The following is a 56359-nucleotide window of genomic DNA, read 5'->3' as shown; positions in this document are numbered from 1 at the left end:
CAGTTCAAGGCCGACATCAGGGCCAAGCAGGCCGCCGGCAAGAACGTCATCATCTCCGTGGGCGGTGAGAAGGGCTCCGTCGCCGTCAACAGCGACGCCTCCGCCACCGCGTTCGCCGACTCGGTGTACGCGCTGATCCAGGAGTACGGCTTCAACGGCGTCGACATCGACCTGGAGAACGGCCTGAACTCCACCTACATGACGAAGGCGCTGCGCTCCCTGTCGTCGAAGGCGGGCTCCGGCCTCGTCATCACGATGGCGCCGCAGACGATCGACATGCAGTCGACCTCCGGTGAGTACTTCAGGACGGCGCTCAACATCAAGGACATCCTGACCGTCGTCAACATGCAGTACTACAACAGCGGTTCGATGCTGGGCTGCGACGGCAAGGTCTACTCGCAGGGCTCGGTCGACTTCCTCACCGCGCTCGCCTGCATCCAGTTGGAGGGCGGCCTCGCCCCGTCCCAGGTCGGCCTCGGTGTCCCCGCCTCCACGCGTGGCGCGGGAAGCGGTTACGTCGCCCCGTCCGTCGTGAACGCGGCCCTGGACTGCCTGGCCAAGGGCACGAGCTGTGGCTCGTTCAAGCCGTCCAGGACGTACCCGGACATCCGTGGCGCGATGACCTGGTCCACGAACTGGGACGCCACCGCGGGCAACGCCTGGTCCAACGCGGTCGGCCCGCACGTCCACGGGCTCCCGTAACCTCAGCCCCTCGGTCCGAAGGACCAGCGGCGCCGCCGCTCCCCGGCGGCGCCGCTGCGTCGTCACGCCTGCGTACGCGCCTTCACCAGGGCAGGTCGATCACCTGCTTGACGCACAGCACGATGAACAGCAGCCCCGCCGCGCCCAGCATCCCGTTGCTGAGCCAGCCGTTGCGCCATTCACGCGGCGTACGGTCGGAGTTCAGCAGCCACAGCAGGGTCAGGGCCAGGAACGGCATGAAGAACGCGCCCAGGACGCCGTAGCCGATGACCAGCCCGAAGGGCTCGTCCAGCCACAGCAGCGTCATCGGCGGGAAGGTCAGCCAGAGCAGGTACGCGCGGAAGGGCAGGGACCGCTCCTGCCGGCCGACCTTCTCGCCGCTCGCCTTCTCCACGCTCGCGCCACTGCGGGCCGCCTGGATCCGCTCCACGAAGTCGGCGAACATCAGGCTCACGCCGTGCCACACACCGATGAGCGACGAGAACGACGTCGCGAAGAAGCCGACCAGGAACAGCTTCGCGGTGCCCGCCCCGAAGCGGTCCTCCAGGACCTGGCCGAGGTCGATCAGCCCACGGTCGCCCTTCGTCAGGGCGATCTGCGAGGAGTGCAGCAGTTCGGCGCCGACGATCAGCATGGCGACGACGAAGACCCCGGTGGTGATGTAGGCGGCCCGGTTGTCGAGCCGCATCACCTTCATCCAGGAGGTGTCGGACCATCCCTTGGCGTTGACCCAGTACCCGTACGCCGCCATGGTGATGGTGCCGCCGACCCCGCCGATCAGCCCGAGCGTGTAGATCAGCGAGCCGTCGGGGAGGACGGGGAGCAGCCCCGCGAAGGAGGCGCCGACGTCCGGCACCACCCGGATCGCCACGTAGACCACGACGACGAACATCACGCCGATCAGGACCGTCATGACCTTCTCGAAGACGGCGTACTGGTTGAACCAGACGAAGACCAGACCGATCAGCCCGGTGATGATCGCCCAGGTCTTCAGGCCGGGCCCGTCGGGGAACAGTGCGACGATGGGCAGGGCGCTGGAGGACATGGCCGTCGCGCCGTACACGAAGCCCCAGATGACGACGTACACGGCGAAGTAACCCGTGGTCCACCCGCCGAGGGTGCGCCAGCCCTCGAAGAGGGTGCGGCCCGTGGCGAGGTGCCAGCGGCCCACGGCCTCCGCGAGGGAGATCTTCACCAGGCAGCCGATCACGGCCGCCCACATGAGGGTGTACCCGAACTTGCTGCCCGCGATGAGTGTCGCGACCAGGTCCCCCGCTCCGACACCGGTGGCCGCGACGACGATGCCGGGCCCGATGTAGCGCCAGCTCGATTTACGCGGCTGGGAGCCGGGCTCCCCCGTCCCTGTGATCTCGCTTGTCTCCGCCATGTCGATCAACGAAGCGCATCACGCCGGATCGCACAAGGGGGCGCGGCGTACCGATCGGAGGACGGCCCCGATCGGTACGACGCCCTCGTGTGGGCTGCCCCGCAACGCGTGGCGCACCCACCAGGACGTGCGGGACCGACCTCAGATGACCAGGCTCAGCGCCGCGGCGACCACGAAGCCTGCGACCGAGAGGACCGTCTCCAGGACCGTCCAGGTCTTCAGGGTGTCGCGCTCGGAGATGCCGAAGTACTTCGAGACCATCCAGAAACCGCCGTCGTTCACGTGTGAGGCGAAGATGGAGCCCGCCGAGATCGCCATGATGATCAGGGCGAGGTGGGCCTGCGACATGTCCTGGCCCTCGACCAGCGGGACGACGATGCCGGCGGTGGTGACGATCGCGACCGTCGCCGAGCCCTGGGCGACGCGCAGGACGACGGAGATCAGCCAGGCGAGCAGGATGACCGGCAGGCCGACGTCGTTGAAGGTGTCGGCGAGCGCGTCGGCGATGCCACTTCCCTTGAGCACGGCTCCGAAGATCCCGCCCGCGCCGACGACCAGCAGGATGTTGCCGACGGGCTTCAGCGAGGCGGTGGAGACCGATTCGAGGGACTTGCGGGACCAGCCGCGCCGGATGCCCAGCAGGTAGTAGGCGAGGAACAGCGCGATCGTCAGCGCGACGAAGGGGTTGCCGAAGAACTCGATGACGGAGCGCAGGGTGGAGGGATCCAGCGCGATGGAGGAGAACGTCGCGGCCAGGATGAGGATCAGCGGAGTGCCGATGATCGCGAGGACCGTGCCGAGCGGGACGGGCTTCTCGTGCGGGGTGACACCGGCGGCGCGCTGCTCGGCGACGACCGCGGCCTTGGACTCCTCGGCCGCCTCGACCATGTCCTGCGGTACGTCGACGAAGATGCGCTTGCCGATCCAGGCGGCGTAGCCCCAGGCGGCGAGGACGGACGGGATGCCGACGACGGCGCCCATCAGGATGACCCAGCCGAGGGAGACGTTGAACAGGCCCGCGGCGGCGACCGGTCCGGGGTGCGGCGGCAGGAAGGCGTGGGTCATCGAGAGGCCGGCCAGCAGCGGCATCGCGTAGAGGACGACGGACTTGCCGGAGCGTTTGGCGGCGGCGTAGACGATCGGCGCGAGGACGAAGATGCCGACGTCGAAGAAGACCGGGATGCCGAAGATGAGGCCGGTGAGGCCCATGGCGAGCGGGGCGCGCTTCTCTCCGAAGAGATTCAGCAGGCGGGCGCTCAGTACCTCCGCGCCGCCGGACACCTCGAGGATCGCACCGAGCATCGTGCCGAGCCCGATGATGATGGCGACGTGCCCGAGGATGCCGCCCATGCCGGACTCGATGACGGAGACGGCGGCGGACTTCTGGACCGTGCCGAAGAGTTCGGTGACGGAGAGTCCGGCACCCAGGCCGACGGCTATGGACACGGCGAGCAGGGCGACGAACGGCTGCAGCCTGACCTTGATGATCAGGAAGAGCAGGAGCGCGATGCCGAGGGCGGCGACGGTCAGCAGACCGGGGGTTCCGCCGATCAGGAGGAGCAGTCCACCGGTGTGGGGTGGCGCCTCGGCGGCGGGGGTGGCGGCGAGCAGCATGAGCGGTCAACTCCGTTGGTGACAGGGCCCTTCGGGCAGGGGGGAGCACGGCACGGCGGCCCCGTGGGGAAGGTGTGGGGCGCCGTGCCGTGCCGCTGGGTGCCGCGGTGGGGCGATGACCTCATCCGCGGCGGAGGGTGGATCAGCCGAGGACCGCGAGGGCGTCGATCTCGATGAGCAGTCCCCGGGGCAGGCCGACGTACACCGTCGTACGCGCGGCGGCGGGGGCCGTGAGGCCCTGCTCCTCGAAGTACTCGTTGTAGATCGCGTTCATCTCGGCGAAGTGGTCGACGTCCGTGAGGTAGACGCGCATCATCATCACGTCGTCCCAGCTCGCGCCGCCCTCCTCCAGGATCGCCTTGACGTTGGCGAAGGTCTGCAGGGTCTGCTCACGCAGGGTCGGGCCGGCCGGGGTCGGGGCCTGGCCCTCCACGGCGGGCAGGAAGCCGACCTGACCGGCGACCTGGAGGATGTTCCCCTTCTTCACGCCGTGCGAGAACCTGGCGGGCGGCGCGGTGTGGGTGCTGGGGGTGAGGGCGGTCTTCTCGGTCATGGCGGTTCAGGCTTTCTTGGTGGGGGCGGTGCCGGAGTACTCCCGGCTGATGGAGTCCGCGGTGCGGCGCACCAGCGGGAGCAGGGTGAGGAGTTCCTCGGCCGTGACGACCACGTTCGGTGCGGACACCGACATGGCGGCGACGACCCGCCCGTCCGCGCCCCGGATGGGGGCGCCGACGCAGTTGATGGACTCCTCGTGGCCGCCGAGGTCGGTGGCCCAGCCCTGTTCGCGTACGCCGGCGAGTTCCTTGAGGAAGGCGCCGGCGTTCGGGACCGAACGGGACGTGTACATGGGGTAGTCGAGCCGTTCGGCGATGGCGCGCCGCTCGGGCTCGGCGAGGTCGGCGAGGAGCAGCTTGGCGACCGCGGCGACGGTGATCGCGACGGGTTTGCCGATCCGTGAGTACATCCGGACGGGGTAGCGGCTCTCGACCTTGTCGATGTAGAGGACCTCGTTCTCCTCGTACACCGCGAGGTGGACGGTGTGCCCGCACTGCTCGTTGAGCGCGACGAGGTGGCTGTGGGCGATCTCGCGTACGTCGAGGTTCTCGACGGCTTCCTGCGCGAGCGCGAAGAGCCGGGCGCCGAGGCGGTAGCGCTGGTCGTCCTGACGGTAGACGAGTCCGTGCTCGTGGAGGGTACGGAGCAGGCGCAGCGCCGTGGACTTGTGGACGTCGAGCTGTTCGGCGACCTGGCCGAGGTCGGCGGGGCCCTGGGCGAGCAGCGGCAGGATGCTCAGCGCGCGGTCGACGGTCTGGCTCATCTGACTCGTACCTCCTCGTTCGCCCCGGCGGCGGCTGTCCAGCCGGGGCCGAGACGAAGTGTGCCCCAGGCGTCGTCGTCCAGGGCGGCCAGCCGGTCGGCGTGGGCGCGGGACGGGGGGCCTGTGAGGTCGCCGGGGACGGTGAGGACGGCGGCGGCCATGAGGTGGCCGTGCCGGGCGCGGTCGCGTACGGGCAGGTCGCGCAGGGTCGCGGAGAGGAAGCCGGCGGCGAAGGCGTCGCCGGCTCCGACTGCGGCGACGACGTCGACGTGGAGGGAGGGGACGGTGGTGACGGTGTCCTGCGCCCCGTCGCCGGCCGTCCGTGAGTAGACCGTGACGCCGTCCGCGCCCCGCTTGACGACCAGGACGTCCGGCTCCGGCAGGGCCGCGCGGATCGCTTCGGCGCCGTGGACGTCCCAGGCCTCCTCCGCCTCGTCCTCGCCGACGAAGACGAGGTCGCAGCGGCGGGCGAGGGCGAGCAGCACGTCCGGGCCGGTCCCGCCGTCGCGCCACAGGCCGGGGCGGTGGTTGACGTCGAAGGAGAGGAGCGGGCGGCCGTCGCGGGGGGCGGTGAGGTCGTGGAGCAGTGCCAGGCAGTCGGCGGAGAGCGCGGCGGTGATGCCGGACAGGTGGAGGACGCGGGTGGCGAGGAGGTCCTCGTACGGGGCGTTGAGGGGGGACATCGCGGAGGCCGCGGAGCCGGCCCGGTAGTACGCCACCTCGTGGGTGTCGGTGGCCCGGTCGGTGGCCGTGCGGAAGTAGATGCCGGTGGGGCGGTCCGGGTCGCGGCGCACGGCGGAGGTGTCGACCCCGTACGCCGTGATCGTGTCGACGAGGTGGTCGCCGAAGCCGTCGGCGCCGACCCGGCCGACCCATTTCGCCCGGTGGCCGGCGGCGGCGAGCGCGCAGGCGACGTTGGACTCGGCGCCGCCGATGCCGCGGCTGAAGGAGGGGACGTCGGCGAGGCGGCCCGGCTGCGAGGGCAGGAACGTCACCATGGACTCGCCGAGGCAGACGACGTCCGCGGTGGCTGTCCTGGCTGCGTGTCCGGACACTCTGGGCTCCTCATGGTCGGCCGTGGGCGCCGGCGCTCACCATTGACCCGGCATCGGCTCGGATGTTAGACAGCGTTAAGCGATATGCGCAATGGCCGTTGCAGAGAATGCAACGATCGTGTTCCCGAGGAGGATCCCTTGGCCGCCCAGCAGCCCCCCGCACAATCCGTGACGGCACTCGCCGGCGAACCGGTCGACCACCGCTTCAAGGCGCTGCCGCCCGACGCGGAGGGGCTGACCGTGGGCGCGCTGGCGGCCGAGCGCCGCAACCTCTTCACCGGCGGCTTCACCACCCCCGTGCTGGCCCTCTCCGCCGAGTCGGTCGAGGCGAACCTCGCCCTGCTGGAGACGTACGCGCAGCGGCACGGCCTGGCGTTCGCGCCCCACGGCAAGACGTCGATGTCCCCGCAGCTCTTCGCCCGTCAGCTGGAGTACGGCGCCTGGGGCATCACCGCCGCAGTCCCCCACCAGGCCCGGGTCTACCGCGCGTACGGCATCCAGCGGATCTTCCTGGCCAACGAGCTGGTCGACGCGGTCGCGCTGCGCCGGCTGGCCGGTGAGCTGGACGCCGACCCGGACTTCGTCTTCGCCTGTTACGTGGACTCCGTGCGCGGTGTCGAGCTGATGGACGAGGCGCTGCGCGCCGCGGGCGCCGTGCGCCCCGTGGACGTCGTGGTGGAGCTGGGAGCCGGCCTGACCGCCCGCACCGGCGCCCGCACGGAGGCCGACTGCGCGGCGGTCGCCGACGCGGTGGCCGCCACGTCCACCCTGCGCCTGGTGGGCGTCGCCGGATACGAGGGCGAGGTGCCGGACGCCTCCCCCGAGCGGGTACGGGAGTGGCTTCGCCGGCTCGTCGCACTGGCCGCGGACTTCGACGCGGCCGGCCGCTTCACGGCGCTGGCCGACGGCGAGGAGATCCTGGTCAGCGCGGGCGGCAGCGCGTGGTTCGACGCGGTCGCCGATGTCTTCGCCGAGATCCCCGCGCTGAGCCGGCCCGTCCTCAAGCTGCTGCGCTCCGGGGCGTACGTCAGCCACGACGACGGCCACTACCGCCACCTCACCCCCTTCAACCGGATCCCCGAGGAGGGCGCGCTGCAGCCCGCCTTCCGCCTCTGGGCCCAGGTCGTCTCCCGTCCCACGCCCGAGCAGGCCTTCGTCAACGCCGGGAAGCGTGACGCCGCCTACGACCTGGACCTCCCCGAGGCGCAGGTCGTCCGCTCCGCGCGCGACGGCTCGGTGCGGCCGGCCACCGGCATCACCGTCACCGGGCTGTCCGACCAGCACGGCTGGGTGCGTACGGAGGCGGACGCCGAGCTCGAGGTCGGCGACTGGATCGGCATGGGGCTCTCGCACCCCTGCACGTCCTTCGACAAGTGGCAGCTGATCCCGCTGGTGCAGGCGGACGGCACGGTCACCGACTACATCCGCACGTTCTTCTGATCCCGGCGGAACCGCTTCCCCACCCCCGAAAGGCGACCTCTCATGGACCTGGTCATCCGCGACGCCCGCGTCGTCGACGGCACCGGCGCCCCCTCCTACCGCGCCGACGTGGGCGTCACGGACGGCCGGATCACCGAGATCCGCAGGGAGGGCGACGGCCCCCGTCCCTCCGGCGCCCGCACCCTGGACGCCGACGGCCTCGCGCTCTCGCCGGGCTTCATCGACATGCACGCCCACAGCGACCTCGCGCTGCTGCGCGACCCCGACCACAGCGCGAAGGCCGCCCAGGGCGTCACCCTGGAAGTCCTCGGCCAGGACGGCCTGTCGTACGCCCCCTCCGACGACCGGACCCTCGCCGAGGTCCGCCGTTCCATCGCCGGCTGGAACGGCGACGGCAGCGACATCGACTTCGACTGGCGCACCGTCGGCGGCTACCTGGACCGCCTCGACCGCAACTTCGGCGGTCAGGGCATCGCCGTCAACGCCGCCTACCTCATCCCCCAGGGCACGGTCCGGATGCTCGCCGTCGGCTGGGACGACCGCCCCGCCACCGACACCGAGCTGGACCGCATGAAGGAGCTCGTCGCCCAGGGCATGGCCGAGGGCGCGGTCGGCATGTCCTCGGGCCTGACGTACACCCCGGGGATGTACGCGAAGGACGCCGAACTCACCGAGCTGTGCCGGGTCGTGGCGGCCCACGGCGGCTACTACTGCCCGCACCACCGCTCGTACGGCGCGGGTGCGCTCGCCGCGTACGAGGAGATGGTCCAGCTCACCCGCGACGCCGGCTGCGCCCTCCATCTCGCGCACGCCACCATGAACTTCGGTGTGAACAAGGGCAAGGCGCCGGACCTCCTCGCCCTCCTGGACGACGCGCTCGCGGCGGGCGCGGACATCTCCCTCGACACCTATCCGTACACCCCCGGCTGCACGACCCTCGTGGCGATGCTGCCCAGCTGGTCGAGTGAGGGCGGGCCCGGGTCGATCCTGACCCGGCTCGCGGACGGGGCGACGGCGGAACGGATCCGCCACCACCTGGAGGTCGTGGGGTCCGACGGCTGCCACGGTGTGCCGATCGAGTGGGACACCATCGAGATCTCCGGCGTCGGCTCACCGGACCTGGCCGGATACGTCGGCCGTACGGTGGCCGAGTCCGCCCGGCTGCGCGGCGAGGAGCCCTGGGTGACGGCCCGCCGACTGCTCACCGAGGACCGGCTGGGCACCACGATCCTCCAGCACGTCGGCCACGAGGAGAACGTGCGGCAGATCATGCGCCACAGGGTGCACACCGGCGGCAGCGACGGCATCCTCCAGGGCGACAAGCCGCACCCCCGCGCGTACGGCACGTTCCCCCAGTACCTCGGGCGGTACGTGCGGGAGCTGGGCATCCTCTCGTTGGAGGAGTGCGTCGCCCACCTCACCTCACGCCCGGCGGCCCGGCTGCGCCTGCCGGACCGTGGCCACGTCCGCGAGGGCTACCGCGCCGACCTGGTCCTCTTCGACCCGGCCACGGTGGCGGCCGGGTCGACGTTCGACGAGCCGCGCACGCTGCCGGTGGGCATCCCGCACGTCCTCATCGACGGCCGCTTCGTGATCGAGGACGGCAGGCGGACCTCCGCCCTGGCGGGCCGGGCGGTGCGAGGGGCGGGCCGCCGGGCACAGGGCTGACCGGCCCGCCCCGCCCCCACGGCTACGGTTTGGGCAGCGCGCAGCCGGCCCGGTTCAGGTCGATCTGGTTGCCCGCGCCGATACACGGCACGATGCCGTAGGTCTGCTGGGCGTAGTTGATGCCCTCGCGGACCGTCACGGTGCCGTTCTCGTCCACCTCGCACGGGTTGTTGTCCGTGCATCGCTGCCCGTCCTCGTTCCCGGTGTTGTTGACGGCGACGACCTTGCCCGTCGCGTCATTGATCACCGGGGACCCGGACGTACCGCCGATGGTCCGGCAGGCGGAGGTGTAGCGCACCGAGTCCTTCCAGGTCCAGGCCCCCTCCTTGAGGCGGTACGCGAACCCGTCGACGGCGCAGCTGTAGGTGCGCTTCCAGTACCCGGACGCGACCGTGACGGCGGTGCCCTGCGTCGGGCGCGCGGCGTCGAGTTCCAGGGCCTTGATGCCGTAGGAGCTCTCGATCTGGGCGTAGGTGCGGGTCAGCTGGTAGAGCGAGACGTCGGTGTCCGTCATCGTCCCGTACGCGATCTTGCCGGCCCGCAGGGTGCCGACGCCGCTGCCCGCCGCGTTCAGCAGGGTGAAGCTGCGGGTCGAGGGCCGGTTGAGCAGCACCTCGCCCGGGTCCGGGAAGCCGGTCTCCAGGCAGTGGCCGTTGGACAGGACGAGGGCCGGGTCGCCGGGCAGCGACGAGGGCGCCCGGACGACCGAGCCGGAACAGTTGCTGAGCGCCACCGTGCCGGCGAAGGTGACCGCCTTGGCACGGACTTCGGTCGCGTCAGGGCTCGTGGCCGCGGCCGCGGGTGCGACGCCCGCCCCGAGGAGCAGGACGGAAAGAAGTGCGCCGACGAGAGGCTTGTTCATGTGGGGTCCCCTCCAGATGCGTCTGTCACCGGAGTTCTTCCGGTTTTGACATGCGCATGTTGACGCACGGGGAGGATCGCCGACAAGGGGCGGAATCAAGCCGCCCGACGGAGCGGAGCGACGACCTCGCCGCACCCTCGCGCACGGACCGACCCCGGCCCGACGCCGTCCGCGCGGCCGCGTCCGGCCGACGCGGCTTCGGGTGCGACGCGCCCTACGCCGCAGCGGCCTCGCGCGCGTACGTCACCGCCTGGAGGAGGGACAGGCCCGGCTCCGCCGTGCGGAGCGCCTTGATCGCGGCCACGGAGTCGACCGGCCCCTCGTGCCCGGCCGCAGCGAGCCGCTGCCGCACCCATCGGGCCCGCAGCTCCGTGTCCGGGACCGAGCCGGCCTCGGCGACGAGCGCGAGGGCCCGTTCCAGGCCGGGGCGCTCGGTGGCCGGCGCCGTACCGAGCGCCTCGCGGAGCAGTTCGGTGATGCCCGGCGCGTCACGCAGCACGAGCACGGCCATGTCCCGCCGCATCCGCTTCTCGAAATTGATCATGCGGGGAGCCTGCCCCGGACCGCCCACGCCCGCACGGGATTTGAGGAACATCTGAGTGGTCTGCGTAGGGTCGTCGTATGACACTCGATCTCGACGCCTACTTCGCCCGCATCGGATGGTCCGGGGAGCGCCGCCCCGGCGTGGAGGTGCTGCGGTCCGTGCACCGCGCCCACATGCTGGGAATCCCGTTCGAGAATCTGGAGCCCCTCCTCGACAGCGCCCCGTCCCTCGCGCTCCCGGACCTGGAGAGAAAACTCGTCCGCAGTGAGCGCGGCGGGTACTGCTACGAGCACAACACCCTTTTCGCGGCCGTCCTGACCCAGCTCGGCTTCCGCGTGACGCTGCTGACCGCGCGGGTGGTGCTGGGGGCCGCCCCCGGTGACATCCGCCCCCGTACGCACATGCTGATGCAGGTCGATGTGGAGGGTGAGCCCGTCTCCTGGCTGGCGGACGTCGGTTTCGGCGCGCCCGGCGCGCTGCTGGAGCCGATCCCGCTCGTGGTGGACACCGAGCTGCTCGACACACCGCGCCGCCACCGTCTCGTGCACGCCCCGCACGACGGGCCGCTGGAGATGTGGGAGCTGCAGACGGACAAGGGCGGCTACTGGGAGCCGCAGTACGAGTTCACGCTGGAGCCCTTCGAGGCACCGGACTACGACGTCATCAACTGGCACATCGCGACCAACCCGCGCTCGCCGTTCCGCCAGGCGGTCTACGTCCAGCGCACCCTGCCCGGCCTGCACCGGGCCCTCTCCGGGCGGACGCTGGTGGAGACGGCCGACGACGGCACGGTCCAGGAGCGGGAGCTGAGCGGCTCCGGCGAGGTGCTGCGGGTGCTGGCCGAGGACTTCGGCGTACGGCTGCCCGAGGGGACCGTGCTGCCCGGCTGAACAGGGGGTGGGCACGGGTGCGCCCGGGGCGGGTGGACACGGGGTGCGCCCGGGGCCGTCAGCCCCGCGTGGCGCATCTCACCCGTCCCGGGCACCACGCCCGCATTCCAAGCCGCGGCGCGGCCCCGACCGGCCGTTCCCACGGTGCGCGGCCGGGGCGGCATGCCGATGGAAGACCCGGCGCGCCGTCGCGGGCCTCAGGAGGGACCGGCCGGGCCGGGAATCGGGAGCACCGCGCGAAACACGGTCGTAAGCTCGCGGACATGCAGGTCATCCAGTCCACGAAGCTCTCCGGCGTCTGTTACGAAATCCGCGGCCCCGTGCTCGAGGAAGCGATGCGGCTCGAAGCCGCAGGTCATCGCATCCTCAAGCTCAACACGGGCAACCCCGCGGCATTCGGTTTCGAGTGCCCGCCGGAGATCCTCGAGGACATCCTGCGCAACCTGTCGGGCGCGCACGGCTACGGCGACGCGAAGGGCCTGCTGTCCGCGCGCCGTGCGGTGATGCAGCACTACCAGACCAAGGGGATCGACCTCGACGTCGAGGACGTCTACCTGGGCAACGGCGTGTCCGAGCTGATCCAGATGTCGATGCAGGCGCTGCTCGACGACGGTGACGAGGTGCTCGTCCCGGCTCCGGACTATCCGCTGTGGACGGCCTCGGTCTCGCTGGCCGGAGGTACGGCCGTGCACTACCGGTGCGACGAGCAGGCCGACTGGATGCCCGACCTCGCCGACATCGAGCGGAAGATCACCGATCGCACCAAGGCGCTCGTGATCATCAACCCGAACAATCCGACGGGCGCGGTCTACGACGAGGAGATGCTGCGCGGGCTCACGGAGATCGCCCGGCGCCACAACCTCGTCGTCTGCTCCGACGAGATCTACGACCGGATCCTCTACGACGGTGCGACGCACACGCCCACCGCCGCCGTCGCCCCGGATCTGATGGTGCTCACCTTCAACGGGCTCTCCAAGAACTACCGGATCGCCGGATACCGTTCCGGGTGGATGGCGGTCTGCGGCCCGAAGGCGCACGCCTCCTCGTACATCGAGGGCCTGACGATCCTGGCCAACATGCGGCTGTGCGCCAACATGCCCGCGCAGCACGCGGTGGCCACCGCGCTCGGCGGGCGCCAGTCGATCGACGAACTGGTGCTGCCTGGCGGCCGGATCCTGGAGCAGCGGGACGTGGCGTACGACCTGCTGACGCGGATCCCCGGGGTGACCTGTGTGAAGCCGAAGGGTGCGCTGTACCTCTTCCCACGGCTGGACCCCAAGGTCTACAAGATCAAGGACGACCGGCAGATGGTCCTCGACCTGCTGCGGGCCGAGAAGATCATGGTGGTGCACGGCACGGGCTTCAACTGGCCGGAGCCCGACCATTTCCGGGTGGTCACCCTGCCGCCGGCCCAGGACCTGACCGACGCGGTGACGCGCATCGGGAACTTCCTGGACGGTTACAGCCAGCCCTGAGTGCCCACGTCCGGGCCTGCTGAGCGCCCGCGTCCGGCCCTGGGCGCCAAGATTTCTCGGACCCCACATAACTTTAGACAGAATCTAAGATAGGATGGCCTTACTGCGACGCCAGGAGGCCACCATGTACGAGCCGATCCGCACGAAATCGGTCCACACATCGGCCGACAACGCCGATTTCCCGCACCGCACCCGCGAGGAGGAGCTGGACATACAGCTCGCCGGACACCTCGCCGCCCTGCTCGCCGTCACCGACGAGCTGGGGCTGACCGCAGAAGGTGACCGCATCGCCGGACAGGTCGCCCGTCTGCGCACCGCACCGCCCGCCCGGCACGCCGGACGGAGCGAGGCGTCCCCGGCCGCCCTGCACCGCCGCGCCCACACCCTCGCGGGCCGCGCCCTGGTGGTGGCCGCGTCACGCGCCGACACCGCCGTGGCGATCCTCGCGGCCGAGGCCATGGACGCGCACGCCGCGGCCCTGTCGGGCACCACCGCGCGGACCGCCCTGGTCGGCGCCCCCTGACGGCCCCGGTCCACGGGTCGCGAAGACGCGTGGACCGGGTGCCACACACGTGCCGGGTGCGGGCCGCACCCGGGCGGGCCACTCCTGATGACGGACGGGCAGAACGCGACGGGTGACACGCCCGCGGAGCTCGCCGCGTCCCGGTCGTGCGCGACGGCCCGCGCGGCCCGGGAAGGGCGGCGCGGGCCTGCCACGGAACCGGTGGTCACAGAGCGGCGCGGACGCGCACCGTGGCCGACGCGGTCGAGGCGCTGTGCAGGTCGTCCCCCGCGTAGGCGACCGTGTAGACAACCTGGCCCCGGACGGACGCCAGGTCGTTGATCCGGAAGGTGCCGTCGGCCGCGACCGCCGCCGACGTGAGTACGTAGGTGCCCTTCTTGTCGGCCCGCTGCACGGACAGGGTGATGCCCGGAGGCAGTGCCCGGCCCTGACCGGTGAGGGTGCCGGTGATCTCCACGCTCTGGTTCTTCGTCGTCTCCGCCGGAGCCGTGAGCGTGAGGGCCGTGGGCGCCTTGGCCACCGCGACCTGGAGGTTCACGTCCTCGGCGGGACGGTGGGTCACGTCCCCCAGGAAGGACAGGGTGTACGTGGCCTCGCCGACCGCCGAGGGGACGTCCAGGACCGTGAACGTGCCGTCCGCGGAGACCTCCACGGGCGCGAGCGTGCGGTCGCCGTCGGCGTCATGGCGTACGGCCGACACCTTGACCGGCTCGGCGGGGGCCGGGCCGTCGAGTTCGAGCCGGCCGCGGATGCCGAGCGGTTCGCCGACGACCGGTGTGCCCGGGGTGGTGGACAGGGTGCCCGTGAAGCGCGAGTCGTACTGCGCTGCCGGGGGCTGGATCACGTGCAGCCAGTAGCCGTTCCCGGAGGCGTTGGTGGTGACGGCGAAGAGCCGGGAGCCGTCCTCGGACCATTCGAGACCGCGCGGGGTGACCCGGGCCCCGTCGAGCTCACCCTCGAAGGCGAACTCCAGCGCGCCGGTGCCCTGGTCCGGGTCCGCCCGCTGGATCAGGAGGTCGGCCGTGGAGCCGGTGGCGGTGGCACCGCGCGCGATGTACGTCCCGTCCGCGCTGAACGCGACCGCTGACGCCTTCGCACCCTCCGGCAGCGGCTGGTACTGCTTCGCGGCGTCGGACAGGTCCGCGGCGTCGAGCAGCCGCGTGCCGTGCGCCGCGTCGGCGACGGCCAGCCGGCTGCCGTCGGCGGACAGGGCCAGGTCCTTCAGGTCGAGCGCGCCCGCACCCGCACTGTCGGCGAAGCGGCGCTGCGGCCCCCGTACGAGCGTGTCGCCGCTGCTGTCGAAGACGGTCAGATAGGGGTTGCTGCCGCCAGGGCTCAGCGTCTGCCCCATGGCGAGCACGTCCGGAGCCCGGGACGCGGTCGCGAAGTGGAGCCTGCCCGCGCCTTCCCAGCCGGTGTAGGAGGGGGCGCCGTTCACGCTCCCGTACAGATAGCTCTGGCGCTCCTCGCACAGCGTGGTGTAGCCGATGTCGGTGTGCCACACCTTGCCGCCCGCGTAGGCGACCTGGCGCCCGCACTGCCCGGAGTTGTTGGTCGCGGTGTGGGTGGTCTTCGCGTACGTGTCGGTGTCGTACGCGGAGATCCGGTACATCTCGGAGACGTAGAGCTTCGACCCGTCGTGCGCGAGGGCCATGCCGCCCACGGAGCCGTTCGAGCTGGGCAGCTCGGCGACCTTCTGACCCTGGAAGTTGTAGACGTGCACCGCCGACTTCGACGACGTGGTCCGGGTGTCGTCACTGATGTAGACCCGCTCGTGCGCGGAGTCCACGACCATGGACGAGAACGACGAGATGGGCAGCTTGGCCACGTCGTCGTCCGCCGCATGGGCCGCCGGCGCCGCGAGCACGGTGAGCCCGGCGCCTCCGAGCGCGAGCGCGAGAAGCGTCGCGATGCCGCGCTTCCTATGTCCTGACCTGTTCAACTGCTTCCCCCCACAGGGTTGTCGACGCCTTCGTCTCCCTCGGGCGCCCTGGGGGAATCATGCAACAGATGTGAAGGTTATGTGTGCAAGTTGTTGGCGATGCATGGACGTTCTCCCGTACTCCCCCCGAAACAGGGCGGCACCCGGAGCCATGAGGGGGCTCCGGGTGCCGTGCCGCGGCGGGCCGTCGACCCCACGGGTCAGAGCGATGTCGAGAGACCCGGCCGCGGGGACAGGGGGCTGGTCAGCCCAGGCGCCGGACCAGCGCGTGGTACTCGTCCCACAGTTCCTTCGGGGTGTGGTCGCCGAAGGTGTTGAGGTGCTCGGGGATCAGCGCGGCCTCCTCACGCCAGATCTCCTTGTCGACGTCGAGCAGGAAGTCGAGGTCGGACGCGGAGAGGTCCAGCCCCTCGGTGTCCAGGGAGCCCTTGGCCGGCAGGATGCCGATCGGGGTCTCGACACCCTCCGCCGTGCCCTCCAGCCGCTCGACGATCCATTTGAGGACGCGGCTGTTCTCACCGAAGCCGGGCCACACGAACTCGCCCGCGTCGTTCTTGCGGAACCAGTTCACGTAGTAGATCTTCGGCAGCTTGGACGCGTCGGGCTTGTCGTTGCCGACCGTGACCCAGTGCTTCATGTAGTCGCCCATGTTGTAGCCGCAGAACGGCAGCATGGCGAACGGGTCGCGGCGCAGCTCGCCGACCTTGCCCTCGGCGGCGGCGGTCTTCTCGGAGGCGACGTTGGCGCCGAGGAAGACGCCGTGCTGCCAGGTGAACGACTCGGTGACCAGCGGGACCGCCGAGGCGCGGCGGCCGCCGAAGAGGATCGCCGAGATCGGCACGCCCTTCGGGTCCTCCCACTCGGGCGCGATGATCGGGCACTGGCCGGCCGGGACGGTGAAGCGGGCGTTGGGGTGGGCGGCGGGCGTGCCGGACTCGGGGGTCCAGTCGTTGCCCTTCCAGTCCGTGAGGTGCGCGGGGAGCTCCTCGGTCATGCCCTCCCACCACACGTCACCGTCGTCGGTGAGCGCGACGTTGGTGAAGACGGAGTTGCCCCACATGGTCTTCATGGCGTTGGCGTTGGTGTGTTCGCCGGTGCCGGGCGCGACACCGAAGAAACCGGCCTCGGGGTTGATCGCGTACAGCCGGCCGTCCTCACCGAACCGCATCCAGGCGATGTCGTCACCGATGGTCTCCACGGTCCAGCCGGGGATCGTGGGCTCCAGCATGGCGAGGTTGGTCTTGCCGCAGGCGCTCGGGAACGCGGCCGCGACATACCTGCTCTCCCCGCGCGGCGGGGTGAGCTTCAGGATCAGCATGTGCTCCGCGAGCCAGCCCTCGTCACGGGCCATGACGGAGGCGATGCGCAGCGCGTAGCACTTCTTGCCCAGCAGGGCGTTGCCGCCGTAGCCGGAGCCGTAGGACCAGATCTCCCGGTCCTCGGGGAAGTGCGAGATGTACTTGGTGGAGTTGCACGGCCACGGGACGTCCTCCTGACCCTCCTCCAGCGGCGCGCCGAGGGTGTGGACGGCCTTGACGAAGAAGCCGTCGGTGCCGAGTTCGTCCAGGACCTCCTGGCCCATGCGCGTCATCGTGCGCATCGAGACGGCGACGTACGCGGAGTCGGTGATCTCGACGCCGATCGCGGAGAGCGGCGAGCCGACGGGGCCCATGCAGAACGGCACGACGTACAGGGTGCGGCCGCGCATCGAGCCGCGGAAGACGCCCTGCTCGCCCACGAAGATCTCCCGCATCTCGGCGGGGTCCTTCCAGTGGTTCGTCGGGCCCGCGTCCTCCTCCTTCCCGGAGCAGATGAACGTCCGGGTCTCGACGCGGGCGACGTCGCTGGGGTCGGACGCGGCGTGGTACGAGTTCGGGCGCTTGACCGGGTCGAGCTTCGTGAAGGTGCCCTTGGCGACGAGCTCCTCGCACAGGCGCTCGTACTCGGCCTCGGAGCCGTCGCACCAGACCACCCGGTCCGGCTGGGTGAGGGCGGCGATCTCGTCCACCCAGGAGACGAGCTCCTGGTGCCGAGTGGGAACAGTGAGGGGAGCCGCGATGTCTCGCGCCACGATCGCTCCTTGAAGAGAGGGTGTGTTGTCAGGCCCCGTGGGGGCTGCGACCCGGATGCTGACCCCTTCGAATTCCCCTGGCGCTCATCCGGTGCCGACCGCACTCATTTGATCATCCGACCATCGCGCCCATATGTCCAGAGGGCCGCCCACGTGAGCATCACCACTCGGATCGGTTACCTACGGAAGCGTAGGTAGCATGCGGACATGACTTCTGCCGCCTCCGCGTCCGGACCTGTCGAGCTCACGGACCCCGTCCCGGTCAAGCCACGGATGCGTGGCTGGCTGCACGCCGGAATGTTCCCCGCCGTGGTCATCGCCGGAATCGCTCTCATAGCCCTGGCCGACAGCACCCGCGCGCAGATCGCCTGCACCGTCTACGTCATCAGCGCCTGTCTGCTGTTCGGTGTGAGCGGGGTCTACCACCGAGGCACCTGGGGTCCGCGCGGCGAAGCGGTGCTGCGCAGACTGGACCACGCGAACATCTTCCTGATCATCGCGGGCACCTACACGCCGCTGGCCCTCCTGCTGCTGCCCGCGTCCACCAGCCGCCCGCTCATGTGGGCGATCTGGGGTGCCGCGGCGGCCGGCATCGCCTTCCGGGTGTTCTGGGTCGGCGCCCCGCGCTGGCTCTACACCCCGTGCTACATCGCCATGGGCTGGGCGGCGGTCTTCTTCCTGCCGGACTTCATGCGCGCCGGCGGCGTCGCGGTGCTGGTCCTCGTCGTCGTCGGCGGACTGCTCTACAGCGTGGGGGGCGTCATCTACGGCCTGCAGCGCCCGAACCCGTCTCCGCGCTGGTTCGGCTTCCACGAGGTGTTCCACTCGCTGACGCTGGCGGCGTTCATCGCGCACTACGTCGGCATCTCCCTGGTGGCCTACCAGCAGTGAGACCCCCCACCGCATGAGGACGGGCCCGGCCACCACGCACCACGGCCGGGCCCGTCCTCATGGGTCAGGCGCCCAGCTTCGCCGCCAGCTCCTCCGCGTCCGTCGTCGGCGCGTCGCACACGAAGTGCCGGCAGACGTACGCGGCCGGCTCACCGCCCATCGACGGCCGGTCCACCAGCAACGGGAACTCGGTGCCCGCGTCCGGCCCCTCCCCCGCCGCGACGACCGCGCCGGGCGACCGTCCCAGCAACGCCGTCCGGTGCAGCTCCCCGCCGACCGGCCCGGCCACCGCGACCTCGCGCGGGCCGTCCAGCAGCGCCTCGGCGACCGCCAGCCCCCAGCCGATGAACCGGGGCGCCTTCGGGCCGAGCGCCCCGACGATGCCCAGGGCGCCCTCGGCCGCCGTACGGTGCGCCTCGGAGCCGGTGTGCGCGGCGTAGGAGAGCAGCGCGCCCGAGGCGGCGGTCCAGCCGGCCGGGGTGGCGCTGTCGGTGGGGTCCTGGGGGCGGCGGATCAGCCGCTCGGCGTCATCGGCCGTGTCGTACAGCTGCCCGCCCTCGCCGGTGAAGCGCTCCAGCACGATGTCCAGCAGGAAACCCGCGAACTCCAGCCAGGCACCCTCACCGGTGACCGAGGCGAGCGCGAGGAACCCCTCGGCGACATCGCCGTAGTCCTCCAGGACCCCCGCGTTGTCCCCTGCGCGCCCGTCCTTCGACGTGCGGCAGAGCCGTGCGACGTCACCCATGTGCACCCGTACCAGCAGGTCGGCGGCCTCGGTGGCCCGCTCGACGAGGTCCGGGCGGCCGAAGTACGCCCCGGTCTCGGCGAGGGCGGCGATCGCCAGCCCGTTCCAGGCGGCCACGACCTTGTCGTCGCGCTCGGGACGCGCCCGCAGCTCACGCGCCGCGAACAGCCGGGAGCGTACGCCGGCGACCCGGACGGCGTCCTCCGCCTCGTCCTCCGCCCCGGCCCGCACGAGCCGCAGCACGGAGGAGCCCTCCTCGAAGGTGCCCTCCTCGGTGACCCCGAAGTGCGCGGCGGCGAAGGCGGCGTCCTCCTCACCCAGCACCTCGCGCAGCTGCGCGGGCGTCCACACGTAGAACGCGCCCTCGACGTGGCGGCCCTGCGCGTCCTCGCTGTCGGCGTCCAGCGCGGAGGCGAAGCCGCCCTCGGCGGTCCGCAGCTCACGCACCATGAAGTCGGCCGTCTCCAGCGCCACCCGGCGCGCCAGGTCCGAGCCGGTGGCCCGCCACAGATGGGCGTACACGCGGCACAGCAGTGCGTTGTCGTACAGCATCTTCTCGAAGTGCGGGACGATCCACTCGCGGTCCACCGAGTAGCGGGCGAAGCCTCCGCCGAGCTGGTCGTAGATCCCTCCGCGCGCCATGGCGGCGCAGCTGTCGGCGGCCATCTGCAGGGCGCCCTCGGCACCCGTACGGGCGTGGTGGCGCAGCAGGAACTCGAGGACCATGGACGGCGGGAACTTGGGCGCGCCGCCGAAACCGCCGTGCTTCTCGTCGTAGTCACGGGTCAGCCGCAGCAGTGCCTGCGCCAGCTCCGCCTCGCCCGGCACGGCGCCCTCCCCGGCGGTCAGGGAGCGGCTCGCGAGGTCGCGGACGATGCGCCCGGCGACCTCGGCGACCTCGTCGCGCCGGTCGGTCCAGGCGGCCACGACCCCCTCGAGGACCTGCTGGAAGGACGGCATACCGTGGCGGGGCTCGGGTGGGAAGTACGTGCCGAAGTAGAAGGGTTCGGCGTCGGCGGTGAGGAAGACGGTCATCGGCCAGCCGCCCTGGCCGGTCGCGGCCTGCACGGCCTCCATGTACACGGCGTCGACGTCGGGGCGTTCCTCCCGGTCGACCTTCACCGGCACGAAGTGCGCGTTGAGGTAGCCGGCGACGGTCGCGTCCTCGAAGGACTCGTGCGCCATCACATGGCACCAGTGGCACGCGGAGTAGCCGACCGACAGCAGAACGGGTACGTCACGCCGTTTCGCTTCCTCGAACGCCTCAGGTCCCCACGGCCACCAGTCGACCGGATTGTCGGCATGCTGAAGCAGATAAGGCGAGGTCACACCAGCCAACCGGTTCATACGCCCCAGCCTCTCACAGCGCCTGCCGCGACCGGTGAAGCGCTGACGAGCCCGCCTCACTTGGCCGAATTGCACTTATGCGCCATGACGTGGTGGGCGGCTCCTTCCCTTCCGAGTCGGGCAGCCCGGCACCTAGGAACAGTAGGCTGAGCGCAGCAGCGCCGGACCTGCCGAGGCCTCTCGAAGGAGGTACACCATGACCGCCGAGATGGTGGCGCCCGCGTGGATGCATGCGCAGATCAGCGCGGAACGGTACGACTCCTGGTCCGAGGAGCAGTGCGCCGGCATCGAGATCGTGGACGGGATGGTCGTCGTGAGCCCGAGCGCCTCCAAGCGCCACAACCGGCTGGCCCGAATCCTGGCCAATGCCCTGGACGCAGCTGCGGGCCCGGACTGGAACGCCGACACGGACTTCGACGTCCGCCTGCAGGACGTCCCCCTCACCAACCGCCGCCCGGATGTCATCGTCTACCGGGCAAACACCATCGACCTCACGCCCACCCGCCCGGAGCATGTCCTCCTGGTGGTCGAGGTCGTGTCGCCCGGCTCGGAGACCACCGACCGGATCGTGAAGGTGGACCAGTACGCCAAGGCCGGTATCCCTTTCTACTGGCGGGTCGAGCAGGCCGCCACCGGGATCCCGATCGTGTACACCTACGTCCTCGATCCCGCCACCAAGGCGTACAGGGACGGCGAGATGTTCACCGGCGCGATCAAGGCTGCGGCGCCTTTCTCCGTCACGGTCGATCTCGGGGTCGTGTAAGAGCGGAGAAGCCTCCCCGCTTTCGACATCTGACTGGCAGCACCCGGACCCTCCTTCTTCGCGGACCGACCGGAACAGTCCTCGCCTCAGGCCGGATGCGCCACCTGCGTACCCCATGCCGGTTCGCAAGCGACCGTTAACCGCGCCCGGTCAGGAACCGATCGAGGTCACACCGACGGAAGACCGCGCCGGTCAAGGACGGAAACCGTGACACTGCGGGCAGGTGCGAGCCGACACCTTCGACCACCCACGCGCGCCACGACCATGAGGTCGAGCAGTGCGTCGACCACACCGCCCTACTTCTTGTGCAAGTGACAGTAACTGAAGTACCTTGCAGGACATGCAAGATGACGCATGGTCACCACCTCCTGTCCTGTTGACGGTCGACCTCGTGATCCTGACGCTGCGGGAAAGCCGTCTGCACGTCCTCCTGGTGGAGCGGGGCGAAGATCCCTTCCGGGGCATGCTCGCGCTGCCCGGGGGGTTCCTGAGCCACGATGGCGAGGAGATCCTGGACGCCGCCCACCGCGAACTGAGTGAGGAAACGGCCCTGACCTCCGGCTGGGTGCACCTTGAAGAGCTGGCCGTGTACGGAAGCCCGGGCCGCGACCCACGGGGCCGAGTCGTCTCCGTAGCCCACCTGGCGATCGCGCCGGGGCTGCCCGACCCTGTCGCGGGGACGGATGCCACCGATGCCGCGTGGATTCCCGCAGAAGCCGTCCTGTCCGGCGAGGCGCCCCTCGCCTTCGACCACCGTCAAATCGCCGCGGACGGGATCGAACGCGCGCGCACAAAGATCGAATTCTCGGCGCTGGCCACTGCTTTCTGCGGGGAGAGTTTCACCATCGCAGAGCTGCAGCAGGTGTACGAGGCCGTCTGGGGTACCACGCTCGACACCCGCAATTTCTACCGGAAGGTCCAAGCCACGAAGGGATTCATCGTCCCCGTCGGCACGGACCGCAAAACTACGGGAGGACGGCCCGCACGGCTGTACCGGGCCGGTCCGAGAACCGTGCTGTTCCCACCGCTGATCCGACCCGCGCCATCTGCGACGGAAGAAAACACGAGAGGGGAAGAGGAGTAGATGCCGAAAGGCCCGGTGGTGATTCTCACCGCCCTCAATCTTGAATACCAGTCCGTGCGGGCGAGGTTGGCGGATCTCCAGGTGCATCTCCACGAACGCGGTACCCGGTTCGAGGTGGGAACCGTACGGGGCACATCGCGCCGTGTCGCGCTCGGCCTGACGAACAAGGGGAACCATTCCGCCGCGGTGATCGCCGAACGCGCGATCCAGGAGTTCTCTCCGGTGGCCGTGTTATTCGTCGGGGTCGCCGGAGCCCTCTGGGACAACACCAGGCTGGGTGACGTGGTGATGGCGTCACACGTATACGCCTACCACGGCGGGACCAGCGAGGACGACGGGCTCAAAGCCCGTCCCCGGGTGTGGGAAGCGCCGCACGGCATCAGCCAGCTTGCCTCGCACCTGGCCCGCTTGAACGACTGGGCGGACCCCGCACCCGGTCACGAGGACGGACCGCAGGTGCGCTTCGGGCCGATCGCCGCCGGCGAGATCGTCCAGAACTCAAGGATCTCGGCCGAGGCGAAGTGGATCCGGCAGCACTACAACGACGCGCTCGCCATCGAGATGGAGGCGGCCGGTGTGGCCCAGGCCGGACATCTCAGCGGGGCGCCGGTGGCCATCGTCCGAGGGATCAGCGACCGGGCGGACGGCACGAAAAACAGTTCGGACGACCGCAACTGGCAGCCACGGGCCGCGACGAACGCGGCGGCGTTCGCCATCCGGTTGGCAGGGGAACTGGTGGACGAGCAGGAGGAGGCCGCGAGGCCTCAGGATGACAGTGCCCGTTCGGCCGACCGGTCCGAGCGGCGCGTCAGCAACACCGTCCACAACAGCACCGTCGGCATCATGGCCGGCTCAGTCACGGGCAGCAGTGTCCACATGAACGCGGTCTCGAAGGCATCCGGCCCGGCGGACCTGATCACGGAGCTGAACGGTTTCCGCGATCAGCTGGGGTGGCACCGTACCGAGGGCACCCTCGACGAGGACAGCCACCGGGAGGCCCTGGCCGATCTGGACTCCGCCCTCCGGTCAGCCGGGGAGCGCACCCCAGAGTCGTCGAAGCGGACGACCATGACGCTCAAAAGGCTGCGCGGGCTGGTCGCGGACTGCCCCGCACTGGTGGCCGCGTTGACTCCGCTGGTTGCCGCAGCCGGTGACCTGACATGAACCACGACGAGGCCGCCCCTTACCACTCGGCGGCGTACAACTCGACCGTCGGGATCCAGGCCGAAACCGTACACAACTCCAACGTCTACTTCGTCCATCCGGACGCCTCGCCGCAGGAGAAGTACCGAGTCGGCGTACAACTTCTGGAAGACGGCGTCCCCAGCCGGGCCCGCGAAATGATCACTGATGCGATCGCCCACGGGTACGACAGCACGGAAGTTCGCTTCCACTGGGTGCTCGCCATGCTCAGCGCACGCACCCACCACGACCTGACCACCGAGGAGGTCGGGCAGCTGCGTTACGCCTCCGGGCTCGTGCGGCACTTCGCCGAGGACAGGTGGAAGCAAGCCCTGCGCGTTACTTTCGACCTGTTGGCGGTCCTCAGCACCGCCAGCAGCAAGACCGGCCCCGTACTGAAGGAACTGCAGGACCTGCCGCTCCGCCAGCACGACGCGATCCTCCGCCACCTCGACGTGATACTCACCGGAGGACTGAAGGACGACCTGTGGGCGGAGACCCTCGGGCGTGCCAGGGCGGAACGCTTCGGCAACGGCCGGGCCCAGCGGGTCTGGGCCTACTTCGCGCCCGACCCCATCGGGGCGCGGGCCGTTCGGCCCCGCCCGAGCACCGCTGCCGCCGCCAAGGCGGCCCTCCCTGTCCGGGCGGTTCTGTTCGCCATCAGCAGTACCCTCCTTGGGGCCCTAGCTCTGATCGCGAATCCGGCCCAGGCGATCGTCGAGTCAGCGGTGGCACTCGGCGCGGGCCTGACCGCGGCGCGCTTCGGCGTTCGGTGGTGGGGTCAGGAGCCCAAGCCTGGCTTCGGGACTGAGGCTCACGTCTCGGATCCGCGCGATCCGCCAACCACCGAGGACCGGTTCACCAAGCGCGTCCGCCATTCGTTCGAGCACTACTTCAGCATTCGAAGGCCCCACGGCTTCACCGCGGACGCCTGGCTCGGTCACACGGTTCAGATCCGCAGCAGCCTCGCCACCGAGATCGCGGACCTCTACCGGGAGAGCCGGACCCCTGTGGAGCGAGTCGACTGGCTGATCCGGTACCTCGCCGAAGACGCCCGAGATCGATACAACAACGGCACACTGTCCGATCGTTACCGCCAGGACCAGACGTCGGGCAGGACGAAGGCCCTGACCGTGGCAGCCCTCGCCGTTCTCGGAGTCGGGGCTCTGGCAGGGCTCGGCACGGCGGCCATCGGTGCCGCCCAACCGCGGCCTCTGTGGGCGTTCCTGGCCGTGCTCGGTGCGGCTTGGTCAGGGCACGCGACCGCTTCCCGATGGCTGGAGGTCCGGCGTGAAGAACACCGGCTGAACCGGGAGACCCAGGAATACAGCGAGCATTTGGCCGAACGGCAGATTGCCTACGATCGCTGGAAGTCGTTCCTGGACGCTACGCGCCCCAGCGAACTGGAGATGGAGACCTGGCTCACCTGCGACAAGACCTCGTTCGTCGATGAGGCACTCCAGCACTACCGGCTCACCTGGCGCGACCTGATCACCCACACCATCCTGTTGGCCCCCGGTCCCTCCTACAAGCGTGGCCGGGTCCGAGGCGGCCCATGGCGGTACTCGCGCTACGTGTTCCGCCTGTTCCTGTTCACCCAGGACGGTATCCGCGAGATCAGCTCCGAGTTCGACTTCTTCGACGGAACGCGCAAAAACGAGCAGCGGAGCAACTACCGGTTCGACGCGCTGACCTCCGTACAGGTGACGGAGAACGCCGACATCGGCTACGACCTGGAGCTCTTCCTCGCCAACGGACCGGCCAGGAGGATCCGCGTCAAAGACGCCGACGCCCATCAACTGGCACCGACCGAGAATTCCCAGGAAATTTCCGAGATCAACCTCAGCACCGCCGGATCCCCCCACACCTTCCGCCTCCTGGAGGGGGTAGCAGCGGACGGAAAGCGCTGGATCGAACGGCACGGCCCCGACAGCCTGGCACCCTTCCAGACCGCCGGCTGATCCTGAAATCGAGCATAGGGGTGCCTGTGACCGCTACGGATGACGTTACCGAGAGCAAGATTCTTCTGGCGGAGTACGACCGCCTCAAGGAGGAACAGAAGACCCGCATTGGGTTCCGCGACAACCTGCTCTACTTCACGCTCGCCGCAGCCACCGCGATCGTGGCGATCACCGCCCAGAGCGGACAGCCCCAGCTACTGCTCTCCGTCCCCGCGATCTGTCTGATCCTGGGCTGGACCTACCTGGTCAACGACGAGAAGATCTCGGCGATCGGCCGCTACGTCCGTGACCGGCTGGGGCCACGCTTGGGAGAACTCACCTCCGCCCACAGCGCAGTGTTCGGCTGGGAGACCTACCACCGCAACGTTGCGGGCCGCACCGTGCGCAAGCGGCTTCAGACGGCGGTGGATCTGTTCGCCTACCTGGTTCTGCCCATGGTCTGCACGACCGCGTTCTGGTGCTCTCCTGTCATACAGCCCCTGCTCTTACTCGCGTCTCTTGGGCAAACACTCGCCTTGGCTGTACTGGGCTGGCAGTTCCTGCGCCGCAGGGAGCGCGCATAAAGTGGGTGTTCTCCCGACTGTGAGTGGAACCGGTCGGCCTGGAGGACTCCCTGACTGATGTGGAGCTGCTTCAGGACGCAGGCGGGCTGCACGGGCGCGAGTGCGCGATCGATACCCTCGCCGCCGCGCTCGCGCTCCACGTCTCGACCCTCGTGATCGTTTTGACCTCCGACCGTGACGACTGGTCGAGCTCTGCGGGAAGCGCGTGATCATCAGAGACGTGTGCGCACCGCCGACTGAGCACGGGGACGCCGCGCCGACGGGCCTCGTCGAACGCCTCGGGCGACCACGGCCACCAGTCGACGGGATGGTCGGCGTGCTGGAAGGAGGTAAGGGGAGGTGGTCTGCGCGAGTCGGTTGGCCATGCCTCAATCCTCGCGCATGCCCGGGTGCCACGAGGGCAACGGCCGGACGGGACGTGAGGACGGCCGGATCAGGCGCGCTGAGGGACGTGACGGCGTCGGCGTCGGCCGGGGCACGCCGGAGAGTGGGGACCCCGGCCGACGGGAACCCCGGGACGTCTGTGGGCTCCTACGCGGGCCGGGAGAGCGTGGACGGCTCCGTACGGCCCGCCCCGGACCCGGGTCTCTCCTCCGGGTCCCCCTCACCGGGCCACAGCGCCCACGCGCCGAGCAGCACCGCCACGACTCCCACGGCGAGCACGGCGGCCTTCACCCCGGCCGTGCCCGCGGCCCCGCCGCCGGCGGTCCGTCCGGCACCATCCGACCCGGCCCCCGGCCCTGCCGCCGACGCGCCCGCCGCGACACCGGCCGCCGCGCGGGCCTCCAGATAGGCCGGACCGCCGAACAGCAGCACCGCCGCGGGAAGGACCGTGCGCAGTCGGTGGTCGAGATCGGTCAGCTCACCGGCCGTCCTGCGGCACCGGCCGCACCGCTCCAGATGCCGGTCCAGGTGGGCGTCCGGGCGCGGACGGGACCTCCGTACGGCGGCCGCCAGCCGGTCACCGCACCGGCGGCACTCCTCGTCGGCGCTGCCCTGGCTCGCGTGGGCCGCGAGACAGGCCTCCTTGAGCCCCTCCCGGGCGCGGGCGGTCAGCGAGGCCACTCCGCCGGGTGTGAGGCCCAGCAGGACCCCCACCTCCGCCGCGGGTTCCTCCTCCACCACCACGTGCCACAGGACGGCACGCCACCGCTCGGGCAGCGACCGGAAGGCCACCGCCACGGTGCCGCCCTCCTCCGCGCGGACCACGTGTTCCTCGCCGTTCACCGGACCGGCTTGCTCGCGCCGGGCGGCGGCGTCCAGCCAGGCGCCGAACCCGGGAGCCAGATCGACCCGTCGGGAGCGTTCGGCCCAGTCGGCGGCGGTGTGGCGCACGACGGTCAGCAGATAGGGCCGCCATCCGTCGACCGGCCCCTTGCCGTCACGCACCGCCTGCACCGTGCGGGCGAACGCCTCCGAGGTGAGGTCCTCCGCGGTGTGCGGGTCGCGGCAGCAGGTCCGGGCGTACATCAGCACGGCGGACGCGTGCCGGCGGTAGAGCTCGGCGGTCGCACCGCCGTCGCCGTAGTCGCGTATCGCGGCCGTCAGCAGCGCGTCGGTCCGCTCGTCCCCGGCACCGGTCGACCGGTGCCGGCCCGGGGTGCCGTCCCCGCGCGTCCGGCCCGCATTGCCCCGTTCGGTCATGTCCAGCGCTCCGCATCCGTACGTCCTGTCCGGCGGGCAGTCTCGCAGACTCCCTGTCGCCGGGGCGCCGCAGCAAGGACACTGGACGGTCCACACAGCGGATCCGGCCGGGGTCGGGAACGAGGGGGATGTATGGGGATGCGGGACAGCCATCGTGCGGAAGCCGAACGGCTGTTGGTACGTGCCGTGGAGGAAGAGGCACGGCGGACGGGAGGCCGTACGGACACCGGCGCACTGCTGGCGCGTGCGCGGGGCGCACTCGACACCATGGCGGCGGGTGTCGCGGACGAATACGCCGCCTACACCCAGGCGTTGGACGCCGCCGGGGCCGGCCAACAGCCCCTGTCGGCACGTTTCAGCAGAGCGACGCTCGGAACACCGCTGCTGGTGACGGGAGTTGCCGCCGCAGCGGCCTTCGGCGCCGACCTGGCGCTCGGCACCGCGACCGGCCTCGCCCTGGGCGCCGGCGCGGTCGTCGCCGTGGCGGGGACGACCGCGACGGTGGCCCGGGTCACCGCCTCGCACTGGCCCGCCGCCCATCGCAGGGCGGGCGAACGCAACCAGCCCGGTGGCCCCGAACAGCTGCGGCTGGAGTGGCTGACGGCCTTGGAGGTACGGGGCATCCGCCCGTACCTCGACCAGCAGCGGATACTGACGGCTTCGGCCCGGCCGCCGAAGAAGTCGAGCGCGTCCGTGGTGGCGCAGCTGCGCGGCGGTGACCGCAGCGCGGCCGCCCGCACCCGGTCGGTCCTCGACCAGTCCTTCGGTCATCTGCCTGCCCCGGACGGCCCGTTCGCGGGCCGTCGCACCGAATTGGCGCAGATCACCCAGTGGGTGCACGCCGCCCGCGCCGCGACCGAGACCAGGCCGACCGTCGTCGTCCTGCACGGCCCCCCGGGCTCCGGGCGCACCATGCTCGCCGTACGGGCCGCGCACGCGCTCAAGGACCAGTTCCGCGGGGCGTGCGTGGTGGATCTGCGGGGCGATGTCGCCGGCGAGGCCCCGCTGCCGACCCGGGACGCCCTGCTGCACCTGCTGAACCGGCTGGGCGCACCGCGTGAGCAGTTGCTGTTCCGGGAGAGGTCATCCGCCCAGCAGCAGGTACGGCGGCTGGGCGAGCTCTACCACCAGCACCTGACGGGCACACCCGTCACGGTCGTCCTGGACGACGCCACCGACCCCGCCCAGGTCCGCACCCTCCTGCCCGAACGCTCCGACAGCCTGGTCCTCGTCACCTCACGCGAGCCCCTCGGCCTTCCCGCCGACATCCCCGCGCGGGTGCACCACCTGCCCGTCGGCGGCCTGGACGCGGCGGGCGCCGAGGAACTGCTGCGCGCATCGGCCGAGGACGAGCGCGACGGCCCGTACGACCACCCGTCGACCGACGCCGTCGTCGAGCTGTGCGGTGGCCTGCCGCTCGCCCTGCGCGTCGCGGGTTCCGCCCTCGGCGCCCGCACCCGGGCGGAGCTCGCGGAGGCCCTCGGGGCGTACGGTCCGGTCGCGCCCGTCGAGCGGGCCCTGTGGCTGCGCTACACCGACCAGCCCGACCCGGCGAGGCGGCTGCTGCGCCGGCTCGCCCTGGCCGGCCGCGCCAGCCTCGGGGCCGGCGCGGCGGCGTCGCTGCTGTCCTGTGACGAGCAGGAGGCCGGCCGTCTGCTGGAATCTCTGGCCCGGGCCGGGCTCCTGGTCCACGTGCGGGGCGCGCGCTACCGGCTGCACGACCTCGTACGGGAATTCGCGCTGGCCCGGCTGCTGGACGAGGAGCCGGCGGCCGACCGTACGGCCGCGCAGGAACGCCTCATCCAGAACTACGCGGAGCTCGCCGACGCGGTGATCCGCATGGTGGACGGCAAGATGTCCACCCGCGCCGGGCAGTTCGGCTCGCACGGCTTCAGCTCACTGGACGCCGCCCTGCGCTGGCTGGACGACGAGTCGAGCTTCATCACCTCGGCGCTGCGGCACGCGGAGGGCGTCGACCAGGGGGCGGTGCTGCATCTGCTGGGCGCCCTGTGCGACTACTGCCTGCTGCGCGGCGACCTCTACCGGCTCGGGGAGATCAGCGAGCTGACCCAGGCCGTCGACCAAGGGCTCCTGGAGCGGTCGGTCCAGTGGCGTACGGGGATCGCGGCCCGGCAGCTCGGTGAGCTCGACAAGGCCCGCACCACGCTGTCCTCGGTCGTCGGCCTCTACCGCGAGGCGCAGAACGACGCGGGCGCCGCCCTCGCCCTGTGCTCGCTCGGCATCACGCTGCACCACCAGGGCAATCTGACCGAGGCCTCGGCGCGGCTGCGGGAGGCGCTGGCCCTGCAGGCCTCACCGGAGCAGGCCGAGGACCGGGCCTGGTCCCTGCACGCCCTGGCCGCCGTCGAGCGGGACCGGGCCAATCCGTCCGAGGCCCTGACCCTGCTGGACACCGCGCTCGCCCTGCACCGCGAGGGCGAGTCCCTGCACGGCGAGGCCTGGTCCCACTTCCAGCTCGGCCAGGTCTGCCTGCGCCTCGGCGAGGTCGCCCGGGCCGAGGAGGAGCTGTCCACCGCGCTGGAGCTGTACGGCCGCACCCGGGACGAGCGCGGGGAGGCCTGGGCCCTGACCCAGCTGGCCCGCGCCCGCCTGCTCGACGGCGATCCCGCCCCGGCGGTGGAGGATCTGCGCGGCGCCCTCGCCAGGCACCGGGCCAACGAGGACGCCCGGGGCGAGGCGTGGACCCGGTACTACCTGGGGCAGGCGCTGGAGGAGGACGGCGACACCGACCAGGCGGTACGGGAGCTGGAGCGGGCCCGCACGATGTTCTCCCGCATGCGGGACGTGTACGGGCTGGCCTGCGCCCGCCACCACTCGGGCCGGGTCACCCGCGACCAGCGGGCCGCGCAGACGGGCAACCTGCGCAACTCCGGTTTCGCCCGGCAGCTCCTGGCCGACGCCCGGGCCGACTTCCGGCGGATCGGGGTGCCCCACGGCGAGGCGTGGACCTGCCTGGAGCTGGCCCTGGTCGACGGTGGGAACAACCGCGCGGCGCAGGCCCTGGAGCTCTGCGGCGAAGCGATCACCCTGTTCGCCTCGTACGGTGATGCCCGGGGCGGCGACTGGGCGGCGTTCCTGCGGTGCACACTGCTGCCGTACGCCTCCCCGGGCGGCAGCGAGGTGGGCACCGCGGTGGCCCAGCAGGAGATCGCGGACCTGCTGGAGGCCTCCCACCCGCTGCGGGACGCCGAGCTGGCGGACTGTGCGGAGTCCTTCCGGGTCGTCCTGAACCGCGGTGTGGACCTGGACGACGGCTGGCAGGCCTGGCGGCTCGGCCTGACGCCGTCCCGGCACGCCCGCGAGGTGATGGGGGTGCCGGTGGGCGTACGGCCCTGAGCGGGCCCGCGGCGGGGCGGGCCGGCTGCCCGGCCCCGTCGGTGTCAGCCCTTGCCCGGGGCGGTCGCCTTCGCCTCCGTGCCGGAGGCGGCGGCCTCCGCCTTCCCGTCGGTGCCCGCGGGCACCGCGGCCGGGTCGGGGGCCTCCTCGAAGTCGACCTTGCCCATGTGGCGGTTCATCGACTTCATCAGGAACCACACCCCGACGGCGAGTGCCGCGAAGACGAGGAAGCCGAGAACGCCGGGAGTCACCTTGTTCTCGTCGAGCTCCTTGGCGGCGAGCGGAACGAACTGCGTCAGTGCCTGGGTCGCGTACATATCAGGCATTGTCGCGGATGCCCGCGAAGAGGTCGCTCTCGGGGAGGGACGTAGCGACCAGAGACTTGGCCAGCTCGTACTCCTCGGTCGGCCAGACCTCCCGCTGGATGTCCATCGGCACGCGGAACCAGCCGCCGTCCGGATCGATCTGCGTGGCGTGCGCGATCAGCGCCTTGTCCCGGATCTCGAAGAAGTCATCGCACGGGATGTGCGTGGTCAGCGTGCGCTCGGCGCGCTCGAACTCCTTCCACCGCTCCAGCCATTCGCCGTACGGGGACTCCAGCCCACGGGCGAGGAGCGCCTCGTGCAGCGCGACCGTGCGGGGCTTGTTGAAGCCCTGGTTGTAGTAGAGCTTCTGCGGCTGGAAGGCCGGGCCGAACTCCGCCTCGGGGTACCTCTCGGTGTCCGCGGCGCCCTCGAACGCGATCATCGAGATCGTGTGCGTCTTGATGTGGTCGGGGTGCGGGTACCCGCCGTTCTCGTCGTACGTGGTGATCACCTGCGGCCGGAACGCACGGATCTTCGCGACGAGACGTCCCGCCGCAGTCTCGTCGTCCTCCAGCGCGAAGCAGCCCTCCGGCAGCGGCGGCAGCGGGTCACCCTCGGGCAGACCCGAGTCGACGAAGCCGAGCCACTCCTGCTGGACTCCCAGGATCTCCCGGGCCTCGTCCATCTCCTTCTTGCGCACCTCGTGGATGTTCGCCTCGATGTACGCGTCCCCCTGGAGCTTCGGATTGAGGATGGATCCCCGCTCGCCCCCCGTGCAGGTGACGACCAGGACGTCCACCCCCTCGGACACGTACTTGGCCATGGTGGCCGCGCCCTTGCTCGACTCGTCGTCGGGGTGGGCGTGAACGGCCATCAGTCGCAGCTGCTCGGTCAAGACTCGGTCCTCAGTGATTCGTCGCAGTGGTCGGCTTCTATAGTGACTGAACCGGGGGGTGGAAAATTCCTCGAACCCCGGTACGGGAGGAACGATCATGGCAGCGGTTCGCGAGGCCTTGCCCGAAGGGCGCTACGGCCGGTCGCAGGATCAGCGGGCGGACCGCGGGCTGAGGATCACCGGCTCCGTGCTGGGCGTGGCCTTCCTCGCCATGATCGGCTGGTTCGGCTACGACTACGTGTCCGGCCAGGACGTCAGCGCCGAGCTCATCAAGTCCAGGATCGTCTCCGACAGCCGCGCCGAGGCACACCTCGAGGTCCGCAAGGAGCCGGACGCCGAAGGACACTGCACGCTCCGCGCCCTGAGCGAGGACGGCGGAGAGGTCGGCCGGGCGGACTTCCGCTTCGACGAGCGCTCCGGGCGGATCGACGAGGTCGTCACCCTGCGCACCACCTCCAGGGCGACGGCCGTGGAGCTCAAGGGGTGCGCGGCGGGGAGCTGACCGCGCCGGGGGCGCGCGCCGCCCCTGATACCGACGCTCTCGGGCTGACCTGCCCGGACGCGCGTGTGAGGTTTTACCTTCTCCCCCTTTTCGCGCGGAATTGTTAGGCTCGTTGTTTCGCCCACCCGTGGCAGCGCATGCTTGGGGTAGGGCGTTGCTTTGTATTCCCAGCACCGACGAGGAGCACCCTGTGACCCAGACCAGCGATAACGTCACCTGGCTCACGCCGGAGGCGTACAACCAGCTGAAGGCAGAGCTGGAGTACCTGTCTGGTCCCGCGCGCACGGAGATCTCCGTCAAGATCGCGGCGGCCCGCGAGGAAGGTGACCTCCGCGAGAACGGCGGCTACCACGCGGCCAAGGAGGAGCAGGGCAAGATGGAGCTCCGGGTCCGTCAGCTGACCCAGCTCCTGGAGCACGCGAAGGTCGGCGAAGCCCCCGCCGACGACGGCGTGGTCGAGCCCGGCATGGTCGTGACGATCGCCTTCGACGGCGACCCGGACGACACGGTCACCTTCCTGCTCGCCTCCCGTGAGTACGCGAGCACCGACATCGAGACCTACTCGCCCCAGTCCCCGCTCGGCATGGGCGTGAACGGCAAGCGGATGGGCGAGGACGCGGAGTACGAGCTGCCGAACGGCAAGAAGGCCACGGTGAAGATCGTCTCGGCGAAGCCCTACCAGGGCTGAGCCCCACACACACGTACGGAGCCCCGGCCGCCCTCGCGGCCGGGGCTCCGTCGTGTCCGGGGGCGGGCGGTGGCCTCAGCGGGCCAGCAGGTCCACGATCGCCGACGTGATCTCGTCGGGAGCCTCCTCGGCCATGAAGTGCCCCGACCGGGTCAGCCGGTGGTCGAGGTCCGGCGCCCACGCCTTCCACACCCCGGCGGCGTCGTAGCCCAGCCGCGCGCCCCAGTCCTGCTGGACGACCGTCACGGGCATCGCCAGCTGCGAACCGGCGTCCAGATCCGCCTGGTCGTGCGTGACGTCGACGCCCGCCGAGGCCCGGTAGTCCGCGACGATCGACGTCACCGCCGCGGCGCTCGCCCGCAGGTACTCGGCACGCACCTCCTGCGGCATGGCGGCCGGGTCGGCGGCCCAGGCGTCGAGGAACGAGCCGAAGAACATGTCCGCACTGTTGGCGATCATCGTCTCCGGCAGGCCGGGCGGTTGCGCCATGAGGAAGAGGTGGTAGCCGACCGCCGCCGGGGCGCCGTGCAGGACGTTCCACATGTCGAGCGTCGGCACGACGTCGAGGATGCCCAGGTGCGTGACGGTCTCGGGGTGGTCGAGCCCGGCGCGGAAGGCGACCAGGGCGCCCCGGTCGTGGCCGACGAGGGCGAAGCGCTCGTGGCCGAGCGCCGCCGCCAGAGCGACGACGTCGGCGGCCATGGTGCGCTTGGCGTAGACCTCGGGCCCGGTGGCGGCCGGCCTGTCGCTGGCGCCGTAGCCCCGCAGGTCGGGGCAGATCACCGTGTGCGCGCCGGCGAGCCGCTCGGCGACGTGCCGCCACATCAGGTGGGTCTGGGGGAAGCCGTGCAACAGCACGACCGGGCTGCCGCTGCCGCCGACGGCGGCAGCCAGCTCCACACCGTCCTCGCCGGGCAGGCGGAAATGATCGAAACCGGGAAGGGTGAGCGCCATGAGGACCGTCCTAGCGGGTCGGGGGCTGACCCGGTCAGCCTGGGCGACGGCGATCAGCAGCCGATCAGTACGAGGCGGCGCTGCCGGTTCCCGGCACGGAGGATGGGGGCATGCGAATCGACGTACTCGGCGCCGTGCGGGCCTTCCACGACGACGGCAGTCCGGTCGGCCTGGGCGGGCCCCGCCATCGCGAGGTACTCGCCCGGCTCGTGGCCGCCGAAGGACGGATGGTCACCACCGACACCCTCGTCGACGACCTGTGGACCGACCCGCCGGCCCGCGCGGTGGGTGCTCTGCGCACGTTCGTCGCCGCCCTGCGCCGCGCCCTCGAACCCGACCGGCCGCCCCGCGATCCACCGTGCGTGCTCGTCACCGAAGGCCCCGGCTACGCGCTGCGCCTGCCGCGCGAGGACGTGGATGTCCACCGCTTCCAGGACACCCTGGCCCGTGCCCGGCGCCACCCCGACGCGGTGACCGGCCTCGGCACGGAACTCGCGGCCTGGCGCGGACCCGCCTACGCCGATGTGACCGGCTCCGAGTGGGCGCGGCGCGAGCGGGCCCGGCTGGAGGAGCTGCGGCTCGAAGGGGTGGAACTGCACGCCCGCGTCCTCCTCGACTCCGGGGAAGACGCCGGCCTCGTCGCCGAGCTGGGCGCCCACGTCGCCGAGCACCCGTGGCGTGAGCCGGCCTGGGGACTGCTCGCCCGCGCGCTCCACCGCGCGGGCCGCCAGGCCGACGCGCTCGCCACCCTCCGCCGCGCCCGCGCGATGCTCGTCGACCGGCTCGGCCTCGACCCGGGTGCCGGCCTCCAACGCCTGGAGACGGACATCCTCAACGGCTACGTGCCCGCCGAAGGAGCACGTACCGCGTGGACCGGTCCTGGTGTCCGACTCGGCCCGCGCACCACCGTGGATCTGGCCCGCACCCTCGCACTGGCGGGCGGCGACGCCCTCGTCCACTCGCGGCGCGACCGCCTCGCCGCCGTACGGGCCGCGGAACGCACCGGAGACCCCGCCCTGACCGCCCGGATCATCGGCGCCTACGACGTACCCGCCCTCTGGAGCCGGGCCGACGACCCCGAGCAGTGCCGCGCCGTCGTCGCGACCGCCGAGCGCACGCTCACCGCGCTCGGCCCCGACGGTCCGGCCGACCTGGTGGCCCGCCTCCTGGCCACGGTCGCCGTCGAGAGCCGCAGCGCCGATGCGTCCGCAACCGAGCTGACCCGCGCCGAGCAGGCGGCACGGCAGGCCGAGGCGCTGGCACGGGACCTGGGCGATCCCGCCCTGCTGGCGTTCGCTCTCGACGGGGTGTTCCTGCAGTCCTTCGCCCGCCCCGGGCTCGCGACGGTACGGGACGGGATCGGCGCCGAGATCCTCGGTCTGGCCGCCCGGCACGAGCTTCCGCACTTCGCCGTACTCGGCCGGCTCATCCGCCTGCAGTCCGCCTCGGCCCTCGGCGACCTCGACGCCGCCGCCTCGCACGCCGAGGCCGCCGAACAGCTCGCCGCCACCACCGAGGCGCCCCTCGTCCCCGTCCTCACCGGGTGGTTCAGGGCCCGGGCCACGGCCGCCCGCAGCACTCAACAGGGCGGACCGACCGCCGCCACGGCCGCCGCGCACTACCGCGCCGCCGAGGACGCCCTCCGGACGGCCGGAATGCCGGGGCTGCACCGTGGCCTGTTCCCCCTCGCCCTCCTGGGGCTGCGCCTGCTGCACGACCGGCCCACGCCCACCGACCCGCACCTCGACTGGGGACCGTACCGACCCTGGGCGCGCCCTCTCGTCCTGCTCGCCCAGGACCGGACCGAGGACGCCCGCGCCGCCCTCGCCGCCGTGCCGGAACCACCGCCCGACCACATGCAGGAGGCCCTGTGGTCCCTGACCGCCCGCGCCGCCGCACACCTGGGCGAACGCGCGACGGCCGCACGGGCCGTGGCTGCCCTGCGCGATGCCCGTAGTGAACACGCGGGCGCCGCCAGCGGGTTGCTGACCCTGGGCCCGGTGGCGCGCTACCTGGCGGAGGCGGAGGCCTGCGCGGGAGCAGGGTGAGCGGGGCCGACGGGCCCTTGGGAGGACCCCGTCACGAGCGGGCCCCCGGCTTAGCGTCCGGCTCCCGGTCCGGGGCAAGGGTCCATGAGATGTGCCGGACGACGGCACGGACGGGCGTCATACCCGGCTCCTGGACCAGTAGTTGGCGACCGCGCGGCCGTCACCCCGCCGCCTGGCGGTACTTACGGACCGCCAGTGTCCGGAAGACGACGAGGATCAGCACCGACCAGATCACCGAGGCCAGGATCGGGTGCCGCATCGGCCAGGCGTCCGGTGTCACGAAGCCCGGCGGCAGGTTGCCGAACAGCTCACGGCAGGCCTGCACGGTGGCGCTGAAGGGGTTCCACTCCGCGATGTGGCGCAGGAACGTCGGCATCTGGTTGGCGTCCACGAAGGCGTTCGAGATGAACGTCAGCGGGAAGAGCCAGATCAGCCCGCCGGACGTGGCCGCCTCGGGCGTGCGCACGACGAGCCCGATCAGGGCGCCGATCCAGGAGAAGGCGTGCCCGAGCAGGAGCAGCAGCAGGAAGCCGAGCAGCACCTTGCCGATGTTCTCGTGGACCCGCCAGCCGACGATGAGCGCGACGCCCGCGAGCACGACGAGTGTGAGCGCGGTCTGGACGAGGTCGGCGAGGGTACGTCCGGTCAGGACGGCGCCCCTGGCCATCGGGAGGGACCTGAACCGGTCGATGAGCCCCTTGTGCATGTCGTCGGCGATACCCGCGCCGGCGCCCGCGGTGGCGAAGGTGACGGTCTGCGCGAAGATGCCCGCCATGAGGAACTCGCGGTAGGCCTGCGGGGAGATGGACCCGCCGACCTTGATGGAACCGCCGAAGACGTAGGTGAACAGCACCACGAACATGATCGGCTGGACCAGGCCGAAGATGACCATCTCCGGGATGCGGGCCATACGGATCAGATTGCGCTTGGCGACGACCAGTGAGTCGGTGACGGACTGGGCGATGCCGCTTCGCAGCCTGATCGGTGCGAGCTTCGGGGTGCCCGTGGTGGCGGTCACTTCCCGTCCTCCTTCCGGCCGTCCGCGGCCTTGTCCGATGAGGTCTCGCCGCTCTTCTCCTGCTCCGCGGCGTGGCCGGTGAGCGAGATGAAGACGTCGTCGAGGGTGGGGCGGCGCAGGCCGATGTCGTCGATCTCCACGCCGTGGGTGTCGAGGTCACGGATGACCTCGGCGAGCAGTTTGGCCCCGCCGGTGACCGGGACGGTCAGCTTGCGGGTGTGTTCGGCGACGGAGATCTCCCCCTTGCCGTACGTGGCGAGCACCGACCGGGCGGGGTCGATCTGGTCGGGCTGGTGGACGACGACCTCGACGCGTTCGCCGCCGGTGCGGGCCTTGAGCTGGTCGGAGGTGCCGCGGGCGATGACCTTGCCGTGGTCGATGACGCAGATGTCGTGGGCCAGGTGGTCGGCCTCCTCCAGGTACTGCGTGGTCAGCAGCAGCGTCGTACCGCCCGCGACGAGGTCCTGGATGACCTCCCACAGCTGCTGACGGTTCCGCGGGTCGAGCCCGGTCGTGGGCTCGTCCATGAACATCACCGGCGGGGACACGACGAGCGCGGCCGCCAGGTCGAGTCGGCGGCGCATGCCCCCGGAGTACGTCTTCGCGGTGCGGTCGGCCGCGTCGGCGAGGTTGAACCGCTCCAGGAGTTCCCCCGCCCGCTTCTTCGCATCGCGTGAACTCATCTGGTAGAGCTGCCCGACCATCTGGAGGTTCTCACGGCCGGTGAGGTATTCGTCGACGGCGGCGAACTGGCCGGAGAGGCCGATCGAGCGGCGCACCTCGTTCGGATGCTTCAGTACGTCGATGCCCGCCACGACGGCCCGCCCGCTGTCGGGCCGCAGCAGTGTGGTCAGGACCCGCACGGCCGTCGTCTTGCCGGCGCCGTTGGGCCCCAGCAGGCCGAGGACGGTGCCTTCGGGTACGTCGAGATCGACGCCGCCCAGTGCTCGTACATCGCCGAAGGTCTTCACCAGGCCTTCGGCGTAGATGGCGCCTGGCATACGGAACTCCCCCAGTTGCTGTCGGTGCATTCCAGACCGGATCGTAGGGTCACCGGCCCTCGGAGGCCGGGAACACCGGCATGTTCGGCGATGCAAGGTAACGCGATGCATCGCGACCGACAACTGGTTTGCCGCGGAAGGGGCCGGTGCTCAGACCCGCACCAGGTAACCGGCGTCCCGCAGCACCGCGGCGACCTCCTCGCAGTGCTCCGGCCCCTTGGTCTCCAGGTGGAGTTCCACTTCCGCCTCGGTGAGTCCGAGCCGCGGGTCGGTCCGCACGTGGCTGATGTCGAGCACGTTGGCGTCGGCGACGGTCAGGGTGGTGAGCAGCGCGGCCAGCGCGCCCGGCCGGTCGGTGAGGCGGAGCCGCAGGCTCAGGTAGCGGCCCGCCGCGACCATGCCGTGCGTCAGGACGCGCTGCATCAGCAGGGGGTCCACATTGCCTCCCGACAGCACGGCGACGACGGGTCCACGGAACGACTCCGGGTCGCTCAGCAGCGCCGCGACGGGGCTCGCCCCAGCCGGTTCGACGACCATCTTGGCGCGTTCCAGGCACAGCAGCAGCGCGCTGGAGAGTTCGTCCTCGGAGACGGTACGGACCTCGTCCACCAGCTCCTGAATCAGCGGGAACGTGAGGTCGCCGGGCCGTCCCACCTTGATCCCGTCTGCCATGGTCTGCACCGAGCCGAGCGCCACCGGGTGCCCGGCGGAGAGTGAGGGCGGGAAGGCGGCCGCGCCCGCCGCCTGGACGCCGACGATCCTGACGTCGGGGCGCAGCGCCTTCACCGCGACGGCGATCCCCGCGGCGAGACCGCCGCCTCCGATGCCGACGACGATCGTGCGGACCTCAGGGCACTGTTCGAGGATCTCCAGGCCCACGGTGCCCTGCCCCGCGATGATGTCCGGGTGGTCGAAGGGGTGGATGAAGACGGCGCCGGTCTCCTCGGCGTACGCCTGTGCGGCGGCGAGCGTCTCGTCCACCACCTGCCCGTGCAGCCGGACCTCGGCCCCGTACTCCCGGGTCGCGGCGACCTTCGGCAGGGGCGCGCCGACGGGCATGAAGACCGTGGAACGTACGCCGAGCAGCGAGGAGGCCAGTGCTACACCCTGCGCATGGTTTCCGGCACTCGCGGCCACCACTCCGGCCGCGCGTTCGACGGGGGTGAGGCCGGAGATCCGTACGTACGCGCCACGCAGTTTGAACGACCCGGTGCGCTGGAGGTTCTCGCACTTGAGGTGGACCGGTGCTCCGACGAGGGAGCTGAGGTGGCGGCTGCCCTCCATCCCGGTCGTTCTGGCGACCCCGGACAGCATCTTCTGCGCCCCTCGGACGTCGTCGAGGAGCAGCGGAGGAAAGGGGCCTGACGTACGGAAGGTCATGACCGCAAGTCTTGCAGCTCGGAGCGGACGGGGCCGTCGCATCTCATGGCGGCCTGCGGTGGTGTCCACAGGTTTGTGCAGGGCTGGCACACGTTGCCCCGTGGCCGCGTACTCTGTCCCCCACCCATCCGACACCGCACGAAGAGAGCCCCCGGCCATGCCCCCACAGGACATGACGACTGATGCGTCTCCCACCGGGGGCGCGGCCCCCGGACATGGAACGGACCACCTGCTCGACTCTCTCCAGCACCAGGTGGCCGTCTTCGCCCGCCGTGCCGAGCAGACCCGCCTCGGCGGGGTCGGCCAGGTCCGCAACTCGATGGACCGGGCGGCCTATCTGCTGCTCAACCGGCTCGACGTGGAAGGCCCCATGGGCGTCAAGGCGCTGGCCGCGGGCATGGGGATCGACTCCTCGACCGTGACCCGGCAGGTCGCGCCGCTCGTCGACACCGGCCTCGTCAAGCGGACCTCGCACCCGGAGGACGGGCGTGCCGTCGTGCTGCAGCTGTCGCCGCGCGGCCAGGCCCGTCTGGACGAGGTCCGTGCCTCGCGGCGTGAGCTGATGTCCCAGGTGACCGAGGGGTGGACCGAGGAGGAGCGCGACACCTTCTGCGCCCTGCTGACCCGGTTCAACGGTTCGCTGGCGGCCCGGCAGGCGGCGCACCAGCCGGCGCAGGAGAACTGACCGGCTTCTTCTCCCGGGCTGTCCGTCCGGTCGTCCGGATCTACGCTGGAAGGGCCTGCACGCGCGAGTCGAGGAGGCCGTCATGACACGGAAGATCGCCGACTGCCGTAGGTATCCGAGTGTCTCGAACTGCTCGCTCACCATCTCCGGTGAGGAGGACGAAGTCGTCCGGGCCGCCGCCGAACACGCGGTCTCGGTCCATGAGCACACGGACAGCCCGGAGATGCGGGAGCAGATCCGGGCCTCGCTGGAGGACGAGAAGGTCGCCGCCTGACGCGGTTCGAGCCCTCCGGCGGCCGGGCTCCCGCCCGGCCGCCGGAGGGCTCGGCTGTCAGCCGAGGGCCTGCGTCAGGTCGGCCAGCAGGTCGTCGGCGTTCTCGATGCCGACGGACAGCCGGACCAGGTCGGCAGGCACCTCCAGCAGGGAACCGGCGGTGGACGCGTGCGTCATCCGGCCCGGGTGCTCGATCAGCGACTCGACGCCGCCGAGCGACTCCCCGAGCGTGAAGAGCTTCGCGCGGTTGCAGACCTCGACCGCCGCCTCCTCGCCGCCCGCGACCCGGAACGACACCATTCCGCCGAACGCCTTCATCTGCTTGGCGGCGACCTCATGGCCCGGGTGGTCCGGCAGCCCCGGGTACAGGACCTGGGTCACCCCGCGGTGCCGGGTCAGCAGGTCGGCGACCTTGGTGGCGTTGGCGTCGTGGCGGTCCATACGGACCGCGAGGGTCTTGATGCCGCGCATCACCAGCCACGCGTCGAACGGCCCGGCCACGGCGCCCATGGCGTTCTGGTGGTACGCCAGTTCCTCGGCCAGCTCCGGGTCGCCGGTGACGAGCGCGCCGCCGACGACGTCCGAGTGTCCGCCCATGTACTTCGTCGTGGAGTGCACCACGACGTCGGCGCCGAGCGAGAGCGGCTGCTGCAGGTAGGGGCTGGCGAAGGTGTTGTCGACGACGAGGCGCACGCCCGCCTGCCGGGCCACCCCGGCGACGGCCGCGATGTCGGTGATGCCGAGCAACGGGTTCGACGGCGTCTCCACCCAGATCGCCTTGGTGCGCGGGGTGAGGGCCGCCCGGACCGCGCTCACGTCCGAGGTGTCGGCGACCGAGAACTCCACGCCCCAACGGGAGGCGACCTTCGCGAACAGCCGGAAGGTTCCGCCGTAGGCGTCGTTCGGGATGACCACGTGGTCCCCGGGCGTCAGCAGCGTACGCAGGAGGCAGTCCTCCGCGGCCAGGCCCGACGCGAAGGCGAGCCCGCGGCGGCCGCCCTCCAGTGCCGCCAGGTTCTCCTCCAGTGCGGTGCGGGTGGGGTTGGCGCTGCGGCTGTACTCGTAGCCGCCGCGCAGTCCGCCGACGCCGTCCTGCTTGTACGTGGACACCTGGTAGATCGGCGGGACCACCGCGCCGGTGAGGGGATCCGCCGTGTTGCCGGCGTGGATCGCAAGGGTCTCGAAGCTGTGCTGGTCGCTCATGGGGCCCGAGCGTAGTTCGTCGGACGGGAAGTCACGGGCCACTCGCCGCCCGGTTACCCGTCCGGGGACAATGGACCGCATGGACATTCTGTGGTTCCTGCTCGCCCTGTGCATGCTCGTCGCCGTCGTCGGCCCGATCATGCTGCGGCGCCGTGGCGGTATCCGCCAGGTCGCACCCGGCTCGCCCGACGCCGCCGACCCGGACACCTACGGCTTCGCGCGTCAGGAGGAGCTGGACGTCCGGATGCCCGGACCCGACCAGGACCTCCTCGACGTCCTCGACGTCGTCCAGGGCACCCGGAACTGGCGGGCCGCCTCCCAGCTGCTCGCGGGGACACCGAAGGAGAGCGAGATCCGCTGGCAGCGGGTGCAGGCGTTCGCCGGTGCGGCGTCCCTGGAGCTGGCCCAGCGCCCCGGCGTCGGCGGGTCGTGGCTGAGGGAGTGGCGCGCCGAGGCACCGAAGGACGCGGGCGCGGCGGCGGTGCACGCGGAGTTCCTGGTGCAGCAGGCGTGGCGCACCGGCACCGTGGGCACCGACGACTTCCGGATCATCCTGGAGGAGGCCCGTACGGTCTGCGGCGAGGCGGCCCTGCTGGCTCCGGGCGACCCCGTCCCGTACATCGTGGAGCTGGCCGTCGCCCGTGGACTGGGCTACTCCCACGAGGAGTTCGACCAGCTCTGGGCGAAGATCATCGACCGTGCCCCCGCGCACATGGGCGCGCACATCGCGGCCCTGCACTTCTGGTGCGAGAAGTGGCACGGCTCCCGCGAGGAGGCCGAACGCTTCGCGACGACGGCCGCCGCCCGCGCCCCGCAGGGCTCGCTGCTCGCCGCTCTGCCGCTGTTCGCGGTGTACGAGCACCTGCCCGAGGTCAATCTGGTGCAGGGCTTCTACCGGGGGGTCGTCGTGACGAAGGCGGTCGAGGGGGCGATGTTCGCGGTGCACGCGGCGCGCGGGGACGACCCGATGCTCGCCCATGTCCGGCACCTGCTGGTCCTCTTCCTCGTCCGTATGGAACGCTGGTCGGAGGCCATGCGGCAGCTCGTCCACATCGACGGCCACGTGGGCGCGCTGCCCTGGACCCAGAACCCGGACCCGGCCGCCGAGTACACGGTGTACCGGGCGCTGGCCGTCGCCGGGTACGAGGCGAACGGCGGCAGCCCCGCCACGCTGCTCCACTGACCTCCGTTCACCCGCCCCCTTTCCGGATTGGACCGGCACACCCATGGCACGACTGATCCCGCTGATCCTGATCGCCCTCGCCGTCTGGTTCTGGCTGCGGGCGCGCAGGAAGACGGCCGCGTACATGGCCTCGTACGAGAACCCGGCCCCCCGGGACCGTGACGGAGGCGGCGACGCGCGGCGCGATCCCCCGGCTCCCGGGACGACCTGAGCCCGGAATCGACGGCGCCCCCGCCGCGTTGTACGGAGCGAACCCCGACCCCCGGAGGAGCCCCCGCATGTTCCTGACCCACCGCACCCCGCAGCTCCCCACCCCGGAGGAGGCCCTGCGCGGCCGCCCCACCCCCACGTTCACGGTGCCCTCCCGCCACACGGTCCTCGGCAACCCACTGACCGGCCCGTACCCGCAGGGCCTGGAGGTCGCCGACTTCGCGCTGGGCTGTTTCTGGGGCGCCGAGCGCAAGTTCTGGCAGACGGAGGGCGTCTGGACGACGCTCGTCGGCTACCAGGGCGGCTACACCGAGAACCCGTCGTACGAGGAGACCTGCTCGGGCCTGACCGGCCACACCGAGGCGGTCCGCGTGGTCTTCGACCCGAAGGTCGTGAGCTACGCCGACCTGCTGAAGCTCTTCTGGGAGTCCCACAACCCGACCCAGGGCTTCCGCCAGGGCAACGACGTGGGTACGCAGTACCGCTCGGCGCTCTCCCCCCACTCACCCGAGCAGGCGGAGGCCGCGGAGGCGTCCCGCGAGGCGTACCAGCAGGTGCTGACGGGCGCGGGCTTCGGCACGATCACCACGGAGATCCTCCCGGCGGAGGGCCGCACCTTCTGGCCGGCGGAGGCGTACCACCAGCAGTACCTCGACAAGAACCCCGACGGTTACTGCGGCATCGGCGGTACGGGCGCCACGCTGGAGTCCCCCTCCGAGACGAACTGGGGCCGCGCCTGCCCGACGGGCATCGCCCCGGCCCCCGGCGTGTGAGCGGAACCACCGCGGTCCGACGTGGGCCCCGCTTCCCCGGCTGCTGTCCGGGGGCGGGGCCCACGTCGTCCACCGTCGCCCTGCTGCCGGTGCGCTCAGGCGGCCAGCCGTACCTCGCCCAACGAGGCCCGGGCGGGAGACGTACGCGAGGGCGTGCTGCGGGCGAGCTCCCGGTGGGCCAGGGACAGTACGTCGGCCAGCCCGAGCCCCAACGAGCGCGCCGCCGCGGCCAGCACCTCGGAGGAGGCCTCCTTGCGGCCTCGCTCGACCTCGGAGAGGTACGGCACGGAGATCCGTGCGGCATCGGCCACGTCCTTGAGCGTGCGCTCCTGGGCGAGGCGCTCGCGACGCAGGACGTCTCCGACGACGTCCCGCCAGAGGGGCTCCCTGGCGGCGGGGGCGGGACGCAGGGGAATGACGCGGGTGTGGTCCGGCGCGTGGCTGCTCATCGTCCAAGCGTAGGAACGAAGCGCCCGGCGCGGGAGGGGAAACCCTTCCGCGCCGGGCGGATCTGCTGTCGGCAGAACGGGGTTGCCCGGGTCCCCGGCCGCCCCAGGCCCTGATGAGGCTGGGTCAGATCAGGCCCTGTGCCAGCATCGCGTCCGCGACGAGCTCGAAGCCCGCGATGTTCGCGCCCACCACGTAGTTGCCGGGGCTGCCGTACTTCTCGGCCGTGGTGTGGCACGAGTCGTGGATGTGACGCATGATCTGCGCCAGGCGCTCCTCCGTGTGGGCGAAGGTCCAGGAGTCGCGCGAGGCGTTCTGCTGCATCTCCAGGGCGCTGGTGGCCACTCCGCCGGCGTTGGCCGCCTTGCCGGGCGCGAAGGCGACACCCGCCTTCTGGAGGACCTGGACGGCGCCGGGGGTGGTGGGCATGTTGGCGCCCTCGGCGACCGCCTTCACCCCGTTGCGTACGAGGGCGAGGGCGTCGGCCTCGTGGAGTTCGTTCTGGGTGGCGCAGGGCAGCGCCACGTCGACGGGGACGTTCCAGACGCCCGCGCCCTCGACGTACCGCACCTGGTCGCCGCGCCGCTCGGCGTACTCGGAGATCCGGCCGCGGCCCGTCTCCTTGATCTCCTTGAGCAGCTCGAGGTCGATGCCCTTCTCGTCCACGACGTAGCCGCCCGAGTCGGAGCACGTCACGACGGTCGCGCCGAGCTGCTGGGCCTTCTCGACGGCGTAGATGGCCACGTTGCCGGAGCCGGACACCGCGACGCGCTGGCCGTCGAGGGACTCGCCGCGCACACGCAGCATCTCGGCGGTGAACAGGACGCAGCCGTAACCGGTCGCCTCGGTGCGCGCCTGGGCGCCTCCCCAGCCGAGGCCCTTCCCGGTGAGCACACCGGACTCGTAGCGGTTGGTGATCCGCTTGTACTGGCCGAAGAGGTAGCCGATCTCCCGGCCGCCGACGCCGATGTCACCGGCGGGGACGTCGGTGTACTCGCCCAGGTGGCGGTGGAGCTCGGTCATGAACGACTGGCAGAAGCGCATGACTTCGGCGTCGGAGCGGCCCTTGGGGTCGAAGTCCGCGCCGCCCTTGCCGCCGCCGATCGGCATGCCGGTGAGGGCGTTCTTGAAGATCTGCTCGAAGCCGAGGAACTTGACGATGCCGAGGTTGACCGAGGGGTGGAAGCGCAGCCCGCCCTTGTACGGGCCGAGCGAGCTGGAGAATTCGACGCGGAAGCCGCGGTTGACGTGGATGTCGCCGGCGTCGTCCGACCACGGCACGCGGAAGATGAGCTGACGCTCGGGCTCACAGACGCGCTCGATGATGCGGGCGTCGACGAACTCCGGGCGCTGCGCCAGCACGGGGCCCAGGGTTTCGAGGACCTCGCGCACCGCCTGGTGGAACTCGCCCTCGCCCTGGTTGCGCCGCAGGATCTCCGCGTAGAGCGGCTCGATGACGCGGTTCTCGGCGGTGCGCGGGGTGAAGGAGTCGGAGCTGGCCGGCATCTGATCAAGACCTTCCGTGGATGGGATCGTGCGCGTCGGCGCTCCCTGTCCCTGGAGGCGCCACCGGCCGTTGGGGACCGTTGCACCCCGCAAGTCTCGCAGCGCGACGCGGCGCGGCCCTGGCGACATCCACATAGTGACCACAGCCGTCCGCCCCGGTATGGGCGTTTATGGCCGCGTACACCCGCTCCGGCCGGGACGGAAGGGCTGCGCGGCGCCCACGTCACGGGGCCGTGCGGGTGGCGAACCTCACAGGCCGAGGAGGACGGCTGTGAGGTCCGCGCCGCCTCGGATCAGGCCGCCGCGTTCTCCGTCACGGTGACCTTTCCCTTGCGGATGGTCGCCACCCGGGGTGCCTTGCGGGCCAGGGAGCTGTCGTGCGTGACCATCACGAAGGTCAGCCCGTGCTCCTTCCACAGCCCGTCGAGCAGGTCCATGATCTCGTCACGCATGGACTCGTCGAGGTTGCCGGTCGGTTCGTCGGCCAGCAACACCTTCGGCCGCTTCACCAGCGCCCGGGCGATCGCGACGCGCTGCTGCTGTCCCCCGGACATCTCGCTCGGCAGATGGGTGGGCCGGTCGCCGAGGCCGACCGACTCCAGGGCCTCCGCGGCGCGTTCGCGGCGAGCCTTCGTACCGAGGCCGAGGGGCACGAGCGCGGTCTCGACGTTCTCCTGGGCGGTGAGCGTCGGTATCAGGTTGAAGCTCTGGAAGACGAAGCCGATGGACTCGGCACGGACCTTGGTGAGCCGGGACTCGGGGAGCCTGGCCAGGTCGACGCCGTCGAGCTCGACGGTGCCGGAGGTCGGCCGGTCGAGTCCGCCGAGCATCTGGAGGAGGGTGGACTTGCCTCCGCCGGTCGGGCCCTGGATGACGAGGCGTCCGCCGTCCTCGATGGTCAGATCGACTCCGGCGAGCGCGTCGACGGGATTCCTGCCGCGCATGTAGCGCTTGGTGACGCCCTTGAGCTGGTACACGTGTGGACTCCTGCTGTACGTACGAGAGGGGAGGGTGCGGGGCTGGTCAGGCGACGCGGCGCAGCGCGTCGGCCGGCCGCAGCCGGGAGGCCCGCCAGCCGCCGAAGGCTCCCGCGACGAGTCCACCGGCCACCGCCAGGCCGACGGCGACGAGGACCGTGGAGAGGGAGACCGGTGCGGTCAGTGCGATGTCGAGGGTCTTGGCCGCGGTCTGACGGCCGGGACCGCCGCCGCCCATCGGGCCACCGCCGCCCATGCCGCCTCGGCCGCCCGTGGAGCCGAGCTGGGCGGTGAGGGTGGGGCTGACGGCGGTCACGACGTAGGCGCCGGCGAGGCCGACGGCGATACCGAGGACGCCGCCCATCAGGCCGTTGACGAGGGCTTCGCCGATGACCTGCCGGGTGACGCGTCCGCTCTTCCAGCCCAGGGCCTTGAGCGTGCCGAACTCCCGTACACGGCGGCTGACCGCGGAGGAGGTGAGGAGGCCCGCGACGAGGAACGCGGCGATCAGGACGGCGACGGACAGCCACTTGCCGACGCTGGAGGCCAGGTCGGAGGCGGTGGAGAGGGAGCCGGACACCGTGTCGGCGAGGTCGGCGGAGGTGGTGACCGTCGCGCCGGAGATGTTCTTCTGGATGGCGGCCTTGACGGTGTCGATCTGCTGGGAGTCGACGGCCTGGACGTAGACCGTGGTGACCTCGTCCTTGGAGTCGGCGACGGTCTGCGCCTGCTTCAGCGGTATGTAGACGTTGGCGGCCGCGTCACCGCTGTCCGCCGTCGCGACACCGACGATCGTGTACGCGGTGCCGGAGATGGTGACGGTCTTGTCGACCGCGAGTTCCTTCTCCTCGGCGTAGGCGGAGTCGACGACCGCGACCTCGGCGTCGGTCTCGGCGGCCTCGAACGTACGCCCCTCGGTGATCTTGGAGGAAGTCAGCGGGCCGAGGTCCTGCTGGGTGACGTCGGTGCCGTACACGGTGAAGGAGTTGACGTCGAAAGAGGCTCCGCCGCCCTGGACCTCACCCTGAGGCCGGCCGCCTCCGCCCTGCCCGCCGCCGGTCCCGCCCTGCGCGGCGCTCTCGTCCTGCTTGAACTCACCGCGCTCGAACTGGCCGTCGACCTTCATGACCGTCAGGCTCAGCCCGCCGACGGCGTCGGCGACGCCGTCCTGCTCGCCGACCTTGCCGACGGTGCCGGCGGCCAGTGTCTGGAAGCCCTGGACCATGACCCGGTCGGTGCTCTGGGTCGCGTCCTCGTCGTCCTGGGCGTCGAATTCGAACCGGGGACGTCCGGTGCCGCCGGCACCCTGGGCGGCTGCGGCCTTGGTCACCGTCATGTCCGTGCCCAGGCCGTACAGCGATTGCAGGACCTTGTCCTGGGCCTTGCTCATGCCCGAGGAGACCGAGCTGACGATGATGACGAGCGCAATGCCGAGGGCGAGCCCCGAGGCGACGACGAGCGACGCCTTTCTGCGGCGGCGCAGCTCGCGCCGGAGGTAGGTGAAGAACATGGCGCGAAGATATGGAGCGGGCGTGATGAGGAGTTAAGTCTCCGGTGAGAGCGGGATGAGAACACTGCCGGCGCGCATACGCACCCGGCGCGCGCACACGCCGAAGGCGGCGGCGCCCGGAAGGATCCGGGTGCCGCCGCCTTCGGAGAGGAAAGGGGCGCGGGCGGGGATCAGGCGGCGGAGCCCGCCGTCCACTCCGACCAGTTCATGTTCCAGCCGTTGAGGCCGTTGTCCGCCGCGATGGTCTTGTCCGGGGAGTTCTTGACGATGACCACGTCGCCGATCATGGAGTTGTCGTAGAACCAGGCACCGGCGGTACCCGGGTCGTCGGCGCCCTTCGTGTCGGACAGGCCGACGCAGCCGTGGCTGGTGTTGGCGCTACCGAAGATCGACTTGGCGCCCCAGTAGTTGCCGTGGATGAAGGTGCCCGACGTGGACAGCCGCATGGCGTGCGGCACGTCCTTGATGTCGTACTCACCCTTGCCGTCGTCGTCCGTGAAGCCGACCGTCGAACCGTCCATGCGGGTCTCCTTGAACTTCTCGGAGATCACCATCTGGCCGTTGTACGTCGGGTTCTCGGAGGATCCGGCGGAGATCGGGATGGTCTTGATCGTCTTGCCGTCCCGGGTGACGGTCATGGTGTGCGCCTTGGCGTCCACGGTGGAGACCTGGTTACGGCCGACCTTGAAGGTGACCGTCTTCTGCTGCACACCCACGACGCCGTCGGCGCCCTCGACGCCGTCCAGCGCCAGCTTCAGCGTGACGGTGGAGCCGCCCTGCCAGTAGTCCTCGGGGCGCAGGTCCAGGCGCTTGTTGTTGAACCAGTGGCCGACGACTTCCTGGCCGCTGCTGGACGTCACCTTGATGCCGTCCTGGACAGCCTTCCGGTTCGTGATCTCCTTGTTGAAGTTGATCGAGACCGGCATGCCCACGCCGACGGTGGAGCCGTCCTCGGGGGTGAAGTTGCCGATGAAGCTGTTCTCCGGCGAGACGGTGGTGAAGGAGCTGTTGGCGTGCGCCGCGCGGTCCTTGGCGTCGGTCGCGGTCGCGCTGATCTTGTACGTCGTGGAGCGCTCGAGCTGACCGCCCGGCTTCCAGCTGGAGCCGTCGGCCGCGAGGGTGCCCTCGACGGCGTCGCCCTCCGCCGTGGTCATGGTGACCTCGGTCAGCTTGCCCTTGGCGACGGTGACCATCGCGGCGTTGTTGATGCTCGCGTTGGTCGCGCCGTTCTTCGGCGCGATCGTTATCTGCGCCTCGGAGGCATCCTTGGCCGCGGCTTCGTCCACCTGTGCCTGTGACGACTTCGAGCTGTCGGAACTCGCGCTGCCCGATCCGCCGTCGTCACTGCAGGCGGAAAGCACCAGAACGCCGCCGAGCAGTGCGGACGCGGCCATGAGGCCCTTGCGCCGCTTGCTGTCCGTCATCACACGCTTCTCCATCGTTGCCGATTCCCCAAAATCCCCGGACGCGGTCGCCCGCCGGCGATTCCCCGTCAATGTTCCAAGAACACCGTGAGCGGGTCTTCCGTTCCACATCCACCGGAGATGTGGGGAACACCACTCATCGACGCACCCGGGACCACGGCGGTTCCCGCCATCTGTGAGGAGTGCCCCGAGGGCGTCAGCGTTCCGTGTTCCCGCCGCCTTCTTCGTCGTCCGTCTCATTGTCCTCGATCCCGTAGTACGCCTCGTCCCCGTCCTCTCCGGCGGCCCAGTCCTCGGCGTCCGGGTCGTAGTCGACCGTCTCGCTGCTCCAGGAGGCCTGGGCGAGCTCGACCCCGGGCACCTGACTGACCAGATCGAACGGGTCGATCAGCGAGGCGAGGGCCTCCGCTGCGTCTTCCCTGACCGTCTCCTCGGCATGCGTGCGTTCCTCGGCGGACTCGTCGGCGGATGCGCCGGTGGCGGTGAAATCGGCGGCGATGCTTTCCAGCGCCGTTCCGGTCAGGGCGTCCGCGTCGCTGATCTCCAGCACCATCTCCACGCGAAGCCGAACAAATGAGGGTGTCTCCGAAGTGCTCATACGCCGGAGCGTAAGGCCCTGGGCAGCTGTGGGTTTCCTCCGACCCGCTGCTTTGCTTAGCATCGGCCCACGGGGCTAACTGATGGCTGTCGCAAGGGGATCGATTCTGTGTCCATCGCTCGTCGCACGCTGCTGACCACCACAGCGGCAGGCACCCTGCTCTGCGCTCTCTGGTTCGTCCCCTCCGCCAAGGCGACCGACGGAACAGTTCCGCAGAGTGCTTCCACCGGCTCGTCCGCCGGTTCCTCCACCGAGGCCCGACAGGCCTCCACCACGGGGGAGTTCACCTCCGACGACCGGCTCGCCGACACCGGGGCGGGCATCGACACGACTCCCTACCTGATCGGCGGCACGGCGTCGCTGGCCGTCGGCGCGGGGTTCGTCGCGTATGCGGTACGCCGGGGCGGGACGTCGTACCCCGGCATCTGAGGTGCGCACGAGGGCTGCCGCGTCCCACGGGGTGCGGCAGCCCTACGCGTGTACCGGTTCAGGCCAGCGGGCCGGTCACCGTCTCAGCGGCCGCGACCAGCTTCCCCTCCCGTACGAAGGCGTCGGCGGCGGCCAGGTCGGGGGCGAGGAACCGGTCGGGGCCGGGCCCCTCGACACCGGCGGCCCGCAGCGCTCCGATGACGGCCTGGGAGGCGGGCGCCGGGGTCAGCCCCTCGGCTGCGCGCAGCTCGACGGCACGCGTGGCGGCGTACAGCTCGACGGCGACGATCCGCGCGAGGCCGTCGACCGCCGTACGCAGTTTCCGCGCGGCCGACCAGCCCATGGAGACGTGGTCCTCCTGCATCGCGGAGGACGGGATCGAGTCGACGGACGCCGGGACCGCGAGCCGCTTCAGTTCACTGACCAGGGCGGCCTGGGTGTACTGGGCGATCATCAGCCCCGAGTCGACGCCGGCGTCGTCGGCGAGGAACGGGGGCAGCCCGTGCGAGCGGTTCTTGTCGAGCAGCCGGTCCGTGCGGCGCTCGGTGATCGACCCGAGGTCGGCGGCGACGATCGCCAGGAAGTCCAGGACGTACGCGACGGGCGCGCCGTGGAAGTTCCCGTTGGACTCGACCCTGCCGTCCGGAAGCACCACGGGGTTGTCGACGGCCGAGGCCAGCTCACGGTCGGCGACCAGCCGCCCGTGGGCCAGGGTGTCGCGTCCGGCGCCGTTGACCTGCGGCGCGCAGCGCACGGAGTAGGCGTCCTGGACCCGGGGGGCGTCGTCCTGATGATGACCGGTGAGGCCCGAGCCCGCGAGCACCCGCAGCATGTTGTCGGCGGAGACGCCCTGGCCGGGGTGCGGGCGGATGGCGTGCAGCTCGGGGGCGAGGACCCGGTCCGTGCCCAGCAGCGCCTCCAGGGAGAGCGCCGCGGTGATGTCCGCGCCGGTGTAGAGGTTCTTCAGGTCCGCCAGGGCCAGGACGAGCATGCCGAGCATGCCGTCGGTGCCGTTGAGGAGGGCGAGGCCCTCCTTCTCCCGCAGTTCGACGGGGGTGATGCCGTGCGCAGCGAGGAGTTCGCCGGCCGGCCGCACGGTGCCGTCGGGGCCCTCCGCCTCGCCCTCCCCCATCAGGGTCAGGGCGCAGTGCGAGAGCGGGGCGAGGTCGCCCGAGCAGCCGAGTGAACCGTACGCGTGGACGACGGGGGTGATGCCCGCGTTGAGCACGTCGGCCATGGTCTGCGCGACGTCCGGGCGTACGCCGGTGTGGCCGGAGGCGAGCGTCTTGAGCCGGAGGAACATCAGCGCGCGGACGACCTCGCGCTCGACGTGGGGGCCCATGCCCGCCGCGTGCGAGCGGACGATGTTGCGCTGCAGCTGGGCCCGGAGGTCCGGGCTGATGTGCCGGCTGGCGAGGGCTCCGAAGCCGGTGGAGACGCCGTAGACCGGCTCGGGCTTCGCGGCGAGGGCGTCGACGATCTCCCGGGCGGCGGCGAGCGCCTCGACGGCGGCTGCGGAGAGTTCGACCCGGGCGCCCTGTCGGGCCACGGCGACGACGTCCTCGGCGGTGGTTCCGGACGTCCCCACCACGACTGTATGCATATCCATATTCAGAAGCGTACGGACTGAAACCTTCTCTGTCACGAGTGGTCGCGCGGTTGACCCCTTACGACCCCACTCGCGACCTCACCCGGGCGGATTGCCGCGCAGCCTGCGGCGGTCGTGGGGGGACTTGGGCGGGGAGTCCGCGAGCCGGATCACATCACCGTCGCGCCCCGCGACCACCGGCCGCCTGGAGTGGGCGGCCTTCGCCTGGTACTGAGCGGCGTCCGCCAGCCGGAAGAGCCGGCGGGCGGACGGGACCGGGCCGATGTCGTCGCCCGTGGAGGCGACCCCGCAGGCGACCCCGTCACCGATCTCGAGGTCGACGGCCCGCGCGCAGAGTTCCTCGGACACCCGGACCACGTCGTCCGACGGGGGACCCACGGCGAGCAGACAGAACTCGTCCCCGCCCAGGCGCGCGGCCAGCGCCTCGGGGAGCATCGCGCCGCAGAGCGAGAGCACGGAGCCGAAACGTTCCAGCAGGCGGTCGCCGACCGCGTGGCCATGGGTGTCGTTGACCACTTTGAGCCCGTTCACATCGCAGACGACCAGGCTGACCACGGCCCCCTCGGTGCGGTGCAGGTCCAGCGCCTCGTCGAGGCGGAGGTCGACGGCCCTGCGGTTCGCGAGGCCGGTCAGCGGATCGGTGAAGGCCAGCTTGCGGACCTCCTCCAGCCGCTCGGTCTGGGCGATACCCGCCGCGACGACGGCGGCCAGCACGGTCGCGAAGTCCGCGTCGTCCCGGTCGAACACCGGCGTACCCGCCGGACGGGCCACATACAGCTCACCCCAGGCCCGCCCGTGCAGCACGATCGGCGCCACCACGCAGCAGCCCCGCCCGCGCCTGCGCAGCGCCGCTACCCGCTGGTGGCAGTACGGACGGGCCCCCCGGGCCGGCGCGCCGGTGGCCGGGGCCCCGTCGGCGGTCTCCACCCAGGCGTCGGGCTCACCGCCACCCGCCCAGCGTTCGTGCAGGAACTCGGTGATCTCCGGGTACTGGTGCACCGGGTACGCCTCGGCCTCGGGGAACTCCTCCTCCCCCTCGGCCCGCTCTCCCGCGTTCACCAGCACGCGGAGCCTGCCCTGCTCCCGCTCCCAGACGGAGAGGGCGGCGAAGCTGCCCCCCAGGGCCTGGCACGCCCCCAGCGCCGCGGCACGCCAGGACTCACGCGGGGTGTAGGCCGCCGCCATCGTCTGTGCCAGCGCAACCACGGCGCGCAGCCGTGCATCATCACCGCCCATCGCCCCAGTTTAGGGAGGTTCACGATGATTCGATCCATCGGCAGCGCTGATGATCTTCACCCGGTGGAGCCGGTCCTACTCGCCGGGCCAGCTGGGCTTCCGCTTCTCGTTGAACGCGGCGACGCCCTCCGCGCGGTCCCCGGAGAAGGCCACGGACCGCCAGGCGGCGTCCTCGACCTCGAGCCCGGCCCGCAGGTCCAGCCCCTGTCCCAGCCGCAGCGCCCGCTTGGCGGCCCGGAGCCCCACCGGCGAGTTCGCCGAGATCCGCGCGCCGAGAGCCAGCGCCTCCTCCCGGTCCCGGCCCGCCTCGACCAGCTCGTCGACCAGGCCCAGCTCACGGGCCTCGGCAGCCTCCACCCGCCGCGCGCTGAAGACCAGCTCGGCGGCGCGCGCCGCGCCGACCCGGCGGGGCAGGAGCTGCGTACCGCCGCCGCCGGGGATGACGCCGACGGACACCTCGGGCAGGCCGACCAGGGCCGTACGGTCGGCCACGATCACGTCGCAGGCCAGGGCGAGCTCGAAGCCGCCGCCGAGGGCGAAGCCGTGCACGGCGGCGACGACCGGCATCGGCAGCTCCAGCACGCCGGTGTACGCCGCCCTCGCCGTGGGCCGCTGCCGTACGAGCTCGGCGTCGGTGAGCGAGTTCCGCTCCTTGAGGTCCGCGCCGACGCAGAAGGCCCGCTCATGGCTGGAGGTGAGCACGGTCGCCCGAACCCCCTGATCGGCGCCGAGGGCGGCGCAGGCGTCGGCGATGGACCGCGCCATCGCGGTGCTCACGGCGTTCATCGCCTCGGGCCGGTCGAGCACCAGCTCGGCGACGTGGTCCAGCCCCTCGTGCCGCCGTACGACGACGAACTCCCCGAACCTCTGCTCCGACGTGACACCCATGTCTGCACCCCTCCGGTCAACGAGCGTTGCCGGAATCCTAGGGCGTGTTTCGAAAGTAGCGCCGTCCGCCCGAAGGGCGGGCCTGGCGGCGTCTGGTGCATGCGATCGCAAGGCGGAGGGTCGCCCCGATACTGGATGTATCGGGGTGATCCCGACAACGCGGCGAGCGTGCGTGCCAGGCGTCGCCAGGCAGGCGGGACTTTCGAAACACGCCCTAGGCGGGGGCCTGAGCCGCTCCCCCAGGAACCGGGGCGCCGCCCCCGGACATCGGGGGAGCGCGTCAGGTCGCCGCCTTGCCGCGCCGGGCCAGCAGCCACGGTTCCACCACGCCCAGCCCCCGCACCGGCCGCTGCCACATCGGCTGCAGCCCGAAGCGGTACGACGGCGGCGGTGGCTCCTCGTCCGGGCGGTGGCCCTCCTTCTCCGCCAGGCGGGCCCGCTCGGCCGCCGCCGCGGCCTCCTCGGCCTCGGATTCGGGGGCGTCGCCGTGTCTGACCAGCTCCGCGGCGAACGCGCCGTCCACCAGCACCGCGTCCTTGGGCGCTATCGACGTGAGCCTGCTGGCCAGATTCACCGTCGTGCCGAACACATCACCCATGCGTGTGGTGACCGTGCCGAACGCGATGCCGACCCGCAGCGCGGGCATCGTCGTGTCCTGGGCCATCGCCTCGACCAGCCGGAGCGCTATCTCGCCCGCCGTGCCCGCGTCGTCCGCCGCGAAGAGGACCTCGTCGCCCAGGGTCTTGATCAGCCGTCCGCCGTGTGCGGCGACGAGGTCCGCGGAAGTCGTCTCGAAGGTCTCGACCAGCTCACCGAGCTCCTCCTCCTCCAGCCGCCGGGTCAGCCGGGTGAAGCCGACGAGGTCGGCGAAGCCCACGGCCAGCCGCCGGTCGACCATCTCGTCGTCGTCGGTCGCCTGCACGACCCTGCCCGTCGCGGCGGCGAGCTGGCGCCGCCAGACGTAGACCAGGAACTCCTGCAGCTCCGGCAGGAGCAGCTCGATCAGCGGGTAGGTGACCTCGGTCCGTGTCATGCCGGGCTCGGGAGGCTCGGTCAGGCCCTCCAGGAAGGAGTCGATCTGCCAGTCCGCGAGCCGGGCGGTGGTCTGCCCTGTCGACCGGGCCACCTGGATCGCCATCGGCTCGCTGAGCAGCCCGGCCTCCACGAGACCGGCGAGGCGGCGCAGCGCCAGGACGTCGGCCTCGGTGAGCGCCTTGGCCTGCCCGATGTCGGCGAAGCCCATGGCGCGCCAGAAACGGGACGCCAAATCCATGGAGACCCCGGCGGTCCTGGCCGCCTGGAACGGCGTGTAGCGGCGGTCGGCCCCCAGGATCAGGGCCTCCAGCCGGATGGCCAGCGGGTCGTCCGTCGGTTCGGCCGTGTGGTCGACCTCGTGATGCGGTGTCGAGTGGACGGACGGTCCCGACGAGGGCTCCGCGCCGTCGTCGGAGTTCGTGTCGTCGACGGTCACCGGCCGCCTCCTGCCCGTTCCCTGCGCACTGCCCTGCCGATCTGTCGCTGGATCGCCTCAACGATACGGCAGGTGTGCCCTGGCTCACGTCCTGGTGGCACCGTTCTCACCTGATCC

Annotated in this window: 50 protein-coding genes and 2 pseudogenes (1 of these 52 cut by a window edge); 23 read left to right on the top strand and 29 right to left on the bottom strand. The window is 71.2% G+C overall.

The annotated features are described in order from the left end of the window. Nucleotides 1-702 carry the 3' portion of a chitinase gene (locus ACFYSH_RS03490; protein WP_388750700.1) on the top strand. Its footprint begins 1032 nt before the window's first position, so the window shows 702 of its 1734 coding nt (coding positions 1033-1734); its start codon lies beyond the left edge, outside the window; the stop codon is at nucleotides 700-702. An 82-nt stretch (nucleotides 703-784) separates the two neighbouring features. Here ACFYSH_RS03490 and ACFYSH_RS03485 read toward each other — a convergent pair whose 3' ends face one another. The 5 genes from ACFYSH_RS03485 to ACFYSH_RS03465 all read right to left on the bottom strand — a co-directional run bounded on the left by ACFYSH_RS03485 (nucleotide 785) and on the right by ACFYSH_RS03465 (nucleotide 6076). After that, nucleotides 785-2089: an Nramp family divalent metal transporter gene (locus ACFYSH_RS03485; protein WP_359466960.1), complete on the bottom strand. Its 1305-nt coding sequence runs from the start codon at nucleotides 2087-2089 to the stop codon at nucleotides 785-787. Nucleotides 2090-2230: 141 nt separating this feature from the next. Continuing rightward, nucleotides 2231-3703: a gluconate:H+ symporter gene (locus ACFYSH_RS03480; protein ID WP_359466962.1), complete on the bottom strand. Its 1473-nt coding sequence runs from the start codon at nucleotides 3701-3703 to the stop codon at nucleotides 2231-2233. 142 nt (nucleotides 3704-3845) lie between these two features. Further along, nucleotides 3846-4256 carry a RidA family protein gene (locus tag ACFYSH_RS03475; protein WP_359466965.1) on the bottom strand — a complete coding sequence of 137 codons (411 nt, stop codon included), beginning with the start codon at nucleotides 4254-4256 and terminating at the stop codon, nucleotides 3846-3848. A 6-nt stretch (nucleotides 4257-4262) separates the two neighbouring features. Further along, entirely contained in the window at nucleotides 4263-5021 is a 759-nt protein-coding gene (locus tag ACFYSH_RS03470; RefSeq protein WP_359466968.1) for an IclR family transcriptional regulator, read from the bottom strand. Next, nucleotides 5018-6076, bottom strand: a complete 1059-nt coding sequence (locus ACFYSH_RS03465) for a sugar kinase (RefSeq protein ID WP_388750696.1) — start codon at nucleotides 6074-6076, stop codon at nucleotides 5018-5020. The genes ACFYSH_RS03470 and ACFYSH_RS03465 overlap by 4 nt, the downstream gene beginning before the upstream one ends. 84 nt (nucleotides 6077-6160) lie before the next feature. Here ACFYSH_RS03465 and ACFYSH_RS03460 point away from each other — a divergent pair, with 84 nt between their 5' ends. Then, the gene (locus ACFYSH_RS03460) at nucleotides 6161-7516 is read left to right on the top strand and encodes an alanine racemase (RefSeq protein ID WP_388750692.1); all 1356 of its coding nucleotides are present in this window, start codon (nucleotides 6161-6163) and stop codon (nucleotides 7514-7516) included. Nucleotides 7517-7558: 42 nt separating this feature from the next. Beyond that, on the top strand, nucleotides 7559-9184 hold the full coding sequence (locus ACFYSH_RS03455; protein ID WP_388750689.1) for an amidohydrolase family protein: 1626 nt from the start codon (nucleotides 7559-7561) through the stop codon (nucleotides 9182-9184). A gap of 22 nt (nucleotides 9185-9206) precedes the next feature. Here ACFYSH_RS03455 and ACFYSH_RS03450 read toward each other — a convergent pair whose 3' ends face one another. Both ACFYSH_RS03450 and ACFYSH_RS03445 read right to left on the bottom strand, forming a co-directional pair. After that, on the bottom strand, nucleotides 9207-10046 hold the full coding sequence (locus ACFYSH_RS03450; RefSeq protein ID WP_359466979.1) for a serine protease: 840 nt from the start codon (nucleotides 10044-10046) through the stop codon (nucleotides 9207-9209). A 214-nt stretch (nucleotides 10047-10260) separates the two neighbouring features. Beyond that, entirely contained in the window at nucleotides 10261-10590 is a 330-nt protein-coding gene (locus ACFYSH_RS03445; protein WP_359466982.1) for a hypothetical protein, read from the bottom strand. Between the two features lie 77 nt (nucleotides 10591-10667). Between ACFYSH_RS03445 and ACFYSH_RS03440 the strand changes: the two genes are divergently transcribed. From ACFYSH_RS03440 to ACFYSH_RS03430, 3 genes are all read left to right on the top strand, one after another. After that, a complete protein-coding gene (locus ACFYSH_RS03440) occupies nucleotides 10668-11480 on the top strand; it encodes an arylamine N-acetyltransferase (protein WP_388750685.1) in 813 nt (270 codons plus the stop codon). 263 nt (nucleotides 11481-11743) lie between these two features. Then, on the top strand, nucleotides 11744-12955 hold the full coding sequence (locus ACFYSH_RS03435) for a pyridoxal phosphate-dependent aminotransferase (RefSeq protein ID WP_359466988.1): 1212 nt from the start codon (nucleotides 11744-11746) through the stop codon (nucleotides 12953-12955). Nucleotides 12956-13079: 124 nt separating this feature from the next. Continuing rightward, nucleotides 13080-13478 carry a hypothetical protein gene (locus ACFYSH_RS03430; RefSeq protein ID WP_359466991.1) on the top strand — a complete coding sequence of 133 codons (399 nt, stop codon included), beginning with the start codon at nucleotides 13080-13082 and terminating at the stop codon, nucleotides 13476-13478. Between the two features lie 205 nt (nucleotides 13479-13683). Here the strand turns inward: ACFYSH_RS03430 and ACFYSH_RS03425 are convergent, their stop codons facing one another. Both ACFYSH_RS03425 and ACFYSH_RS03420 read right to left on the bottom strand, forming a co-directional pair. Then, nucleotides 13684-15420, bottom strand: coding sequence for an Ig-like domain repeat protein (locus ACFYSH_RS03425; RefSeq protein ID WP_388750681.1), 1737 nt, complete (start codon nucleotides 15418-15420; stop codon nucleotides 13684-13686). A gap of 244 nt (nucleotides 15421-15664) precedes the next feature. Beyond that, nucleotides 15665-17491: a phosphoenolpyruvate carboxykinase (GTP) gene (locus ACFYSH_RS03420; RefSeq protein ID WP_388750678.1), complete on the bottom strand. Its 1827-nt coding sequence runs from the start codon at nucleotides 17489-17491 to the stop codon at nucleotides 15665-15667. A gap of 207 nt (nucleotides 17492-17698) precedes the next feature. On the opposite strand from ACFYSH_RS03420, the gene ACFYSH_RS03415 reads away from it, so the two are divergent. Further along, nucleotides 17699-18382, top strand: coding sequence for a hemolysin III family protein (locus tag ACFYSH_RS03415; protein WP_388750675.1), 684 nt, complete (start codon nucleotides 17699-17701; stop codon nucleotides 18380-18382). A gap of 64 nt (nucleotides 18383-18446) precedes the next feature. Here ACFYSH_RS03415 and ACFYSH_RS03410 read toward each other — a convergent pair whose 3' ends face one another. Further along, nucleotides 18447-20474 carry a thioredoxin domain-containing protein gene (locus ACFYSH_RS03410; RefSeq protein ID WP_388750672.1) on the bottom strand — a complete coding sequence of 676 codons (2028 nt, stop codon included), beginning with the start codon at nucleotides 20472-20474 and terminating at the stop codon, nucleotides 18447-18449. A gap of 196 nt (nucleotides 20475-20670) precedes the next feature. On the opposite strand from ACFYSH_RS03410, the gene ACFYSH_RS03405 reads away from it, so the two are divergent. From ACFYSH_RS03405 to ACFYSH_RS03380, 6 genes and pseudogenes are all read left to right on the top strand, one after another. Beyond that, on the top strand, nucleotides 20671-21237 hold the full coding sequence (locus tag ACFYSH_RS03405) for a Uma2 family endonuclease (RefSeq protein WP_359467004.1): 567 nt from the start codon (nucleotides 20671-20673) through the stop codon (nucleotides 21235-21237). 340 nt (nucleotides 21238-21577) lie between these two features. Beyond that, entirely contained in the window at nucleotides 21578-22321 is a 744-nt protein-coding gene (locus ACFYSH_RS03400; RefSeq protein WP_388750670.1) for an NUDIX domain-containing protein, read from the top strand. Next, the gene (locus tag ACFYSH_RS03395) at nucleotides 22322-23485 is read left to right on the top strand and encodes a purine phosphorylase (RefSeq protein ID WP_388750668.1); all 1164 of its coding nucleotides are present in this window, start codon (nucleotides 22322-22324) and stop codon (nucleotides 23483-23485) included. Then, nucleotides 23482-25464, top strand: a complete 1983-nt coding sequence (locus tag ACFYSH_RS03390; protein WP_388750665.1) for a hypothetical protein — start codon at nucleotides 23482-23484, stop codon at nucleotides 25462-25464. Before ACFYSH_RS03395 ends, ACFYSH_RS03390 begins: the two co-directional genes overlap by 4 nt. Nucleotides 25465-25490: 26 nt before the next feature. After that, complete coding sequence (locus ACFYSH_RS03385; protein WP_388750663.1) at nucleotides 25491-26027, top strand: hypothetical protein; 537 nt, start codon at nucleotides 25491-25493, stop codon at nucleotides 26025-26027. Then, a pseudogene (locus ACFYSH_RS03380) lies at nucleotides 26018-26250 on the top strand (DNA-binding protein); the annotation flags it as partial. The gene ACFYSH_RS03385 and the pseudogene ACFYSH_RS03380, both read left to right, overlap by 10 nt. Nucleotides 26251-26265: 15 nt before the next feature. On the opposite strand, the pseudogene ACFYSH_RS03375 reads toward ACFYSH_RS03380, so the two are convergent. Continuing rightward, nucleotides 26266-26392: pseudogene (locus ACFYSH_RS03375) on the bottom strand (DUF255 domain-containing protein); the annotation flags it as partial. A 166-nt stretch (nucleotides 26393-26558) separates the two neighbouring features. Next, nucleotides 26559-27671, bottom strand: a complete 1113-nt coding sequence (locus ACFYSH_RS03370) for a sigma-70 family RNA polymerase sigma factor (RefSeq protein ID WP_359467010.1) — start codon at nucleotides 27669-27671, stop codon at nucleotides 26559-26561. A 138-nt stretch (nucleotides 27672-27809) separates the two neighbouring features. Between ACFYSH_RS03370 and ACFYSH_RS03365 the strand changes: the two genes are divergently transcribed. Further along, entirely contained in the window at nucleotides 27810-31028 is a 3219-nt protein-coding gene (locus ACFYSH_RS03365) for a tetratricopeptide repeat protein (protein WP_388750660.1), read from the top strand. 44 nt (nucleotides 31029-31072) lie between these two features. Here the strand turns inward: ACFYSH_RS03365 and ACFYSH_RS03360 are convergent, their stop codons facing one another. Then, nucleotides 31073-31345: a hypothetical protein gene (locus ACFYSH_RS03360; protein WP_359467016.1), complete on the bottom strand. Its 273-nt coding sequence runs from the start codon at nucleotides 31343-31345 to the stop codon at nucleotides 31073-31075. A gap of 1 nt (nucleotide 31346) precedes the next feature. Then, nucleotides 31347-32228 carry a mycothiol conjugate amidase Mca gene (gene mca / locus ACFYSH_RS03355; RefSeq protein ID WP_359467019.1) on the bottom strand — a complete coding sequence of 294 codons (882 nt, stop codon included), beginning with the start codon at nucleotides 32226-32228 and terminating at the stop codon, nucleotides 31347-31349. Nucleotides 32229-32325: 97 nt separating this feature from the next. Between mca and ACFYSH_RS03350 the strand changes: the two genes are divergently transcribed. Beyond that, complete coding sequence (locus ACFYSH_RS03350; protein ID WP_359467022.1) at nucleotides 32326-32730, top strand: DUF4307 domain-containing protein; 405 nt, start codon at nucleotides 32326-32328, stop codon at nucleotides 32728-32730. 190 nt (nucleotides 32731-32920) lie between these two features. Continuing rightward, a complete protein-coding gene (greA, locus tag ACFYSH_RS03345) occupies nucleotides 32921-33418 on the top strand; it encodes a transcription elongation factor GreA (RefSeq protein WP_359467024.1) in 498 nt (165 codons plus the stop codon). 75 nt (nucleotides 33419-33493) lie between these two features. Here greA and ACFYSH_RS03340 read toward each other — a convergent pair whose 3' ends face one another. Then, a complete protein-coding gene (locus ACFYSH_RS03340) occupies nucleotides 33494-34372 on the bottom strand; it encodes an alpha/beta hydrolase (protein WP_359467027.1) in 879 nt (292 codons plus the stop codon). Nucleotides 34373-34482: 110 nt separating this feature from the next. On the opposite strand from ACFYSH_RS03340, the gene ACFYSH_RS03335 reads away from it, so the two are divergent. After that, a complete protein-coding gene (locus ACFYSH_RS03335; protein WP_388750655.1) occupies nucleotides 34483-36420 on the top strand; it encodes a BTAD domain-containing putative transcriptional regulator in 1938 nt (645 codons plus the stop codon). A 160-nt stretch (nucleotides 36421-36580) separates the two neighbouring features. On the opposite strand, the gene ACFYSH_RS03330 is transcribed toward ACFYSH_RS03335, so the two are convergent. From ACFYSH_RS03330 to ilvA, 3 genes are all read right to left on the bottom strand, one after another. After that, a complete protein-coding gene (locus ACFYSH_RS03330; RefSeq protein ID WP_388750652.1) occupies nucleotides 36581-37438 on the bottom strand; it encodes an ABC transporter permease in 858 nt (285 codons plus the stop codon). Beyond that, nucleotides 37435-38439 carry an ATP-binding cassette domain-containing protein gene (locus ACFYSH_RS03325; protein WP_388750650.1) on the bottom strand — a complete coding sequence of 335 codons (1005 nt, stop codon included), beginning with the start codon at nucleotides 38437-38439 and terminating at the stop codon, nucleotides 37435-37437. The genes ACFYSH_RS03330 and ACFYSH_RS03325 overlap by 4 nt, the downstream gene beginning before the upstream one ends. Before the next feature lie 150 nt (nucleotides 38440-38589). Then, the gene (gene ilvA / locus ACFYSH_RS03320; RefSeq protein WP_388750647.1) at nucleotides 38590-39819 is read right to left on the bottom strand and encodes a threonine ammonia-lyase; all 1230 of its coding nucleotides are present in this window, start codon (nucleotides 39817-39819) and stop codon (nucleotides 38590-38592) included. Nucleotides 39820-39976: 157 nt separating this feature from the next. Between ilvA and ACFYSH_RS03315 the strand changes: the two genes are divergently transcribed. Next, a complete protein-coding gene (locus ACFYSH_RS03315) occupies nucleotides 39977-40504 on the top strand; it encodes a MarR family transcriptional regulator (protein WP_359467040.1) in 528 nt (175 codons plus the stop codon). Between the two features lie 82 nt (nucleotides 40505-40586). Next, nucleotides 40587-40778, top strand: coding sequence for a DUF1059 domain-containing protein (locus ACFYSH_RS03310; protein WP_031092876.1), 192 nt, complete (start codon nucleotides 40587-40589; stop codon nucleotides 40776-40778). A 57-nt stretch (nucleotides 40779-40835) separates the two neighbouring features. Here the strand turns inward: ACFYSH_RS03310 and ACFYSH_RS03305 are convergent, their stop codons facing one another. Then, entirely contained in the window at nucleotides 40836-41981 is a 1146-nt protein-coding gene (locus ACFYSH_RS03305; RefSeq protein WP_359467044.1) for a cystathionine gamma-synthase, read from the bottom strand. A gap of 79 nt (nucleotides 41982-42060) precedes the next feature. On the opposite strand from ACFYSH_RS03305, the gene ACFYSH_RS03300 reads away from it, so the two are divergent. From ACFYSH_RS03300 to msrA, 3 genes are all read left to right on the top strand, one after another. Beyond that, entirely contained in the window at nucleotides 42061-43164 is a 1104-nt protein-coding gene (locus ACFYSH_RS03300) for a hypothetical protein (protein ID WP_359467046.1), read from the top strand. A gap of 43 nt (nucleotides 43165-43207) precedes the next feature. Beyond that, entirely contained in the window at nucleotides 43208-43375 is a 168-nt protein-coding gene (locus ACFYSH_RS03295; RefSeq protein WP_359467048.1) for a hypothetical protein, read from the top strand. Nucleotides 43376-43442: 67 nt separating this feature from the next. Then, the gene (gene msrA, locus ACFYSH_RS03290; protein WP_388750642.1) at nucleotides 43443-44147 is read left to right on the top strand and encodes a peptide-methionine (S)-S-oxide reductase MsrA; all 705 of its coding nucleotides are present in this window, start codon (nucleotides 43443-43445) and stop codon (nucleotides 44145-44147) included. A gap of 95 nt (nucleotides 44148-44242) precedes the next feature. On the opposite strand, the gene ACFYSH_RS03285 is transcribed toward msrA, so the two are convergent. From ACFYSH_RS03285 to ACFYSH_RS03260, 6 genes are all read right to left on the bottom strand, one after another. After that, a complete protein-coding gene (locus tag ACFYSH_RS03285; protein WP_388750639.1) occupies nucleotides 44243-44596 on the bottom strand; it encodes a helix-turn-helix domain-containing protein in 354 nt (117 codons plus the stop codon). A gap of 124 nt (nucleotides 44597-44720) precedes the next feature. Then, entirely contained in the window at nucleotides 44721-46100 is a 1380-nt protein-coding gene (gdhA, locus tag ACFYSH_RS03280; protein ID WP_359467056.1) for an NADP-specific glutamate dehydrogenase, read from the bottom strand. A 293-nt stretch (nucleotides 46101-46393) separates the two neighbouring features. Continuing rightward, entirely contained in the window at nucleotides 46394-47077 is a 684-nt protein-coding gene (locus ACFYSH_RS03275; RefSeq protein ID WP_359467059.1) for an ABC transporter ATP-binding protein, read from the bottom strand. Nucleotides 47078-47123: 46 nt separating this feature from the next. Then, a complete protein-coding gene (locus tag ACFYSH_RS03270) occupies nucleotides 47124-48587 on the bottom strand; it encodes an ABC transporter permease (protein WP_388750635.1) in 1464 nt (487 codons plus the stop codon). A gap of 170 nt (nucleotides 48588-48757) precedes the next feature. After that, a complete protein-coding gene (locus ACFYSH_RS03265; protein ID WP_359467065.1) occupies nucleotides 48758-50026 on the bottom strand; it encodes an Ig-like domain-containing protein in 1269 nt (422 codons plus the stop codon). A 181-nt stretch (nucleotides 50027-50207) separates the two neighbouring features. Beyond that, the gene (locus tag ACFYSH_RS03260; protein ID WP_359467068.1) at nucleotides 50208-50609 is read right to left on the bottom strand and encodes a hypothetical protein; all 402 of its coding nucleotides are present in this window, start codon (nucleotides 50607-50609) and stop codon (nucleotides 50208-50210) included. A gap of 108 nt (nucleotides 50610-50717) precedes the next feature. Between ACFYSH_RS03260 and ACFYSH_RS03255 the strand changes: the two genes are divergently transcribed. Beyond that, nucleotides 50718-51038 carry a hypothetical protein gene (locus ACFYSH_RS03255; protein WP_359467070.1) on the top strand — a complete coding sequence of 107 codons (321 nt, stop codon included), beginning with the start codon at nucleotides 50718-50720 and terminating at the stop codon, nucleotides 51036-51038. Between the two features lie 58 nt (nucleotides 51039-51096). Here the strand turns inward: ACFYSH_RS03255 and hutH are convergent, their stop codons facing one another. From hutH to ACFYSH_RS03235, 4 genes are all read right to left on the bottom strand, one after another. Beyond that, nucleotides 51097-52647 carry a histidine ammonia-lyase gene (hutH, locus tag ACFYSH_RS03250; protein ID WP_359467073.1) on the bottom strand — a complete coding sequence of 517 codons (1551 nt, stop codon included), beginning with the start codon at nucleotides 52645-52647 and terminating at the stop codon, nucleotides 51097-51099. A 78-nt stretch (nucleotides 52648-52725) separates the two neighbouring features. Further along, on the bottom strand, nucleotides 52726-53883 hold the full coding sequence (locus tag ACFYSH_RS03245; RefSeq protein ID WP_388750630.1) for a diguanylate cyclase domain-containing protein: 1158 nt from the start codon (nucleotides 53881-53883) through the stop codon (nucleotides 52726-52728). Between the two features lie 75 nt (nucleotides 53884-53958). After that, nucleotides 53959-54771: an enoyl-CoA hydratase/isomerase family protein gene (locus ACFYSH_RS03240; protein WP_388750627.1), complete on the bottom strand. Its 813-nt coding sequence runs from the start codon at nucleotides 54769-54771 to the stop codon at nucleotides 53959-53961. A gap of 280 nt (nucleotides 54772-55051) precedes the next feature. Beyond that, nucleotides 55052-56242 carry an adenylate/guanylate cyclase domain-containing protein gene (locus tag ACFYSH_RS03235; RefSeq protein ID WP_359467081.1) on the bottom strand — a complete coding sequence of 397 codons (1191 nt, stop codon included), beginning with the start codon at nucleotides 56240-56242 and terminating at the stop codon, nucleotides 55052-55054. Nucleotides 56243-56359 lie beyond the last annotated feature (117 nt).

The sequence above is a fragment of the Streptomyces sp. NPDC005791 genome (assembly GCF_042871485.1).
GTDB lineage: Bacteria > Actinomycetota > Actinomycetes > Streptomycetales > Streptomycetaceae > Streptomyces.
This window is presented reverse-complemented; position numbering and strand designations above follow the sequence as displayed.

Bases quoted from the DNA above. Each gene is read 5' to 3' on its own strand.
- ACFYSH_RS03485 (WP_359466960.1), bottom strand. From the start codon at position 2,089: ATGGCGGAGACAAGCGAGATCACAGGGACGGGGGAGCCCGGCTCCCAG.
- ACFYSH_RS03480 (WP_359466962.1), bottom strand. From the start codon at position 3,703: ATGCTGCTCGCCGCCACCCCCGCCGCCGAGGCGCCACCCCACACCGGT.
- ACFYSH_RS03475 (WP_359466965.1), bottom strand. From the start codon at position 4,256: ATGACCGAGAAGACCGCCCTCACCCCCAGCACCCACACCGCGCCGCCC.
- ACFYSH_RS03470 (WP_359466968.1), bottom strand. From the start codon at position 5,021: ATGAGCCAGACCGTCGACCGCGCGCTGAGCATCCTGCCGCTGCTCGCC.
- ACFYSH_RS03460 (WP_388750692.1), top strand. From the start codon at position 6,161: ATGCGCAATGGCCGTTGCAGAGAATGCAACGATCGTGTTCCCGAGGAG.
- ACFYSH_RS03455 (WP_388750689.1), top strand. From the start codon at position 7,559: ATGGACCTGGTCATCCGCGACGCCCGCGTCGTCGACGGCACCGGCGCC.
- ACFYSH_RS03450 (WP_359466979.1), bottom strand. From the start codon at position 10,046: ATGAACAAGCCTCTCGTCGGCGCACTTCTTTCCGTCCTGCTCCTCGGG.
- ACFYSH_RS03445 (WP_359466982.1), bottom strand. From the start codon at position 10,590: ATGATCAATTTCGAGAAGCGGATGCGGCGGGACATGGCCGTGCTCGTG.
- ACFYSH_RS03440 (WP_388750685.1), top strand. From the start codon at position 10,668: ATGACACTCGATCTCGACGCCTACTTCGCCCGCATCGGATGGTCCGGG.
- ACFYSH_RS03435 (WP_359466988.1), top strand. From the start codon at position 11,744: ATGCAGGTCATCCAGTCCACGAAGCTCTCCGGCGTCTGTTACGAAATC.
- ACFYSH_RS03430 (WP_359466991.1), top strand. From the start codon at position 13,080: ATGTACGAGCCGATCCGCACGAAATCGGTCCACACATCGGCCGACAAC.
- ACFYSH_RS03415 (WP_388750675.1), top strand. From the start codon at position 17,699: ATGACTTCTGCCGCCTCCGCGTCCGGACCTGTCGAGCTCACGGACCCC.
- ACFYSH_RS03410 (WP_388750672.1), bottom strand. From the start codon at position 20,474: ATGAACCGGTTGGCTGGTGTGACCTCGCCTTATCTGCTTCAGCATGCC.
- ACFYSH_RS03405 (WP_359467004.1), top strand. From the start codon at position 20,671: ATGACCGCCGAGATGGTGGCGCCCGCGTGGATGCATGCGCAGATCAGC.
- ACFYSH_RS03400 (WP_388750670.1), top strand. From the start codon at position 21,578: ATGCAAGATGACGCATGGTCACCACCTCCTGTCCTGTTGACGGTCGAC.
- ACFYSH_RS03395 (WP_388750668.1), top strand. From the start codon at position 22,322: ATGCCGAAAGGCCCGGTGGTGATTCTCACCGCCCTCAATCTTGAATAC.
- ACFYSH_RS03390 (WP_388750665.1), top strand. From the start codon at position 23,482: ATGAACCACGACGAGGCCGCCCCTTACCACTCGGCGGCGTACAACTCG.
- ACFYSH_RS03370 (WP_359467010.1), bottom strand. From the start codon at position 27,671: ATGACCGAACGGGGCAATGCGGGCCGGACGCGCGGGGACGGCACCCCG.
- ACFYSH_RS03365 (WP_388750660.1), top strand. From the start codon at position 27,810: ATGCGGGACAGCCATCGTGCGGAAGCCGAACGGCTGTTGGTACGTGCC.
- ACFYSH_RS03360 (WP_359467016.1), bottom strand. From the start codon at position 31,345: ATGTACGCGACCCAGGCACTGACGCAGTTCGTTCCGCTCGCCGCCAAG.
- ACFYSH_RS03350 (WP_359467022.1), top strand. From the start codon at position 32,326: ATGGCAGCGGTTCGCGAGGCCTTGCCCGAAGGGCGCTACGGCCGGTCG.
- ACFYSH_RS03340 (WP_359467027.1), bottom strand. From the start codon at position 34,372: ATGGCGCTCACCCTTCCCGGTTTCGATCATTTCCGCCTGCCCGGCGAG.
- ACFYSH_RS03335 (WP_388750655.1), top strand. From the start codon at position 34,483: ATGCGAATCGACGTACTCGGCGCCGTGCGGGCCTTCCACGACGACGGC.
- ACFYSH_RS03325 (WP_388750650.1), bottom strand. From the start codon at position 38,439: ATGCCAGGCGCCATCTACGCCGAAGGCCTGGTGAAGACCTTCGGCGAT.
- ilvA (WP_388750647.1), bottom strand. From the start codon at position 39,819: ATGACCTTCCGTACGTCAGGCCCCTTTCCTCCGCTGCTCCTCGACGAC.
- ACFYSH_RS03315 (WP_359467040.1), top strand. From the start codon at position 39,977: ATGCCCCCACAGGACATGACGACTGATGCGTCTCCCACCGGGGGCGCG.
- ACFYSH_RS03310 (WP_031092876.1), top strand. From the start codon at position 40,587: ATGACACGGAAGATCGCCGACTGCCGTAGGTATCCGAGTGTCTCGAAC.
- ACFYSH_RS03305 (WP_359467044.1), bottom strand. From the start codon at position 41,981: ATGAGCGACCAGCACAGCTTCGAGACCCTTGCGATCCACGCCGGCAAC.
- ACFYSH_RS03300 (WP_359467046.1), top strand. From the start codon at position 42,061: ATGGACATTCTGTGGTTCCTGCTCGCCCTGTGCATGCTCGTCGCCGTC.
- ACFYSH_RS03295 (WP_359467048.1), top strand. From the start codon at position 43,208: ATGGCACGACTGATCCCGCTGATCCTGATCGCCCTCGCCGTCTGGTTC.
- msrA (WP_388750642.1), top strand. From the start codon at position 43,443: ATGTTCCTGACCCACCGCACCCCGCAGCTCCCCACCCCGGAGGAGGCC.
- ACFYSH_RS03285 (WP_388750639.1), bottom strand. From the start codon at position 44,596: ATGAGCAGCCACGCGCCGGACCACACCCGCGTCATTCCCCTGCGTCCC.
- gdhA (WP_359467056.1), bottom strand. From the start codon at position 46,100: ATGCCGGCCAGCTCCGACTCCTTCACCCCGCGCACCGCCGAGAACCGC.
- ACFYSH_RS03270 (WP_388750635.1), bottom strand. From the start codon at position 48,587: ATGTTCTTCACCTACCTCCGGCGCGAGCTGCGCCGCCGCAGAAAGGCG.
- ACFYSH_RS03265 (WP_359467065.1), bottom strand. From the start codon at position 50,026: ATGGAGAAGCGTGTGATGACGGACAGCAAGCGGCGCAAGGGCCTCATG.
- ACFYSH_RS03260 (WP_359467068.1), bottom strand. From the start codon at position 50,609: ATGAGCACTTCGGAGACACCCTCATTTGTTCGGCTTCGCGTGGAGATG.
- hutH (WP_359467073.1), bottom strand. From the start codon at position 52,647: ATGGATATGCATACAGTCGTGGTGGGGACGTCCGGAACCACCGCCGAG.
- ACFYSH_RS03245 (WP_388750630.1), bottom strand. From the start codon at position 53,883: ATGGGCGGTGATGATGCACGGCTGCGCGCCGTGGTTGCGCTGGCACAG.
- ACFYSH_RS03240 (WP_388750627.1), bottom strand. From the start codon at position 54,771: ATGGGTGTCACGTCGGAGCAGAGGTTCGGGGAGTTCGTCGTCGTACGG.